Genomic DNA, 54149 nt, shown 5'->3' on the forward strand with positions numbered 1-54149 from the left:
GAAGCGGTTGGAGTTGTAGATCGAGCCCGGCTTCATCGCCTCGGGCGCCACCTCGCCGGGCATCACGAGTTCGTCGCCGGTCGACAGCAGCGCGACCCTCGGCCGCTTCGCCACCTGCAGGCGGTCCAGCCCCACGCTCGCGGCCAGGCCCAGGCCCGCGGGCGTGAGCCGTTCGCCGCGGGACAGCACCACGTCGCCGGCCGCGACGTCTTCGCCGGCGCGGCGGATCCACTGGCCCGCTGCGGGTGCGATCTCGATGCGCACGCTGCCCAGGCCGCCTTCTTCCGGCAGCGCGGCAGTGTCTTCCTGCATCACCACCGCGTCCGCGCCCTCGGGAATCTGCGCGCCCGTGAAGATGCGTGCGGCCGTGCCCGCGGCCAGCGGTGTGCCCACGATGCCGGCCGGGATTCGCTGCGCCACCCGCAGCACCGCGCCGACCGTGGCGCAATCGGCGCTGCGCACCGCATAGCCGTCCATCGAGCTGTTGTCGCGCGGCGGCACGGTGAGCGCCGACACCACGTCCTGCGCCAGCACGCGGCCATCGGCCTCGAAGGTCGACACGCTCTCGGTGCCGACACGCGGCGCGGCGGCCGCCAGCAGCCGCGCGAGCGCCTCGTCGAGCGGCATCAAGGGCGGACGGTTGGAAGTGCTAGCCATGGTGCTCCACCTTGTAGTCGAAACGGTCGGCATGCCGCAGCAGCCAGTCGCCGATGCCATCGACGTCGTCGAGGTCAAAGATCGGCAGCTCGGTCGGCCGCGGCAGCCCCGCGGGATTGTCGGTCGCGACACCGACGATGAAGGGATCCTCGATGTAGCGCGCCGGCCGCGCCGCCTCGCCTGCCGCGGGCGCGCGCCAGATCTCGATCTTGCGCAGGTCGCTGTGCTTGAAGCCTTCGACCAGCACCCAGTCGACGCCGGCATCGAGTTCGGCGATGAGATCGTGCACGCCGAGCTGGGTCGGCCGCTCGAACTCGCGGATCAGCGCCAGACGCTTGTCGGACGCCACGACCACCTCGAAGGCGCCGGCCTCGCGATGCCGGAAGGTGTCCTTGCCAGGATGGTCGATGTCGAACTTGTGGTGCGCATGCTTGACCACCGAAACCCGCTGGCCGTGCAGCTTGAGCACCGGGATCAATTGCTCGACCAGCGTGGTCTTGCCCGCGCCCGAATAGCCGGCGAAGCCGATGACTTTCATGCGCCCGCCGAGTCAGTCGCAGTTCTGCGCAATGTAGGCCTTCACCGCCTCGGCATCGGCCGGCAGCTTGACGACGCGCTTCGGCAGCGCCTCGATGCCTTCGAAGCGCGCGGGCCGGTCGGGCTCATGGCCCAGCGCCTCGACGATGGTCTCGGCGAACTTGATCGGCAGCGCGGTCTCCAGCACGATCATCGGCACGCCCGGCACGAGATGCTCGCGCGCGGCCTTCAGGCCGTCGGCGGTGTGGGTGTCGATCAGCGTGGCGAATCGCTTGTCCGTGTCCCGGATGGTCGCCAGCCGGTCGGCGTGGGTGCTGCGACTGCTGACGAAGCCGAAGCGGGTCGCGGCTCCGGCGAAGACCGGGTCGGCGCTGAGGTCGAAGCGCCCGGCGCTACCCAGCTCGCCCGCGAACAGCGCGCGCGTCCTGGCAGCGTCGCGGCCCACCAGGTCGAACACGAAGCGCTCGAAATTGCTGGCCTTCGAAATGTCCATCGAGGGGCTCGAGGTCTCGTGCGTGTCGGCGGCCGAGCGCACGCGGTAGACGCCGGTGCGGAAGAACTCGTCGAGCACGTCGTTCTCGTTGGTCGCCACCACCAGCGTGCGGATCGGCAGGCCCATCATGCGCGCCACGTGGCCGGCGCAGACGTTGCCGAAGTTGCCCGAGGGGACGGTGAAGCTGACCTGCTTGTCGTTGTCGCTGGTCGCCTGGAAGTAGCCGGCGAAGTAGTAGACCACCTGCGCCAGCAGGCGCGCCCAGTTGATCGAGTTGACCGTGCCGATCTTGTACTTGCGCTTGAAGGCCAGATCGTTCGACACCGCCTTGACGATGTCCTGGCAGTCGTCGAACACGCCGCTGATCGCGATGTTGTGGATGTTCGCATCCTGCAGGCTGAACATCTGGGCCTGCTGGAACGGGCTCATGCGGCCGTCGGGCGAGGTCATGAAGACCCGCACGCCCTTTTTGCCGCGCATCGCGTATTCGGCTGCGCTGCCGGTGTCGCCGCTGGTGGCGCCGAGGATGTTGAGCTGCTCGCCGCGGCGACCCAGTTCGTACTCGAACAGGTTGCCCAGCAATTGCATCGCCATGTCCTTGAAGGCCAGCGTGGGGCCGTTCGACAGGGCTTCGAGGTAGACGCCGTCCTCGAGCTCGCGCAGCGGGACGATCTCGTCGCTGCCGAACACCTCGGCGGTGTACGTGCGGGCGCAGATTCCCTTCAGGTCGAACGACGGAATGTCGTCGATGTAGAGCGACAGGATCTCGAACGCCAGCTCCGCATAGGGCAACCCGCGCCACTTCGCGAGCGTGGCCGCATCGACCTTCGGATACTGCTCGGGCAGGTACAGCCCGCCGTCGGGCGCCAGGCCTTCCAGCAGGATGTCGCAGAAGCGGCGGCGGTCCGGGTGGCCGCGCGTGGACAGGTAGCGCATCAGGACAACTCTTCCTTGCGGATGCGCACGATCGGCGCGAGCACGGTCGGCAGCGCCTGCAGTTCCTCCAGCGCATCGTCGAGCGTGCCTTCGCGCGTGTCGTGCGTGAGGATGATGAGGTCGGTCTGGGTCGAGCCCTCGCCGCCCACTTCGTCGGCCTCGCGCTGCAGCACCGCGTCGATGCTGATGCCGGCGCTGGCCAGCAAGCCGGTCACCTTGGCCAGCACGCCGGCCTCGTCGGCCACGCGCAGGCGCAGGTAGTAGCTGGTGACGACCTCGGCCATCGGCAGGATCTTCAGGTCGCTCATCGCGTCCGGATGGAAGGCCAGGTGCGGCACGCGATGTGCCGCATCGGCCGTGTGCAGGCGCGCGATGTCGACCAGGTCGGCGATCACGGCGCTCGCGGTCGGCTCGCTGCCGGCGCCCTTGCCGTAGTAGAGCGTGGTGCCGACGGCGTCGCCGTTGACCACCACCGCGTTCATCGCACCCTCGACGTTGGCGAGCAGGCGCTTGGACGGCACCAGCGCCGGGTGCACGCGCAGCTCGATGCCCTGCGCCTTGCGCTTGGTGATGCCGAGCAGCTTGATGCGGTAGCCCAGCTGCTCGGCGTACTTGATGTCCTGCGCCGCGAGCTTGGTGATGCCCTCGACGTGGGCGCGGTCGAACTGGACCGGGATGCCGAAGGCGATCGCGCTCATGAGCGTGACCTTGTGCGCGGCGTCGACGCCCTCGATGTCGAAGGTGGGATCGGCTTCGGCGTAGCCCAGGCGCTGCGCCTCCTTCAGCACGGTGTCGAAGTCCAGCCCCTTGTCGCGCATCTCCGAGAGGATGAAATTGGTGGTGCCGTTGATGATGCCGGCGATCCACTGGATCGAGTTGGCCGTGAGGCCTTCGCGCAGCGCCTTGATGATCGGGATGCCGCCGGCCACCGCGGCCTCGAAGGCCACCATCACGCCCTTGGCATGCGCGGCCGCGAAGATCTCGGTGCCGTGCACCGCGAGCAGCGCCTTGTTGGCCGTGACCACGTGCTTGCCGGCCGCGATCGCTTCCAGCACCAGCGCGCGGGCGACACCGTAGCCGCCGATCAGCTCGATCACGATGTCGATCTCGGGGTTGGCGATCACGGCGCGCGCGTCGCCGACCACCTGCACGCCCTCGCCGACCACCGAGCGGGCACGCTCGATGTCGAGGTCGGCGACCATGGTGATCTCGATGCCGCGGCCCGCACGGCGCTTGATCTCTTCCTGATTGCGCTGGAGCACCTGGAAGGTGCCGCTACCGACCGTGCCGATGCCGAGCAGGCCAACTTGGATGGGTTTCATTCGATTCGTCTCTGGAGCAGTGGGGCTCAGGCGCCCCGGTTTCGATAGCGTTCGAGGAAGCCGGCGATGCGGCCGACCGCCTCGCGCAGGTCCTCTTCGTGCGGCAGGAACACGATGCGGAAGTGGTCGGGCGTGGCCCAGTTGAAGCCGGTACCCTGCACCAGCATCACCTTGGTTTCCTTCAGCAGTTCGAGGAAGAACTGCCGGTCGTCCTCGATCGGATAGATCTTCGGGTCGAGCTTCGGGAACATGTAGAGCGCCGCGCTGGGCTTGACGCAGCTCACGCCCGGAATCGCGGTGATCAGCTCGTAGGCGAGGTCGCGCTGCCGGCGCAGGCGTCCGCCCGGATGGACCAGGTCGTTGATGCTCTGATAGCCGCCCAACGCCGTCTGGATCGCCCACTGGCCCGGCACGTTGGCGCACAGCCGCATGTTCGAGAGCATGTTGAGGCCCTCGATGTAGTCGCGCGCCATCTTCTTGTCGCCCGACACCACCAGCCAGCCGGAGCGGTAGCCGCAGGAGCGGTAGCTCTTGGAGAGCGAGTTGAAGGTCAGCGTCAGCACGTCCTTCGACAGGCTGGCGATCGCCGTGTGCTTCACGTCGTCGTACAGCACCTTGTCGTAGACCTCGTCGGCGAAGATCACCAGGCCGTGCTCCCGCGCGATCGCGACGATGCCCTTGAGCAAATCGTCCGAGTACAGCGCGCCGGTGGGGTTGTTCGGGTTGATCACCACGATGCCCTTGGTGCGCGGCGTGATCTTGGCGCGGATGTCGTCCAGGCTCGGCATCCAGCCGTTGCCCTCGTCGCACAGGTAGTGCACCGGCCGGCCGCCCGAAAGGCTCGCCACCGCGGTCCACAGCGGGTAGTCGGGCATCGGCACCAGCAATTCGTCGCCGTCGTTGAGCAGCGCGTTGGTGGCCATCGCGATCAGCTCGCTGGCGCCGTTGCCGAGATAGATGTCGTCGAGCGTGACGCCCGCGATGCCCTGCTTCTGGGTCTCGTGCATCACCGCCTTGCGCGCCGCGAAGATGCCCTTGCTGTCCGAGTAGCCGGCCGAGGCCGGCAGGTTGCGGATCATGTCCTGCTGGACCTCCTCCGGCGCATCGAAGCCGAACACCGCCAGATTGCCGATGTTGAGCTTGATGATCTTCTGGCCCTCTTCCTCCATCTGCTTCGCGGCGTCCATGATCGGGCCGCGGATGTCGTAGAGCACATTGGCCAGCTTGGCCGATTTCTTGAGCGGTTTCAAAGTCCCTCCAAGGGGGTCTGCGCAGGGGAAAACCTATAATTTGACCACAGATCACACCCCTCCCCGATGAAGCTACAGCCCGACAAATCCGACGTCCAGACCCTCACTGCGCACGGCCCGGGCTGGGTCGCCATCAACAATGAACGGGTCGAATCGAGCGTGGTGGTCGGCTCCCGCGGCGAGCGCTTCGAGTGGGATGCCGGCGAATTCGGCCAACTCGGCGCGGAGCACTTCGCGCAACTGGCTGCGCTCGGCGCCGAATTGATCATTTTCGGCAGCGGCAAGCGCATCCGATTCCCGCAACCCGCCTGGCTCCAGCCGCTGATGGCACGGCGCATCGGCGTCGAGACCATGGACACGCCGGCGGCCTGCCGCACCTACAACATTCTCGCCAGCGAAGGCCGTCATGTGGTCGCCGCGCTCCTGATCGAGAAGCCCCCAGGGCAATAGGAGGCATTTCGGGGTAAAATTGCGGGTTGCGAACCGGCGGCTCGCCCTCCTCAGTTAGCAACGACCAATCCTCCATGGTCTCGACGGGTTTCGACCGCGTCGGGCATGGAATCAAACGGAGAAAACAAGTTTCATGGCGATCGTTGTCAACAAACCCATCCCCGAATTCGACGCCAATGCGACAGGCGGCCTGAAGGTCTCGAACACCTCGCACCTCGGCCACGTGCTGGTCATGTATTTCTACCCCAAAGACAATACCCCTGGCTGCACCACCGAAGCCATGCAGTTCCGCGACCGCTACAAGGACTTCGAAAAGGCCGGCGCCACCGTGTTCGGCGTATCGCGCGACAACATGAAGTCGCACGACGAATTCAAAGCCAAGCTCGAACTCCCCTTCGAGCTGATCGCTGACACCGAAGAAAAGATGTGCCACATGTTCGGTGTGGTCAAGAACAAGATCATGTACGGCAAGAAGGTCAAGGGCATCGAGCGCAGCACCTTCCTGATCGGCGCCGACGGCGTGCTGAAGGCCGAATGGCGGGGCCTGAAGGTCCCGGGCCACGTCGACGACGTCCTGAAGGCGGTCAAGGCGCTCAAGAAAGCTGCCTGAAGCCTGATTTCGTGTGGTTTTGCGCTCTCGCGTTGGCGAAGCGCAACGATCACAGGTTGCGACACGTGCGATGTGCATAATGGCTTCATGCCGTTGAGCTCCACGACCGCATCCACCGAACAAAGCCGCCCTGGTCTTCAGGCGGCTTTTTCGCTTTCTGGCACCCTTCCTTTTGCGAGCGACACCCCCCATGCCTCTGCCTCCCGCCCCCACGAAACGCGCCGCTCTGCTGTCGCCGGACGCGCACGACGCGCCCGCCCGTTCCTCGCAGGGACGCAACGGTCGCCGCTCGGCCGACCGCAGGACTGAACAAGGCGGCTCGAACGGGCCCCAGCCGCTCGAGTTGTTCGATCGCCACGTTGCGGAGGCCGGCGGCCCTGTCGAGCCGCCGCCGCTGCCGGTGCCTCCCAAGGCCAAGGCGCCGGCCCGACCGGCACAGGAGCCGGCGGTGCAGGTCGAGACGCGCGCCAGGGTCGTCCCCGCGCCAGCCCCAGCCCCCGTCCCTGCGCCGCAGGCACCCGCGCGTGCCAAGCGCAGCAAATCCAACGGCCCGGCCAAGCTCTTCGTGCTCGACACCAACGTGCTGCTGCACGATCCGATGTGCCTGTTCCGCTTCGAGGAGCACGACATCTTCCTGCCGATGATCGTGCTGGAAGAGCTCGACGGCCACAAGAAGGGCACCACCGAAGTCGCGCGCAACGGGCGCCAGACCAGCCGCACGCTCGACGCGCTGGCCGGCGCGCAGGGGGCCGACATCGGCAAGGGACTGAAGCTCGACACCACCGGCCACCGCGAGGCCGGCGGCAAGCTGTTCTTCCAGACCGCCCCGCTCGACTACACGCTGCCGACCAGCCTGCCGCAGGGCAAGGCCGACAACCAGATCCTCGGCGTGGTGCAGGCACTGCGCGATCTCTATGCCCGGGAGGCGCCCGGCCGTCCGAAGCAGGAGGTGGTGTTGGTGTCGAAGGACATCAACATGCGCGTCAAGGCGCGCGCACTGGGGCTGGCCGCCGACGACTACCAGAACGACAAGACGCTGGAGGACGGTGACCTGCTCTACGCCGGCTCGCTCGCGCTGCCGGCCGATTTCTGGACCCGCCAGAGCAAGACGATCGAGAGCTGGCAAAGCGGCAGCAGCACCTTCTACCGGATCAGCGGCCCGATCGTGCCCAACCTCTACATCAACCAGTTCGTCTACTTCGAGGCGCCCGGCGAGCCCAGCATGTATGCGCGCGTGACCGAGATCCGCGACAAGACCGCGGTGCTCAAGACGCTGAAGGACTACGGCTCGGCCAAGAACGCCGTCTGGGGCGTGAACACGCGCAACCGCGAGCAGAACTTCGCGATGAACCTGCTGATGGACCCGGACGTCGACTTCGTCACGCTGACCGGCACCGCCGGCACCGGCAAGACGCTGATGGCGCTGGCCTCGGGCCTGACGCAGGTGCTCGACGACCGTCGTTACACCGAGATCATCATGACCCGCGCGACCGTCAGCGTGGGCGAGGACATCGGCTTCCTGCCCGGCACCGAGGAAGAGAAGATGGGCCCGTGGATGGGGGCACTCGACGACAACCTCGAGTTCCTGGCCAAGGGCGACGGCGGCGGCGCCGGCGAATGGGGCCGCGCGGCCACCAACGAGCTGATTCGCAGCCGCATCAAGATCAAGAGCATGAACTTCATGCGCGGGCGCACCTTCCTGAACAAGTACGTCATCATCGACGAGGCGCAGAACCTGACGCCCAAGCAAATGAAGACACTGGTGACGCGCGCGGGCCCGGGCACCAAGATCATCTGCATGGGCAACCTGGCGCAGATCGACACGCCCTACCTCACGGAGGGTTCTTCGGGCCTCACCTTCGCGGTCGACAAGTTCAAGGGCTGGCCGCACAGCGGCCACATCACCCTGGCTCGGGGGGAACGCTCGAGGTTGGCCGACTTCGCCAGCGAGGTTCTTTAGCTCGCCCCCAGGTTGCCCCGCACTTCGTGTCGGGGCGCCCACCCCCTATCGGGGGCAACACCAGCGGCCCGGCAAAGCCGGTTCCGCGGTGTTCACGAATGGGCCTGCGCTGCGCGCGGGCCCTTTTTTATGGTCTGCTGAAGGCTCCTGACAACACGTTGTCAGGAGGCTCCGCGCAGCATGGAGGCTTCAATCACTGACACAGGAGAGCACCATGACTGCCACCACCATCAACTGGTTCGAGATCCCCGTCGCCAACCTGGACCGGGCGCAGGCCTTCTACGAGAAGGTGCTCGGCCGCGCACTGAAGCGCGAAGACATGGGCGGCGAGCCGATGGCGATCTTTCCCTACGAGCAGCCTGCCACCGGCGGTTGTCTGGTGGCCGGCAGCCCGCGTGCCGCCGCGGCGGGCAGTGGCGTGCGCATCTATCTCGACTGCATGCCGAGCATCGACGCGGCACTGTCTCGCGTTGCCGCGGCAGGCGGACAGATCGTGACACCGAAGACCGCGCTGCCGGCGGACATGGGTTCTTTCGCCGTTCTGCGCGACACCGAAGGCAACGAAGTCGGACTGCACGCCCTCGCCTGAACCATGAACACGCCGACGCACAGGAACTGGATCGCCGTCGCGAGCGCGGAGCATGCGCGCCGCGGTCGCGACAACGCCACGGGCGGCTTCATGCAGGTCGGACACGGCAAGCTGGCCCCCCTCCAACGCATCAAGGCCGGCGACCGCGTGGCCTACTACGCCCCGACCACCGAACTCGGCGTGGCCGATAGGCTGCAGAGCTTCGTTTCGATCGGCGTCGTGCACGGCGATGCCCCCTACGAGGCCGACATGGGCAACGGCTTCGTGCCGTGGCGGCGAGACGTGCATTACGCCGCCGCGAGCGAAGCGCCCATCCTGCCGCTGATCGAACAGTTCGATTTCGTCGAAGACCCGAAACGCTGGGGCGGCAAGTTCCGCTTCGGCATGTTCGATGTCAACGATCACGATTTCCGCCTGATCGCGGCGGCCATGAAAGCCGATCGCGAAGGCCTCGACCTCTGAAAGCCATGATGGAGAAAACCATGCAACCCCAACTTCAGCACCTCGATCCCTTCAACGTCGCCGGATTGACCGCACGCACCACGAACCGCGACGAGAGCGACCCCGAGGCCGCGCGCATCGGCACGCTATGGGACCGTTTCTTCGGCGAGCGCGTCTACGAGACGACCCCTCACCGCATCGACGACATGCGGCTCTACGGCGTCTACTCGGCCTACGAGACCGACGCGCACGGCGCCTTCGACATCACGACCGGCGTCGCGGTGGCCGATGGCCCCGCGACGGTGCGGATCGAAGGCGGCGACTACCTGGTCTTCACCGGGCAAGGTGAAATGCCGCAGATGGTGCTCGCGGTCTGGCAGGCGATCTGGCACTATTTCGATGCGCACCCGGAGATCCGGCGCCGCTACCAGAGCGACTTCGAGGCCTACAGCGGGCCCGACCAGGTCGCCATCCACATCGGAGTCCTGACGGACTGACATGAGCAGCACCATCGGCAGCAGACGCAGCAGGAAGAGCTGGCGGGAGAAGCTCGCGGGCTATCCGCGCCTGCCCGAGGTGAAGCCCATTCCGCCCAGCATGCTGCGTCGCCACGGGCCGGGAACGATCGTGACACCCTCGCCCCGGGAGGTCGAAGACGCCATGAAGCGCGTGCCCGAGGGCCGACTCGTGACGGTCTTCGGCATCGGTGAACAGCTCGCACGCGAACACGGCGCCACCATCGGTTGCACCGTGACCACGGCGATCTTCGCCAGCATGGCGGCGCAGGCGGCGGCGGAAGACCGGCAGGCGGGCCGCGGCGACATCACACCCTACTGGCGCACGCTGAAGGTCAACGGCGAACTGAACCTCAAGTACCCCGGGGGCCTCGATGAACTCATGCGCCGGCTCGAATCCGAAGGCCACACCGTGGTCCAGCGAGGCGCGCGCTTTTTCGTCCTCGACTTCGAGACCAAACTTCTGGGAAGCTGAAGCCGATCCATGCGCCGTGCCGACCGCCTGTTCCAGATCGTCCAGCTCATTCGCGGGCGGCGGCTCACCACGGCCGCCTTTCTCGCGCGCCGTCTCGAGGTCTCCGAGCGAACGGTGTACCGCGACGTCGCAGATCTGCAGCGCCAGGGCGTGCCGCTCGAGGGCGAAGCCGGCGTCGGCTACCGCCTGGGCGCGGGCTTCGACCTGCCGCCGCTGATGTTCACGCAGGACGAGGCGGCGGCACTGGTGGCATCCGCGCGCCTGGCGCAAAGCTGGGTCGACGCCGCGATGGCGCGCGACATCGAATCCGCGCTCGGCAAGATCCTGTCGGTGCTGCCGCCGGCGGCGCGGGTATCGGCCGAAAGCCTGGCGCTCTACGCCCCGGCCTACGTGCTCGACCCCGGCACGCGGTCGCGGCTGCAGACGCTGCGCGAGGCCGTGCAGTCGCGCCACAAGCTGCGCATGGACTACCGCGACGTCGCGGGCGCCCCCAGCCAGCGCACGGTGCGCCCCCTGGGCTGCTTCTACTGGGGCAAGGTCTGGACCTTCTCGGCCTGGTGCGAACTGCGCAACGACTTCCGGGGCTTTCGGCTCGACCGCATCGACGCCATCGAAGTACTGCCGGAACGCTTCAGGGACGAGTCCGGCAAGACCCTGGCCGACATGCTGCGCCAGCTGAACGCCAATGCCGGCTCCGCCGGAACGGGCTAGAAGTCGTTGCCGCCGGCGAGGTTCTCGAACTTGGTCAAGGGCTTCAGGAAGGCCAGCTTGACGGTGCCCGTCGGGCCGTTGCGGTGCTTGCTGATGATCACCTCGGCGACGCCGGGTTCCTTGCTGTTCTTGTCGTAGTAGTCGTCGCGATAGATGAACATGATGATGTCGGCATCCTGCTCGATCGCGCCGGACTCGCGCAGGTCGCTCATCATCGGGCGCTTGTCGGTCCGGCTCTCGACGCCGCGGCTCAACTGCGACAGCGCGATCACCGGGCACTTGAGCTCCTTGGCCAGCATCTTCAGGCCGCGCGAGATTTCGCCCACCGCGGTGGCGCGGTTCTCGTCGTTCATGCTGCTCGACACGCTCATGAGTTGCAGGTAGTCGACCACGATCAGGCCGAGCTTGCCGTACTGGCGTGCCAGCCGTCTCGCATTGGCGCGCAGTTCGCTGGTGGTGAGGCCGGGCGTCTCGTCGATGTGCAGCGAGACGTTGCGCAGCTTCTCGATGGCTTCGGTCAGGCGCGGCCATTCCTCGTCGGTCAGCTTGCCGGTGCGCAGGTGGCCCTGGTCGATGCGGCCGATCGAGCCGACGATACGCACCGCCAACTGCGAAGCCCCCATTTCCATCGAGAACACCGCCACCGGCAGGCCCTCGTTGAGCGCCACGTGCTCGGCGATGTTGATCGCCAGCGAGGTCTTCCCCATCGAGGGGCGCGCGGCCAGCACGATCATGTCGCCCGGCTGCAGGCCGGAGGTCATCTTGTCGAACTCGTAGAAACCGGTGCGCACGCCCGTGATGTCGTTCGGGTTCTCGGCCATCTCGGTCACGCGGTCGAGCAGTTCGACCACCAGGGAATCCATGCCCTGGAAGCCCTGCTTCATGCGCGTGCCTTCCTCGCCGATGTTGAAGATCTTCTGCTCGGCCTCGTCGAGGATCTTGTCGACCGCCTTGCCCTGCGTGTTGAAGGCGTTGGTCGCGATCTCGTCGCTGGCGCTCACCAGCTTGCGCAGGATCGAACGCTCGCGCACGATTTCCGCATAGCGCCGGATGTTGCTCGCGCTCGGCACGTACTGGGCGAGCGAATTCAGGTAGCCGAGCCCGCCGATCTCGTCGGCCTTGCCGAGGTTCTGCAGCTGCTCATAGACCGTGATCACGTCGGCCGGCTTGCTGGCATTGATCAGCGTACCGATGGCCGCGTAGATCAGCTTGTGTTCGTGGCGGTAGAAATCGCCGTCGACCACCACGTCGCCCATGCGGTCCCAGGCGCCGTTGTCGAGCAACAGGCCACCCAGGACGCTCGATTCGGCCTCGATCGAATGGGGTGGGATGCGCAATTGCGCGATCTGGCGGTCAGCCGACGGGTCGTTGTCGGCGTAGGAAAAAACTGCGGACATGAAGTTCCTTGCAACCGTGCATGCTAAGCCGCGGCGAGCGCGGCGTCACGTGGACAAGGCTGTGAATAAGCGGTGATCTTCCGGTGCAGCGTCTGGGACAACCCGTTTGACCGGAAAAAGAAAAGCCGCCCGAAGGCGGCTCTTTCACGCGCGTGAAGCGCGTCGGGCGATCAGGCGGTTTCGCCGTAGACCGCGACGGTGATCTCGACCACCACGTCGGTGTGCAGCGCAACGCTGACGGTGCTGTCGCCAGCGACCTTGATCGGGCCGTTGGGCATGCGCACCTGCGACTTCGCAACCTTGTAGCCCTGCTTGTTGAGCTCTTCGGCGATGTCGCTGTTGGTCACCGAGCCGAACAGGCGGCCGTCGACGCCGGCCTTCTGGGTCAGCTTGACGGTGGTGCCGGCGAGCTTTTCGCCCTGGGCTTGCGATTCGGCCAGCTTGGCGGCCGCAGCCTTTTCGAGTTCGACGCGCTTGGCTTCGAATTCGGCCTTGTTGGCTTCGGTGGCGCGGCGGGCGCGGCCCGACGGGATCAGGAAGTTGCGGGCGTAACCGTCCTTGACCTTGACGATTTCGCCGAGCACGCCGAGATTGACGACCTTGTCCAGAAGAATGACTTGCATGGTATCTGGCTCCTTAGACGCGGTGTTGGTCGCTGTACGGGACCATCGCGAGGAAGCGGGCACGCTTGATCGCGGTGTTGAGCTGGCGCTGGTAGATCGCGCGCGTGCCGGTCAGGCGCGCGGGGATGATCTTGCCGTTTTCGCTGATGAAGTCGCGCAGGGTGTCGATGTCCTTGTAGTCGATCTCTTCGACGCCGGCGACGGTGAAGCGGCAGAAGCGCTTGCGCTTGAACAGCAGCGACTGGGTGTTGCGCTTCGGACGCTTGTCCTTGTTGAATTTCTTGAACGTGGCCATTTTGGACCTCTAGAAAATTAGTTGAATTCTTGAATGTGAAGCACGGGATGCTTGGCCGTACCCGGTGTCGCGAGGAAGCCCTGGAATCGCCAGAGACTGCCCAGCTCCTGCCTTGCGAGCCGCTCGGCCACTGCGCCGAACGCAACGGCCTTGATGGCCGCCTTGACCTGTCGGGGCTGGGCCGCTTCGGTCACTGTCGACTCGTGTTCGAGTCGCAGGTCGATGGCGGGCAATCCGGCAGGCGTGTAACGCAAAGCTCCGAGTTCGGCGACGCAGGCAGTCAGCAGCAGCTGATTGACCGCGGCAGCGCTCACATCATCCGTTGTTGTTGGCGGCGTATTCGGCCTGCTGGGCCTTGCGGGCCTCTTCGCGCTCGACCGTCTTCATCATCGACGAAGGACCGGTGTCGGCCTTCTTCTTGACCACGGTCAGGTGGCGCAGAACGGCGTCGTTGAACTTGAACGCGTGCTCGAGCTCGGCCATGACGGTCTGCTCGGCTTCGATGTTCACGCACAGGTAGTGCGCCTTGTTGAGCTTGTTGATCTGGTAGGCCAGCTGGCGGCGGCCCCAGTCTTCCACGCGGTGGACCTTGCCGCCGCCGGCCGTGATCAGGCCCTTGTAGCGTTCCAGCATGGCCGGAACTTGCTCGCTCTGATCCGGATGGATCAGCAAAATGATTTCATAGTGACGCATTGGCACTCCTTGTGGATTTTTCCTGCGATTTTCTCGAGGAAAGGGGTTGAGCCACCCGCGGCGTCAGACGTGGTGTGGCAAGGCAAAGCCGTAAATTATAGCACTCGGCCCGGCGCCGGACTGCCCTCAAGGTGGCCTGAGGCCCTTCGAGGGGTTGCGGGGGCTCAGTTCCCGCGCAGCGCCCGTTCGAGCGCAGAGGCCTTCTCGGGCCCCACCGCGGCCTGGATCTTGGGAAACAGCTCCAGCAGTTGCTCGCAGGTCGAGCTGCCTTCGACCGACAGGTTGAGCCTGAAGCCGCGCAAGCCCAGACTGCCGGTCAACAGGGTGGCGATCGGATAGGCGTCCTTGTAGCGCTGCTGGTCCGAGCGCGCGGCCTCCGGTGCACTCGCTGCGAGCGCGGACGCGGCCGCCACGGGAATCGCCGCGGGGACGGGACCGTCAACGACCGCAGCCGCGCTCTCCCCGACCCGGGCCAGCAGTCCCTGCCCGACCATCTGATCGATCTCCTCGCGGCTCACGCCCATTCCGGACTCGAGCACCTCGGCGACGCTTCGCCTGCCATCGAAAAGAATGAACGCCGTGCGCTGGCGCGGCGTCAGCGCAATGGACCGGTCCTTGAGAACACGCTGCCCGGCTTCGGTCTTGACAAGAATCATGGGGTTGGTTCCTCGACGTCAAGGTCAGGGCGTATGGCAGGGCCGGCGAAGGGTCCTGGTGCGACTTCGGCACAACCGCGCCCCGGGATGCGGCGAGTTTGACACCAAAGAAGCAATTGGTTGCAAATACGTCAAGCTGACATGAGGATTACACGAAGACCGTGACCAAAGTCGTTGCGCGGCGGTGACACCCCTGCCACCGCCGCCCCTCGCAGCCGCTCAGCGCTTGGCGAGCTGCTTCCAGGTTTCGATCACGCTGTCGGGGTTGAGCGAGATCGACTCGATCCCCTGCTCGGCCAGCCAGAGCGCGAAATCCGGATGGTCGCTGGGGCCCTGGCCGCAGATCCCGACGTACTTGCCCTGGTCCTTGCAGGCCTTGATGACCTTCGCCAGCAGCGCCTTGACGGCCGGGTCGCGCTCGTCGAAGTCGGCGGCCAGCAGTTCCAGCCCGGAGTCGCGGTCCAGGCCCAGCGTGAGCTGGGTCAGGTCGTTCGAGCCGATCGAGAAACCGTCGAAGAATTTCAGGAACTCCTCCGGCAGGATCGCGTTGCTCGGAACCTCGCACATCATGATCAGCTTGAGTTCGTTCTCGCCGCGCTTCAGGCCGTGCTCGCCCAGCAGCGTGGTCACGCGCTCGGCCTGGCCCAGGGTGCGCACGAAGGGCACCATGATCTGCACGTTGGTCAGGCCCATCTCGTTGCGCACGCGCTTGAGCGCCTCGCACTCCATCGCGAAGGCCTCGCCGAACTCGCCGCTGAGGTAGCGCGCCGCGCCGCGGAAGCCCAGCATCGGGTTCTCTTCCTCGGGCTCGTAGCGGCTGCCGCCGATTAGCTTGCGGTATTCGTTGGACTTGAAGTCCGAGAGGCGCACGATCACCGGCTTGGGCCAGAAGGCGGCGCCGATGGTGGCGATGCCCTCGGCCACCTTGTCGACGTAGAAGGCTCGCGGCGAGGCATGGCCGCGCGCCACGGATTCCACCGCCTTCTTGAGGTCGGCGTCGACATTGGGATAGTCGAGGATCGCCTTCGGATGGACGCCGATGTTGTTGTTGATGATGAATTCGAGCCGCGCCAGGCCGACGCCGTGGTTCGGCAGCTGGGCGAAGTCGAAGGCGAGCTGCGGATTGCCCACGTTCATCATGATCTTGAGGTCGATCGGGGGCATCTCGCCGCGCTGGACCTCGGTCACTTCGGTTTCGAGCAGGCCGTCGTAGATGAAACCGGTGTCGCCCTCGGCGCAGCTGACCGTGACCAGCGTGCCTTCCTTGAGCAGGTCGGTGGCATCGCCGCAGCCGACCACCGCCGGGATGCCGAGTTCGCGCGCAATGATCGCCGCGTGGCAGGTGCGTCCGCCCCGGTTGGTGACGATCGCGGCGGCGCGCTTCATCACCGGCTCCCAGTTCGGGTCGGTCATGTCGGTCACGAGCACGTCGCCCGCCTGGACCTTGTCCATCTCGCTGATGTTGTGGACCAGCCGCACCGGCCCGGTGCCGATCTTCTGGCCGATCGCGCGGCCCTCGGCCAGGATGGCGCCGCGGCCCAGCAGCTTGTAGCGCTGTTCCGCCTTGCCCTGCTGCTGGCTCTTCACGGTCTCGGGCCGCGCCTGCAGGATGTAGAGCTGGCCGTCGGTGCCGTCCTTGCCCCATTCGATGTCCATCGGACGGCCGTAGTGCTCCTCGATGACCAGCGCGTATTTCGCCAGTTGCTCGACGTCGGCGTCGCTCAGCGAATAGCGGTTGCGCTGCTCGGTCGGCACGTCGGTGGTCTTGACCAGCTTGCCGCTGGCCGCCTTCTCGGCGGCGGTCGCGAATTCCATCTGGATCAGCTTGGAGCCCAGGTTGCGGCGGATCACCGCGCGCTTGCCGGCGCGCAGCGTCGGCTTGTGGACATAGAACTCGTCGGGGTTCACGGCACCCTGCACCACGGTTTCGCCCAGGCCGTAGCTCGAGGTGATGAAGACCACGTCCTCGAAGCCCGATTCGGTATCGATCGTGAACATCACGCCGGCCGCGCCGAGGTCGCTGCGCACCATGCGCTGCACGCCGGCGGACAGCGCCACCACGTCATGGGCGAAGCCCTTGTGCACCCGGTAGCTGATCGCGCGGTCGTTGTAGAGCGAGGCGAAGACTTCCTTCATCTTGTGCAGCACGTCCTCGATGCCGACCACGTTGAGGAAGGTCTCCTGCTGGCCTGCGAAGGAGGCGTCGGGCAGGTCTTCCGCGGTGGCGGACGAACGCACCGCGAAGCTGGCCTGGGGATTGCCGGCCGACAGCGTCGCGAAAGCCTCGGCGATCGCCTTCTGCAGGTCGGCCGGGAAGGGCTGGGCCTCGACCATCGCGCGGATCTCGCCGCCGACCGTGGCCAGCGCGCGGACGTCATCGGTGTCGAGCTTCGCGAGCTTGGCGCTGATCTTGTCGGCCAGGCCGTCGTGCGCCAGGAACTGGCGGAATGCATGGGCCGTGGTGGCGAAGCCGGTCGGGACGCGGACGCCCTGGGGCAGCTGGGAAATCATCTCGCCGAGACTGGCGTTCTTGCCGCCGACCGACTCGACGTCGGTCATTCTCAGGTTTTCGAACGGTACGACCAGGGCGGTCGCTTCGAACAGTGCAGACATGGGAAAGCTCCAGAAGTTGAAACTGATGCTGCATGCAGGCGCCGCGACGCGATCGTTCTTCTTGCTCTGGGCATCGGCGGGGGGTGCATGCTGGAATTCGAAGGGGAAGGCTGTGGGGGAAAGCGCCCGGCATTCCCGATAATGGGGCGAATTGTAGGCGCGGCCGAGTCGGGCGTGCCGCAGGACAAGGTCGCCCAAATATGCAAACGCGCACTGTTTTCTTCGTTTCCGACGGCACCGGCATCACCGCCGAGACTTTCGGCAATGCCGTTCTGGCCCAGTTCGAGATGAAGCCCCGCCATGTGCGGCTGCCCTTCACCGACACCGCCGACAAGGCGCACCAGGCGGTGCGGAAGATCAACCACACGGCCGAAATCGAGGGTGTGCGGCCGATCGTGTTCACGACGCTGGCAAACATGGAAGTGCTCGAAGTGATCGAAACCGGTTGCAAGGGCATGCTGCTCGACATGTTCGGCACTTTCGTGCGGCCGCTCGAGATCGAGTTCGCGATGAAATCGAACCATCGCATCGGCCGCTTCAGCGACGTCAGCAAGAGCAAGGAGTACGACGCCCGCATCCAGGCCATCGATTTCAGCCTGGCGCACGACGACGGCCAGAGCCACCGCGATCTCGAGGGCGCGGACGTGATCCTGGTCGGCGTCAGCCGCAGCGGCAAGACGCCGACCTCGCTGTATCTCGCCATGCAGCACGGCCTGAAGGCCGCCAACTACCCGCTGATCCCCGAGGATTTCGACCGCCGCCAGTTGCCCCCGGCCCTGATGCCGCATCGCAAGAAGATCTTCGGTCTCACGATCCAGCCCGAGCGCCTGAGCGAGATCCGCAACGAGCGCCGGCCGAATTCGCGCTATGCCAGCCTCGAAAACTGCCGCCACGAGGTCAGCGAGGCCGAGGCGATGATGCGGCGGGCCGGCATTCGCTGGCTGTCGACCACCACCAAGTCGATCGAGGAGATCGCGACCACGATCCTGCAGGAGCTGCGCCCTGAACGCCTGACGTACTGAGCTCGCCCCCAGGTTGCCCGGCACTTCGTGTCCGGGCGCCCACCCCCTACCGGGGGCGCAGTCAGCGGCCCGGCAAAGCCGGTTCCGCGACTGCTCACCAACGGGCGCGCTCCGCGCAGCCGCGAAGATGATCGCAGCGGGCGCCGGATTCCGCGGCCTGCGCAGCCAGGCCCCTTCGTGGAACACCGCGGAACTGGCTTTGCCAGGCCGCTGGTGTTGCCCCCGGTAGGGGGTGGGCGGCTACACGAAGTGAGCCAACCTGGGGGCGAGCCACACTCACCCGAAAAGGTACTGGACCGTGCCGTCGGCAGCGTTGATCGGCTGGCAGCGCATCGCCCAGACGCGCTCAATCAGCGCCGGCTGCAGCACCTCCGCCGCCGGCCCCTGGTGGACGCCGGCGCCGCCGACCAGCACCACCACGTCATCGGCATAACGGCGCGCCAGGTTGAGGTCGTGCAGGACGGCGACGATGCCCACGCCCTGCCCCGCCCAGTCGCGCAGCAGCCGCATCGCGGCGTGCTGGTGCGCCAGGTCGAGCGCGGCGGTGGGCTCGTCCAGCAGCAGCCAGCGGGCGCTGCCGTCGGGCCGGGGATCCCAGAGCTGTGCCAGTGCACGCGCCATCTGCACGCGCGCCTTCTCGCCGCCCGACAGGGTGTTGAGCACGCGCTGCGCGAGCGCCGACACATCGGTCAGCGCCATCGCGCTTTCGATGATGGCGTCTTCGTCCCGGCTCGGCGTGCCGCGGTGGGGGAAACGGCCCAGGGCGACGATTTCCTGGGCAGTGAAGTCGAAGGCCACCGCACTCTCCTGGGGCATCAGTGCCCGACGCAGGGCCAGTGCCGCGGTCTTGTGCTCGGCCGGCGACAGGCGGTCGAGCAGCACGCGGCCGCGGTCCGGCCGGCGCTGGCCGCCCAGCACCGACAGCAAGGTGGACTTGCCCGCGCCGTTGGGGCCCAGGATGGCCGTCACCCGGCCCGGGTGCAGCGTGATGTTCGCGCCGGACAGCAGGGTCTTGCCGCCGATGCGCACCTCGACGTCGATGCAGCCGAGCGTCATATGCGCCCCCGGAAATGCCGCAGCATGAGCAGGAACATCGGCACCCCGATGAAGGCGGTCAGCACACCCAGCGGAAGCTCGGTCGGCGCCATCGCCGTGCGCGCCACCGTGTCGGCGGCCAGCACCAGCACCGCGCCCAGCAGCGCCGACCCCGGCAGCACCACGCGATGGTCGGGCCCCGCCACCAGCCGCACCCAATGCGGCGCGATCAGGCCGACGAAGCCGATGATGCCGGTGGTCGCGGTGACCGCGCCCACCGCGAACGCGGTCACCAGGATCGCCCGCCGCTTGACGCGCTCGACGTCCACGCCCAGCAGCGTCGCCTGCGCCTCGCCCAGCGCGATCGCGTTCAGCGGCGCGGCCAGCGTCAATCCGATGCACAGCGCCACGAACACGATCGCGCCCACCAGCAGCACCGCGCTCCAGCGCGCGCCGCCCAGGCTGCCCAGCAGCCAGAACTGCAGGCTGCGCAATTGCTCGTCCGAGGCCATCACGCTCAGGAAGCCGAGGCCGGCCCCCGCCAGCGCGTTGATCGCGATGCCCGCGAGCAACATCAGCGCCATGCGCGTGCTGCCCTCGCTGCGCGACAGGCCGTAGATCAGCAGCGTCACGGCAAAGCCGCCGCCGAAGGCCATGCTGACCAGCGTCCAGCTGCCCAGGGTGCGTGGCAGCACCGGCATCAGCCAGGTGCCGAGCACGATCGTCACGCCGGCCGCCAGCGCGGCGCCGCTGCTGATGCCGATCAGGCCCGGATCGGCGAGCGGATTGCGGAACAGCCCCTGCATCAGGGTGCCCGCCATACCGAGCCCCGCACCGGCGGCGACGCCGAGGATCAGGCGCGGCAGCCGGATGTTGACGAACACCAGGTACTCGGGCGACGCATCGGCGCCGCCCTGCCAGATCGAAGCGAACACGCCCAGCAACTGCGAGGCGCTGATCGCGTAGGCGCCCGAACCGGCGCCGACGGCGAAGCTCAGCAGCAACAGCACGAGGCCACCCGCCAGGGTGGCGCGCATCGTCAGCCGCCCGCTCATGCCGCGCGAAAGCTCTTGTGCAGTTCGCTGACGGCAAGAGGCAGGCGCGGACCGAACCCCAGCAGCAGCAAGGCGTCCTGGGTCACCAGCGCCCGCTTCCGGAAGGCCGGTGTCAATGCCAGTTCCGGGCGCTGCCAGAACTTCTCCGCACCGCCGTGCGCCTCGATGCTCTGCGTAGTGGTCAGGATCACATCCGGGGCGGCGCTGGCCATGGCCTCGGCGGTCATCGGCCGGTAGCCCTGAAAGCCCGAGAGGCAGTTGACGCCGCCGGCGAAGCCGATCATCGCGTGCGCCGCGGTCTTCTCGCCCGACACCTGCGGGCTCGCGCTGTGGGACAGCACGAACAGCACGCGCGGCTTGCGCGTGCCGGCGCTGTCCGTCGCCAAGCGCTTCTGCACCTCGGACCATTCGACCTCGAGCCGCGTCATCAGTTCGCGCGCCTGCGCCTCGCGCGCCGCCGCGCGGCCCACGGCGGCCACCTTGCGCTGCACCTCGCCCCAGCTGTGGTCGGCTTCGACCAGCTCCAGCCTGACGCCGGCCGCACGCAGCTGGTCGAGCACGACCGGCGGCCCCGACTCGGTGGTGGCGATCACCGCATCGGGCTTGAGCGACAGCAGCCCTTCGGCGGAGAGCTGGCGCATGTAGCCGACCTTCGGCGTCCGGCGGGCGGCCTCCGGGTAAAGGCTCGTGGTGTCGGTCCCGACCAGCTGCGACTCGGCGCCCAGCGCGAACACCACCTCGGTGATGGCGCCGCTGACGGTCACCAGGCGCGGTGCGCCCGGACCCTGCGCAGCGACGGGCCAGGCGCATGCGGCCAGCGCGGAAGCGCCGAGAAGGCGCAGCGTGTCGCGCCGATCTCGCGTCGCCCTCGTCATGCGCCCACCTCGGCGCTCGGCAGTTTTCGCACCAACTCACGCCAGTCGTCGCGTTCCGGCACGCCGGGCTTGCGCGCACCGAAGAACATCGCCATCAGGCCGCCCTCGCGGTCGAAGGCCTCGACCGAAGTCACAACGCCGTCGCTGGTCGGCTTCTCGACGATCCAGACGCTCTCGACCAGGTCTTCGCGCAGGTGCAGGTTGAAGCCCGGGTCCAGCACGTTGAGCCACTGCATGCCGCGCATCTCCATCGGCTCGACCCGCACCACCGGCCCGGTGTGGATCTGGATGCAGCCCGGGCTGCCCACGAACACCATGATGGGCGTGCCCGCGAAGGAAGCCTCGTGCAGCAGCTCGCGCACCGCCAGCCGGGCGGCCCGCTTCGCGAATGTGCCCTCGGTCAGGCGGAAGCTCTGCTGTCGCTCGACTTCGAACTTGTTGAGCAGGCCGAAGAACTGGTGCGTGTCGGTCATGCGCCCCCACGCCTCGGCGAGGCCGGCGCCGTCGATCTCGCGGTCGGGCCGCGGCGGCGCCTTGGGCTGCACGGGCCCGAACTCGACGATCTGCGCGGCATCCGCATGGGCCTGGGCGACCGACTGGAAGGCATCGCGATCGGTCGCATCGCGGACAAAGATCTTGTGCACGGCCAGGCCGCTGGCATCGAAGAACTGCAGGCTCAGCGACGGCGGCTGGCCCGCATTCGCGGCCGCCTCGCTGACGAAGAAGCCCGCATGCCAGTGGCTGAAAAAGAGCCGCAGGTCGATCTCCTCGCCGAGCGCGAGACCCATCTGGGCGCCGCCGGACAGGTTCCGGTAGATGCCCGTCTTCTCGTGCACCGTCGAGGCATTGCGCGTCAGCGCCAGCACCGGACCGCACAGTTCGAGCGCTTGCAACAACGCGAGCCACGGCCCGCGCAGCGGCGCTGCGCGCAGCGCCCGATCGTGCGCGCCCGCATGGGCGGCAATGGCCTCGCCCTCGCTGATGCCGAGCGCTTCGGCGGCATCCTTGTGGCGCTTGCCTTCGGCGCGCAGGGCGGCGAATCGTTCGCGAATGAGTTCATGGGTCATCATGAGGTCCTGCTGAGGTGAGGTGAATCAGAAATCGGCCACGAGCGACACATTGAAGTGACGGCCGGGCTGCGTGTAGGCATCGACGATGGGAGAGTTCGAAGCGAGTCCGCGGACATCGCTCCACATCCAGTACTTCTTGTCGGTCAGATTGACCAGCGCGACGTTCAGGCGCAGGTCGCGACGGATGCGCCATTGCGCGTTCAGGTCGAGCGTGGTCGCCGAAGGCGTGAGGAACTGGACGCCGGTGGTGACTTCGGCCGGATCGACATCGCTGCGCTTCTTGGCCGCGTGGTGAACCGCGTCGAGGCGCACGCTCCAGGTCGGCGCCTGGTACTTGAGGGCGACCATGAACTTCTCCGGGTCGATCGAGTTGAGCGGCACGTGGGCGGTGCGGTCCTCGCCGTTCGTGCGGCCGTACGCGAAGGGCAGCGAGAAGCCCGTGCCCTGCGTGGTCCAGTCGAGCTCGCCCTTGAACTCGAAGCCGTCGATGCGCGCGCGGCCGATGTTGACCGACTGGAAGGTCGCGGGATGGGTGCGCGACCCGAACACGCCGCCGATCAGGCGATCGTTCTCGATCATGTCCTTGTACGTGCCGGTGAAGACCGCAGCCTCGAAATTCAGGATGCCGGCGCGCCCGCGCGTGCCGATCTCGAAGTTCTGGCTGGTCTCCGGCTTCAGGCCGGGGTTGGGAATCGTCCGGTAGCCCGAGATCACGTTCTCGAAGAAGTTGTTGACCTGGAACGCGTTGGGCGCCTTGAAGCCGGAGGCGTAGTTGCCGTAGAGGGTCCATTGCGGCGTCGCCCGGAACAGCACGCCCAGCTTGGGCGAGACCGCCGAGTCGGACAGCGACACCGCGCGGGCGCTGAAGCCGGTCTGATCCGCATCGAGGTCGAAGCGGTCGAAGCGCACCCCGGGCGTGATGCTCCACTGGTCGTGGATGAACTCATCCTGCACATAGAAGGCCGCGGTCTTCTCGGTCGTGTCTGGAAAGCGCTTGAGCGGATAGACCTCGCCGACCGGCGGCACCAGCCCGGTCTGCAGGTTCTCGACCTGCGTGTTCGTGTAGTCGATGCCGTAGGTGATGCGCTGCGACCAGTCCCCGGGCATGCGCAGGGTCTTGTCGGCCTGCAAGCCGGCCTGCCAGGTGTTCTCGCCATAGGTCACGTCGCGCATCCGGTCGGCGGCGGTGTAGCGGTTCTCCCAGGCGAGCTCCTGCGAATTCGCCTTCTGGTAGCTCAGGTAGCCCAGCAGGTTGTCGGCCAGCACCGAGTCGACCCGCAGCCGCCCGTCCCAGGTCAGGCGGTCGCGCTGCAGCTGGGTCAGCGCGCCCAGGCCGATCACCGAGGTCGAGACGGACGGCGGCTTGGAGAGGCCCGACAGCAGATCGTAGCCGCTCGATCTGTCCACGTGCTCGAAGGTCAGGTTGTGGGTCAGGCTGGCGTTCGGCGTGACGATCACCTTGGCCATCAGCGACTTGCTGTTGGTGCGCTCCGGATTGGGCGCGGTGCGGTCCGAATTGCGGGCGTCGTTGGTGCCCATGTTCTCGAGTTCGTGCGTACGGCTGCCGTTGGCCGAGATCAGCCAGCTCACCGTGTCGCTGGCCTTGCCCGCGAGCGTGACGCCTCCTTGCCAGCCGTTGTCGTCGCCGCTGTAGCCGACGTTCGCACTGCCGCCGAAGGTCTTGCCGTCGGCCAGGAAGGTCTCGGGCTGCCGCGTGATGAAATTGACCAGGCCGGCCAGCCCGTCGGAGCCGTAGAGCGCGGAGGCCGGCCCCTTGATGATCTCGATCCGCTCGATCAGGCCGAGGTCGAAATAGTCGCGGCCGAAGGCGTTGGCGCTGAACACGTAGCTGCGCGGCATGCGGATGCCGTCGGTCATCAGCAGCACGCGATTGCCGTCCAGCCCCCGGATATTGAAGCCGGCGTTGCCGTCGCGGCCGGTGTTCCCGGCCGCCAGGCCGAAGCGTACGGGCGCGCGCCGGACCGAGACGTTGGGAATGTCGCGCACCGCGTCGCGGATGTCGTGGATCTGCTCGAACTCGATCTGCTGGCGGTCGATCACCTCGATGGTGGCCGGGACGTCTTCCTTGTTCTGCTCGGAGCGCGAGCCGCTCACCACGATCTCGCCGAGGGCCGCGATTCGGGCGGGGCCGGCCTCCTGGGCCGCGGCGAAGGTACTGAAGCCGCAGGCGATCAGCCAGGGAAGTGATTGAAGTCGATGCGCGAAAGCGAGTGAGCGTGCCACTTGAAGGTCCAGAAAACAGTTGACGAGCTGCTCGCTGGACGGCGCGCAAGGGCTGCGCGCGATGGCCTGGCTGGCGGGGGAATCAGGCGGTGGCCCGACTCACAATCATATGCGAATGATTCTTATTACTAACAATTACCCCAAGCCGATTGAGGGATGGGAAACGGAGCAGAAGACGCCACGACCCGTCCGAGACGGATCGCGGCGCTTTCATTTCGTCAGGCGGCGACCGCCTCTTCCGCCGGCGCCGAGCTGCGGATCAGGTGATCGAAGGCGCTCAGCGCCGCCTTCGCGCCGTCGCCGGCCGCGATGATGATCTGCTTGAACGGCACCGTGGTCGCATCGCCGGCCGCGAACACGCCTGGCACGGAGGTCTGGCCCTTGGCGTCGACCACGATCTCGCCGTGCTTCGAGAGCTCGACCGTGCCCTTGAGCCAGTCGGTGTTGGGCACCAGGCCGATCTGGATGAACACGCCCTCGAGCGGCACCGTATGGCTCTCGCCGCTCGCGCGGTCCTTGTAGACCAGGCCGTTGACCTTCTGGCCGTCGCCCGTGATCTCGGTGGTCTGCGCGTTGGTGATGACCTTGACGTTGGCGAGGCTGTGCAGCTTGCGCTGCAGCACCGCATCGGCGCGCAGCTGCGTGTCGTACTCGATCAGGGTCACGTGGCCGACGATCCCGGCCAGGTCGATCGCCGCCTCGACGCCCGAGTTGCCGCCGCCGATCACCGCCACGCGCTTGCCCTTGAACAGCGGGCCGTCGCAGTGCGGGCAGTAGGCCACGCCCTTGTTCTTGTACTCGTGCTCGCCCGGCACGTTGATGTTGCGCCAGCGCGCGCCGGTCGAGATCACGACCGAGCGGCTCTTGAGCGAGGCCCCGCTCTCGAGCTGGATCTCGATGAAGTCCTTGCCCGGAGCGCTCGGCACGAGCGCCGCGGCACGCTGCAGGTTCATGATGTCGACGTCGTAGTCGCGCACATGCTCCTCGAGCGCGAGCGCGAACTTGGGCCCTTCGGTTTCCCGGATCGAGATGAAGTTCTCGATGCCCATGGTGTCCAGCACCTGGCCGCCGAAGCGCTCCGAAGCCACGCCCGTGCGGATGCCCTTGCGCGCCGCGTAGACGGCGGCGGCCGCGCCGGCCGGGCCGCCGCCGACGATCAGCATGTCGAACGGTTCCTTGCCGGCGATCTTCTTCGCTTCGCGCTCGACGCCGCTGGTGTCGATCTTGGCGAGGATCTCCTCGAGGCTCATGCGGCCCTGGCCGAACTCGGTGCCGTTGAGGAACACGGTCGGCACCGCCATGATCTGGCGTTCCTTGACCTCGTCCTGGAACAGCGAGCCGTCGATCATCGTGGTCTTGATGCGCGGGTTCTGGATCGCCATCAGGTTCAGCGCCTGGACCACATCGGGGCAGTTGTGGCAGGTCAGCGAGATGTAGATCTCGAACTCGAAATCGCCGTCGAGCGCGCGGATCTGCTGCAGCACCGCGTCGTCGACCTTGGGCGGGTAGCCGCCGACCTGCAGCAGCGCCAGCACCAGCGAGGTGAATTCGTGGCCCATCGGCAGGCCCGCGAAGCGCGGGCCGTGGTTTTCGCCCGGCCGGTTGATCGAGAACGAGGGCTTGCGATGGTTGTCGCCGCGGCTCTCGGTGATTTTCACCAGCGACGACGACTCGGCCACGTCCTTCAGCAGCGATTGCAACTCGCCCGACGCATTGCTGTCATCGAGCGAAGCGACGATCTCGACCGGCTGCGTGATGCGGTCGAGGTAGCTCTTGAGTTGCGATTTGGTGCCGGCGTCGAGCATGGTGAACTCTCTCCTTGAAATACGATGGAAACAAAAAAGCCCGGGAGCGAACGCGCCCGGGCCGTGGCGCGAACGAGGCGGCTTAGATCTTGCCGACCAGGTCCAGCGACGGGGCGATGGTCTTGGCACCCTCGTTCCACTTGGCAGGGCAGACTTCACCCGGGTGGGCGGCGGTGTACTGGGCCGCCTTGAGCTTGCGCAGGGTTTCCTTCACGTCGCGGGCGATCTCGTTGGAATGCACTTCCATGGTCTTGATGATGCCCTTGGGATTGATGATGAAGGTGCCGCGCAGGGCCAAGCCTTCTTCTTCGATGTGCACGTCGAAAGCATGGGTCATCTGGTGCGTCGGGTCGCCCACCAGCGGGAACTTGGCCTTGCCCACGGCGGGCGAGGTTTCGTGCCACACCTTGTGCGAGAAGTGCGTGTCGGTGGTAACGATGTAGACCTCGGCACCGGCTTTCTGGAACTCGGCATAGTTGTCCGCAGCATCTTCCACCTCGGTCGGGCAGTTGAAGGTGAAAGCCGCCGGCATGAAGATCACGACCGACCACTTGCCCTTCAGGCTTTCGTTGGTCACGGGCACGAACTTGCCGTTGTGGAAGGCTTCGGCCTTGAACGGTTGGACTTCGGTATTGATCAGGGACATGTGGTTTCCTTGTTGGCTGATGAAATGTGCGAGTGATTAGTATAACTACCAATCTCTGATTTTTAATAGCCATGAGCTATTAAATGCATTGCCCACCCCTATGAATGAGAACGCCTATCACCCTCACCCGCATGCAGAACGCCTGCGCATGGGTTTACTTGCGCCGCCGACCGGCAGGCTCTCACAATCGACCTTTTAAGAACAAGGAAAAAACCATGAAGGGCGACCCACAAGTCATCGACCATCTGCAGGCGCAACTCAAGAACGAGCTGACCGCGATCAACCAGTACTTCCTGCACTACCGGATGCTCAAGCACTGGGGGCTGGACAAGCTGGCCAAGAAGGAATACGAGGAGTCGATCGGCGAGATGAAACATGCCGACAGGCTCATGGACCGGATCTTCATGCTCGACGGCCTGCCGAACCTGCAGGACCTGGCCAAGCTCCAGGTCGGCGAGGACGTGCCCGAGATCCTCGAATGCGACCTCAAGTCCGAGACCGGCGCGCAAGCCACGATCAAGGCCGGCATCGCGCACTGCGAAAGCGTGCGCGACTATGTCTCGCGCGACCTGCTGCAGGAGATCCTGGACGACACCGAAGAGCACATCGACTTCCTCGAGACCCAGATCGACCTGGTCGGCAAGGTCGGCCTGCAGAACTACCTGCAGTCGCAGATGGGCGAGAGCGAATAGACCGGCGCGACACCATGCAAGCGGGGCAATGCCCCGCTTTTTTTTGCCTTTACGAAACTTCATTGCTATCGAATCAGGAGCAATGAATGACCGCGTGGCACGGGATTGAGCTACATCATCAAACGGGACTCGACACAGGCCAGCCCTCTGCAAATAGCATTCATTCTCATTTGTAGAGCTAGAATCGCCGGCTCCGATGACCGCTGCCACCACCGACAACCGCCGCCGCGCCTATTGGCTCAAGACCTTGCACGAGTGGCACTGGGTCAGCTCGGCGCTGTGCCTGATCGGTCTGCTGCTGTTCGGCATCACGGGCTTCACGCTCAACCACGCGGCCAGCATCGAGGCCAGGCCGAAGATCACCAGCCGGACCGGCACCATCGACGATGACTTGCGCACGGCACTGCTGAAGCAACTGCCCGCGGCCAGGGCACAGAAGGGCAAGGCCGAACTGCCCGCGGAACTGCAGGGCTGGATCAGGAAGCAGTGGTCGGTCGACACTGCCGGGCGCGACGCCGAGTGGTCGGACGACGAGATCTACCTCTCGCTGCCCCGCCCCGGCGGCGATGCCTGGCTGCGGCTGAGCCTGGCCGATGGCGAGGCCGAATACGAGCGCACCGATCGCGGCTGGCTGTCCTACCTCAATGACCTGCACAAGGGCCGCAACAGCGGTGTCGCCTGGAGCTGGTTCATCGACATCTTCGCGGCCGCCACGCTGGTGTTCTCGATCACCGGTCTTTTCATTCTCAAGATGCATGCGGGCAACCGGCCCTTCACATGGCCGATGGTCGGCATGGGCCTGGTCATTCCGGTGCTGCTCGCGCTGCTGTTCATCCACTGATCCAGGAAAGAGGTCTTCGTGCAAGTTCGCTATTCCCTCGCGCTCGCCGCCTTGTTCGGCGCGCCGGCCTTCGCCGCGGGGCTCACCGTCAACATCGAGGTGCCGCGCCTCAACGTGGCCGAATACCACCGCCCCTATGTGGCGGCCTGGATCGAACGCCCCGACCAATCGGTCGCGAGCACGCTGGCGGTCTGGTACGACGTCAAGAACAAGGGCAACGCGGAAGGCGAAGGCACCAAGTGGCTGAAGGACATCCGGCAGTGGTGGCGGCGCACCGGGCGCGAACTGCAGATGCCGGTCGACGGCGTGAGCAGCGCGACGCGGCCCGCGGGCAAGCACCAGATCAACCTGTCCGAAGGCTCGGTGGCCTTGCCCAAGCTGGCACCGGGCGCCTACAAGCTGTATGTCGAGGCGGCGCGCGAGGTCGGCGGCCGCGAGATTGTGAGCATCCCCTTCCAGTGGCCGCCGGCGAAGGCCGAGCAGTCGCAGGTCGCGGGCACCAGCGAACTCGGCGAAGTCCTGCTCGAACTCAAGCCCTGACTCCTTCTTCGCCTCCAACCTTCCGGGAATCCATCATGAAGCTCTCATTGCGCACCCTCGCCCTCGGCATCGCTCTCTGCGCCGGCACCATGGCCGTCCAGGCCCACAACGCCTGGATCATGCCGTCGACCACCGTGCTGTCCAAGGCCGACTGGATCACGGTCGATGCCGCGGTCTCGAACGACCTCTTTTTCTTCAATCACAACCCGCTGAACCTCGACAGCCTGGCCGTCACCGCGCCCGACGGCAGCGCGGTCAAGCCGGAGAACATGTTCAAGGGCAAGCTGCGCAGCGTGTTCGACCTGAACCTCACGCAGCCGGGCACCTACCGCATCGCACTGATCAACGACGGCGTCTTCGCACGCTGGAAGGACAAGGCCACCGGCCAACCCAAGCGCGCCCGCGGCACACCCGAAAACATCGCGAGCCAGATCCCGGCCGACGCACTGGAGGTCGAGGTCACGCAATCGGCCGGCCGCAACGAGACCTTCGCCACCGTCGGCAAGCCCAGCGCCCTGCGCCCGACCGGCAAGGGTCTCGAACTGGTCACGGCCAACCCGACCGACCTCGTCAAGGGCGAGAAGACCAGCTTCACGCTTCAGCTCGACGGCCAGCCTGCCAAGGATCTCGAGGTCACCGTGACGCTGGGCAACACCCGCTACCGCGACAAGCTCGACGAGCTCAAGCTCAAGACCGATGCCAAAGGCCAGTTCAGCGTGACCTGGCCGGCAGCCGGCATGTACTGGCTCGACGCCAGCACGACCGACAAGAAGACCTCGGTGCCGCAAGCCAAGGAACGGCGCCTGAGCTACGCCGCGACCCTGGAAGTGATGCCCTGAGTTCCACGTCGAACGATCCGGCAGCCGGGCGCCCTTCCTTCGCGACCTGGCGCGCAGGCGGCTACGCCAACGTGCCCCGGCCGCGCCGCGCCGATCCGGCCAGCCTGCAGACGCTGGCGGGCCGCACCATGGGCACCACCTGGACGCTGCGCCTCGACAACCCGCGCATGATCGCGCTGGATGCCGTGCGCGCCTGCGCGCAGGACGCGCTCGATCGCGTGGTCGCCCAGATGAGCACCTGGGAGCCCGATTCGGACATCAGCCGCTTCAACCGGTCCGGCGCCGGCAGCCGGCACGTGCTCGAACCCGAATTCGCCGAGGTGCTGGCCTGTGCCCTGCGGTGGGCGGCGGCCAGCGACGGGGCCATCGACCCGAGCATCGGCCCTCTGGTCGCGCTCTGGGGCTTCGGCGCGCAGGCCGACGCATCGGTCGCAGGGCCGCCCTCCCCGGCCGAACTCTCGCGGGTGCGTGAACGCGTCGGCTGGCAGCGCGTGGCGCTCGACCCCGCCACGCGCTCCATCGTGCAACCGGGTGGCGCCGCGCTGGACCTGTCGGGCGTCGCCAAGGGCTTCGCGGTCGACCGGGTCGCCGCTGCGCTGCGAGCGCTCGGACTGTGCGACTTTCTGATCGAGGTCGGCGGCGAATTGCGCGCGGCCGGGCGTCGCCCCGACGGCGATCCCTGGCAGGTGCTGGTGGAAGCGCTGCCCGGAACGACCCATCGGGTGGCGCTCGACGGCCTGTCCATCGCGACCTCGGGCGACCGCTGGCATGCGCGTGAGCATCAGGGCCGGCGCTGGTCGCATACCCTCGATCCGCGCACTGGCGAGCCGGTCGGCCACGCGCTCGCCTCGGTGACGGTGCTGCACCCGGAGTGCATGCAGGCCGACGCACTCGCCACCGTGCTGACCGTGCTGGGGCCGGAGGACGGCCTGGCCTTCGCCCGACGGCACGGGCTCGCCGCGCTCTTCGTCCGCCGCGACGGCGAAGGGCATTGCACCTTCATCAGCGACCGCTGGCCGACCCCAGCCCTCGCCGCATGACCGAGCCCGCCCTGCGAGCGCTGGCCGCGTGCCTCACCGTGCTGGCCTACATCGCGCTGTGCGCGGCCATCTATTGGCGGCAGCGCCGGCAGCGCGAAGCCATGGCACGCCGGGCCGCGGCACTGGCCGGGAACGAGCCCGGAGCCGCCACCCTCGTGCTGTTCGCGAGCCAGACCGGCCAGGCCGAGGCCCTCGCATGGCAGACCGGCCGCTGGCTGCACGACGCCGGAACACCGGCCCGCGTGATGTCGCTCAACGACGCCGACGCAGAGCTCTTGCGAAGCACGCCAAGGGCGTTGTTCATCGCCAGCACCTATGGCGAAGGCGACGCACCCGACGGCGCCAGCCTGTTCGCCGAACGCGTGATGGGCTCGGCGGCCGAGCTCTCCTCGCTGCGCTATGCGGTGCTGGCGCTGGGCGACCGCCAGTACGCCAACTTCTGCCGCTTCGGCCGCCTGCTCGACGAATGGCTCCATGCCGCGGGCGCGAAGCGCAGCTTCGAGCGCCTCGAGGTCGACAACGCCGAACCTGCCACCCTGGCCGCCTGGCAGGCGCAGTGCGGCGGCAAGCCGGGTGCCGGGCCGCAAGAGGCGCCCGAATCCACCTCCGTGCCTTGGCGCCTCGCCACCCGCACCTTGCTGAACGAAGGCAGCGCGGGTGCGCCGGTCTATCGCCTGGCATTCACGCCGGTAGCCGAACCAGCGCCCGACTGGGCGTCCGGCGACATCGCGCAACTCGTCCTCGCCAGCGATCCCGGGCGGCCGCGCGACTATTCGATCGCCTCCATCCCCAGCGACGGCGACCTGCAGTTGCTGGTGCGCCAGGAGCAGCATCCGGACGGCACGCTCGGCGCGGCCTCGGGCCTGCTGACGTCGACCCTGCCCCTGGGCGACACGGTCCAGTTGCGGCTGCGCCCGCACAGCAATTTCCGGCTCGGCGACAACGCCGGGCGCCCGCTGCTGCTGATCGGCAACGGTACCGGGCTGGCGGGACTGCGCGGCCATCTGCGCTCCCGCGCGGCCCTGGGCCGGCACGACAACTGGCTGGTCTTCGGCGAGCGCCAGGCGCGGCACGACTTCCTCTGCCGCGACGAAATCGAGGCCTGGCAGCGCGCAGGCGTGCTGCAGCGGCTCGACATGGTGTTCTCGCGCGATCAGGCCGAACGGCTCTACGTCCAGCACCGGCTGCTCCAGCTGCACGCGGAAGTCAGCGCCTGGATCGCCCGCGGCGCGGCAATCTATGTCTGCGGCAGCCTGCAAGGCATGGCGAGCGGCGTCGATGCCGCACTGCGGCAGATCGCCGGACCCGCCGCCATCGGCGAACTGCTGGCTGCCGGGCGCTACCGCCGCGACGTCTACTAGGCGATTCGATCGCGTTGAAGGTTGCGCTCAAGCAACGAAATATCTCAACCGGTCGCCGAAACACCGCTCAAATGTGAACCGCACGTTAACAAACGTATTGAGATTCATTATCATTCGCTGACTTCGCACCCTCCGCGAATCAGCTCACCCAGCCAATCCTCCCCTCGTTTCGCCGAGGCCGCGCAGGACCCGCCAGTCGAGCTCTCAGTTTTGCTTTCACCTGGGAACCCTTCATGGCCTACATCAAGAGCCGCAAGCACGCCGTCGCGCGCGCGCTGCCCCCCTTCGGCAGTGCCGCCGCCGCCACCCTTCTAGCGTTGACGCTGCCTGCTGGCGCGCAGACCTCCACGAACACCCTCAAGGAAGTCCGCGTCGAAGACAGCGCCGCGACCGACTTCAAGGTCGACAACTCGGCCAACCCGAAGTTCACTGCGCCGCTGATCGACATCCCGCAGGTGATCCAGGTGATCCCGGAAACGCTGATGCGCGAGCAAGGCGCCACCACGCTGACCGAAGCACTGCGCAACACGCCCGGTGCCGGCGCCTTCTTCCTCGGCGAGAACGGCAACACCACGACCGGCGACTCGATCTTCATGCGCGGCTTCGATGCCTCGGGCAGCATCTTCGTGGACGGCATCCGGGACCTGGGTTCGTTCTCGCGCGACGTCTTCAACATCGAGCAGGTCGAAGTGGTCAAGGGCCCGTCGGGCACCGACGTCGGCCGCAGTTCGCCGACCGGCTACATCAACCTGATCACCAAGAAGCCCAAGCTGGAAGACAGCTTCTCGGGCTCGCTCGGCTTCGGCACCGCGAGCTACAAGCGCGGCACCATCGACTGGAACAAGGTGGTGAGCGGCGCCGACGGCTCGGGCACGGCCTTCCGCCTGAATGCCGTGGCCGAAGACTCCGGCGTGGACGGCCGCGACTTCATCAACAACAAGCGCTCGGCCATCGCGCCCTCGCTGGCCTTCGGCCTCAACACGCCGACCCGCGTCTTCCTCGACTACCTGTACGTCAAGCAGAACAACATCCCCGACGGCGGCGTCCCGACCATCGGCCTGCCGGGCTACACCACGCCCGACGCGCTGCTGATCAATTCGCCGATCCTGCGCCGCACCTTCCTGAACTACGCCTCGAAGGTCGATCCGAGCAACTTCTACGGCACCAGCTCCGACTTCAACGATGTCACGGCCAACATGTTCACGGCCCGCGTCGAGCACGACATCACGCCCGACATGACGGTGCGCAACATCACACGCTGGGGCCAGACCAAGCAGGACTACATGCTGACGTCGTTCATGCTCGGCGGCCTGACGGCCAGCCGCGTCGGCAACACCAACACCTACCGGGGCACGGTGCCTCCCTTGACCTCGGGCTTCATCGACACGGTGGTCCCGAGCAACCCGGCGACCTGGACGGTGACGCGCAATCTGCCGACCAACAAGGACGTCGAAAACACCATCTTCGTCAACCAGACCAGCCTGTCGTCGAAGTTCAAGACCGGCAGCTTCAGCCATACCGCGAACTTCGGCCTGGAATTGATGCGCGAAGAGCAGGAGAACAGCAACTTCTTCGGACCAGGCTTCGCGTCGGTCAACACGACCTTCGCGCCGGCGGGCTCGTGGCCGGTCGCCAACCTGTACAACCCGAACCCCTACGTGAGCGGCTACAACCGGATCGCGAACGGCACCGGCAACTTCGGCAAGACCGACACCGTCAGCCTGTACGCCTTCGACACGATGAAGATCAACGAGCAATGGCAGCTGACCGGCGGCCTGCGCTACGACCACTACAGCACCGACTACTCGGCCACCGCCATGGGCAACGGTCCGACCTTCCCGATCACGCCGACCAACCTGTCGACCTCGGGCGACCTCTGGACCGGCAAGATCGGCGTGGTCTACAAGCCGGTCGAGAACGCCAGCTTCTTTGCGGCCTACGGCAACTCGGCGCAGCCCCCGGGCGGCGCCAACTTCTCTCTGGCCGCCTCGGGCACCGGCAACAGCGCCTCGCGCGTCGACTTCGCGCCGCAGAAGGCCGACACCTACGAGATCGGCACCAAGTGGGACGTGCTGAACAAGCGCCTCTCGCTGACTGCGGCGCTCTATCGCACCGAGGTTCGCAACGAGATCGTGCAGGATCCGACCAACACGGCCGTCTACACGCAGGACGGCAAGAAGCGGGTGCAGGGCATCGAGCTCGGCGTGGCTGGTGCGATCACCGATCAGTGGGGCATCAGCGCCGGCTTCACGACGATGGACACCAAGGTCAACGGCTCCACCAACGCGGCGGACCGGATCGACGTGATCCCGTACACGCCCAAAGAGGCCTTCACCGCCTGGACCAGCTACCAGTTCCCGTTCGGGCTCACCATCGGCGGCGGCGCGCGCTACAACGGCAAGCTCACGCGCGGCTTCGACGGCGCGATCGGCACACCGGCCTACACGGATGCCTACTGGGTGTTCGATGCCATGGCCTCCTACCGCATCAACAAGAACGTCGAACTCCAGCTGAACCTGTACAACCTGTTCGACAAGGAATACGTCGCAGCGATCAACAAGAGCGGCTACCGCTACGTGCCGGGCACCCCGCGCTCGGCCCGCCTCACGGCCAACTTCGCGTTCTGACGCGGATCAATGCTGTCGCATCCTCCCGGTGCGACACTCGAGCCCCGGCCCCGCGCCGGGGCTTTTTCTTTGAGGAAACCGAAAGATGATGCTGCATGTGCCCGACGTTCTGAACGCAGAGCAGGTGCGCGAGATTCGTGCAAGCCTGGACGCCACCGACTGGGTCGACGGCCGCGAGACGGTCGGCGACCAGGGCGCCCTGGTCAAGCGCAACCGGCAGTTGCCGGAGCAATCCCCGGTCGGCCGCGAACTGGGAAAGACGATCCTGGGCGTGCTGGCCCGGAATTCCCTTTTCTTTTCGGCCGCCCTGCCGCTGCGCTTCGTGCCGCCGCTGTTCAATCTGTACGAAGGGGGCGAGCACTACGGCCTGCATGTCGACGGCTCGGTGCGCTCGGTGCCGGGCACCGGGGAGCAACTGCGCACCGACCTGTCCTGCACCCTGTTCCTGTGCGATCCGGAGGACTACGAGGGCGGCGAGCTCGAGGTGGTCGACACCTATGGGACGCACGAAGTCAAGCTGCCCGCCGGCGACCTCATCCTCTATCCCTCCAGCAGCCTGCACCGCGTCCATCCGGTGACCCGGGGCACCCGCGTCTGCTCATTCTTCTGGCTGCAGAGCATGGTGCGCGACGACCGCCAAAGGGCCATGCTGTTCGAGCTGGACCAGGTGATCCAGAAGCTGCGCGGCCGGCTCGGGGAGTGCGAGGAATCGATCGCGCTCACCGGGCAGTATCACAACCTGCTGCGCATGTGGTCCGAAGTCTAGGCACTCGGGCGGACGGGCCGACCCTGCTGCCGCGATAGTTATTGCAAATGCGAAGAATTCGTATTTATAATCGAGCCTTCTTCAAACAGCCAGCTACAAGCCGCCTTCACCGCCATGATCGTCTGCGTCTGCCGCCGAGTTTCCGACCGTGAAATCGCGCGCCACGCGCGCGCCGGAATGACCTTCGACGAAGTGCAGTTCGAGCTCGGCGTGGCCACCCAGTGCGGCCAGTGCGAAGGTTGCGCGCGCGACGTGGTCGCGCAATGCAGTGCCTCGCACCCGGTCGCCGCGCTTCACCGCGAAACAGGCGCCCAGGCGATCCAGCTTGCCAATTCCATCAAGGAAAGCAACGCATGGAACTCTTCGCGGCACTCGGCGGCAGCCTGATCCTGGTCGCCAGTTCGGTCTGGTGGATTCTTCGCAAGTAAGTCGTTAGCGTAGTGGTTTTGCTGCGCCGGGGCACCTTTGCGGCGCCCGCATCCGAATGATTGATCGTGTCTGACCGTTTTTCCCCGCCCCCCTCGGCCCTAGGCCTGTCGCGCAACGCCATCATCGCCGGCAGCGTGGTGCTGTTCCACGTCGCGGCGCTCTGGGCCCTGCAAAGCGGCTTGCTGCGCCGCGCCGCCGAGGTGGTGATTCCGGTCGAGATCCTGAGCGAGTTCATCGAGCCGCCGAAGCCCAAGGAACTCCCCCCGCCGCCTCCGCCGCCGCCCGAACCCAAGCGCCAGGTGACCAAGACGCCACCGCCGCCCCGGCCCCAGGCGATCCGCGAGCCGAAGCCGACGCCGGCGCCCAATGCGCCCACGGGCAGCGTCGAGCCCCCGCCGCCGCCGGCGCCGATCGCGGCCCCCGCCCCGCCGGAGCCTCCCGCGCCGCCGGCCGCGCCACCCGCCCCGCCCTCGGTGCAGTTGCCGTCCAGCAACGCGGACTACCTGCAGAACCCGAAGCCGGTCTTTCCGGCCATGAGCAAGCGGCTCGGCGAGCAGGGAAGATCGATCTTCAGCGTCCTGATCGGCGTCGACGGGCTTCCGAAGCGCGCCACCCTGGTCAGCTCCAGTGGATATGAACGGCTCGACGAGGCAGCGCGCACCGCCGTGATGAGCTGGCGCTACGTGCCGGGCAAGCGAAATGGGGTCGTTGAACAAATGGAGTTCAACGTGCCGATCAACTGGGTTCTCAAATAATTTTCTGGAGTAGTTTCGTATGGATTCCCACTTTGGCCTGATGAACGTCTGGCAGCAAGGCGACTTCGTCACCAAGGCTGTCGCGCTGTTGTTGATCGGCATGTCGCTCGCGTCCTGGATCGTGATCCTGATCAAGGCGATCGACGTCATCCGGTACAAGCGCCTCGCGAAGCACTCGCAGGACTTCTGGCACAGCGAGGACTTCGCCACCGCCCTCGCCAAGCTCGGCAAGGACGACGGCAACCCGTTCCGGGCGCTCGCGCTGGAAGGCCGCGAAGCCGCCGCCCACCATCGCAACACCAAAGCCCACCTGCATGACGCACTGGACGTCAGCGACTGGATCACCCGGGCCCTGCGCAACGGCATCGACGAATTCACCGCGCGCCTGCAGACCGGCCTGGCGATCCTCGCGTCGGTGGGGTCCACAGCCCCCTTCATCGGCCTGTTCGGCACCGTCTGGGGCATCTATCACGCGCTCATGAGCATCGGCTCCGCCGGACAGGCGACCATCGACAAGGTGGCCGGCCCGATCGGCGAAGCGCTCATCATGACGGCGCTGGGCCTGGCGGTTGCCATTCCCGCGGTGCTTGGCTACAACGCCCTGGTGCGCGGCAACAAGTTCGTGCTGACCAAGCTCAACAGCTTCGCGCACGACCTGCACGCCTACTTCGTGACCGGCGCCCGCGTCCAGAGCGGCGGCGGCGAAGCCACGGTCGTTCCGCTCAAGAAGGTCTGAGCACCATGGCCTTCGGAACACAGGACGAACCCGACGAGGTCATGAACGAGATCAACATGACGCCGCTGGTCGACGTCATGCTGGTCCTGCTGATCATCTTCATCATCACGGTGCCCGTCATGAAGCACGCGGTGAACATAGATCTGCCCCGCGCCAGCAGCGAGCCCGAGCAGCCCAAGCCGCAGAACATCCTGTTCACGGTCGCCGCCGACGGCAGCTACTACTGGAACGAGCAGAAGATCGACGACACCGACCTGGTCGGCCGCCTGGCCGCCGAGGCGGCCAAGGACCCGCAGCCCGAGTTGCACATCCGCGGCGACAAGGCGGTGCGCTACGAGCGTGTCGCGCAGGCGATGTCGGCGGCACGGGAGGCCGGGGTGCGCAAGATCGGTTTCATCACCGAGCCCGAGCCGAAGTAGACGCCCCACGCAAGTCAAAAAAATAGATCGCGGCGATTGACTTTTAATTGAGAATGGTTATCATTAACCAATCGCTTCGACACAGGAGTCTCCGAATGACCGCAACGCCCAACGCCTTCGCCGTGCTGAACCATCCATCGCTGGACCACGCAGGCGGAGGTCGCGCTGCCACCGAAGCCGCCCGCCCCGCTCCGCTACTGGAAAGCGCGGAACTCCTCAAGGGCGGCAAGGCCGTCGGCATCCTGCACAACGGCTCGCTCTATCGTCTGCAAGCCACCAAACTCGGCAAGCTGATCCTGACCAAGTAGGACCCAGCCCGCCCCTCGCGCAAGTTTCATCGTGGGGCGACTCGAGGAGATTCATCTCCGAAGGGTCGTTTTTTGCTAGCCAACGGTCCGCCGACTAGCCAAGCTTTTTTTCACGCTGACCAACGAACAAACGCCGTCCCAGGGACGGCGTTTTGCTTTGTTGCAACTGCGGTTCAGAGGCCCAGCGCGGCGATGCCGGCCTTGGCGACCTGGGCATCTTCGTTCGACTTGACACCGCTGACGCCCACTGCGCCGATCACCTGGCCGTCCTTCACGATCGGCACGCCGCCTTCGAGCAGGCCTTCGATGGCCGGAGCCGTCAGGAACGAGGTCCTGCCGCCGTTGATCATGTCCTCGAAGGTCTTGCTTTCACGCCGCCCCATCGCGGCCGTGTGGGCCTTGGCGGGCGCGATATGAGCCGACAGGGCCGCCGCGCCGTCGAGACGCTGCAGCCACAACAGGTTGCCGCCGTCGTCGGCGATCGCGATGGTCACGGCCCAGTTGTTCTTGAGCGCCTCGGCTTCGGCGGCGGCGGCGATGGCCTTGAGGTCGGCGAGTTCGAGAAAGGACTTGGTCTTCATGGTCTTCCAGCAAAGTTGAGCAACCCTGAAGCATAGCGTTCAGGATGGCGGGCAGCCGACCTCGCAGCGGGAATGCGCTGCAGGAATGCGTTCGGTGACGAGGGTTTTCTGCGGGCCCGGCCTTGCGGCCCCCTAGAATGCGCCCAACTGCAGCGTTGCAGCCAACCCAGGAGCTCAGCAATGAACGACCGCGTCAACACCCTCGACACCTCCGTCGGCTACGGCCAGACGCTGCCGCAGGCAGAACGCCAGCGCGTCCTGCGCAACACTTATTGGCTGCTGGCCCTGAGCCTGCTGCCCACCGTCCTGGGTGCCTGGCTGGGCGTCTCCACCGGCATCACCCGCTCGCTGACCGGCGGCCTGGGACTGATCGTCTTCTTGGGCGGCGCCTTCGGCTTCATGTTCGCGATCGAGAAGACCAAGAACTCTGCCGCCGGCGTGCCGGTTCTGCTGGGCTTCACGTTCTTCATGGGTCTGATGCTGTCGCGCCTGATCGCGATGGTGCTGGGTTTCAAGAACGGCTCCGAGCTGATCATGACGGCCTTCGGCGGCACCGCCGGCGTGTTCTTCGTGATGGCCTCGCTCGCGACCGTGATCAAGCGCGACCTGTCGGGCATGGGCAAGTGGCTCTTCGTCGGCGCCATGGTGCTGATGTTCGGCGCCATCATCAACATCTTCGTCGGCTCGAGCGCCGGCATGATGGCGATCTCGGTCGCCGCCATCGGGATCTTCTCCGCCTTCATGCTGTACGACCTGAAGCAGATCATGGACGGCGGCGAGACCAACTACATCAGTGCCACGCTGGCGCTGTACCTCGACCTCTTCAATGTCTTCCAGAGCCTGCTCGCGCTGCTCGGCATCTTCGGTGGGGAACGGGACTGAGCGAGCGCTTCGGCGCTGCATCGAAAAGGGCCCCGAGGGGCCCTTTTCTCATGCGCGCTCGAAGACCGCGATGGACTCGACGTGCGCCGTGTGCGGGAACATGTTCACCACGCCGGCGTGGGTGCACCGGTAGCCCGCCTGGTGAACCAGCAGGCCGGCGTCGCGCGCCAGCGTCGAGGGGTTGCAGCTCACGTAGACGATGCGCTGGGGCGGCACCCAGCCGCCGTCGTGCAGCTCGACCTGCTGGTGCAAGTCGGCCAGCGCCTTGGCAAGCGCAAAAGCACCTTCGCGCGGCGGGTCGACCAGCCACTTGTCGGCGGCGCCGTCGGCCACCAGCATCGCGGGCGTCATCTCGAACAGGTTGCGGGCAACGAAGGTGGTGGGCACCAGCTCGCCGCGCCCCGGCACGGCGGGGCGGTTTCGCTCGAAGTTGGCGGTGGCGCGCGCCACCAGCGTGTCGCTGCCCTCGATGCCCAGCACCTCGCGCGCCCGGCTCGCAAGCGGCAGCGTGAAGTTGCCGAGGCCGCAGAACCAGTCGATCACTCGCTCGTGCGGCCGGACGTCGAGCAGGCGCATCGCACGGCCGACCAGCACGCGATTGATGTGCGGATTGACCTGCGTGAAATCGGTCGGCTTGAACGGCATCGTGACGCCGAACTCGGGCAGCGCGTAGGCCAGCGCCGGGCCGCCCTCCTCGAGCAGCTTGACCGTCTCGGGGCCCTTGGACTGCAGCCACCACTGCACGCCTTCGTTGCGTGCCGCAAAGGCCTTCAGGCGCGCCACGTCGGCCTCGGACAGCGGCTCCAGGTGCCGCAGCACCAGGGCGATCACGCCGAGTCCGGTGCCGCCGGGCGAATCGCCGCAGGCCAGTTCGATCTGCGGGCAGGTCTCGCGCGCCTCCATCGAGCCGATCAGCTCGCGCAGCGGCATCAGCATGGCGCTGACCTGCTCCGGCAGCACGGGGCAGACCTTCATGTCGGCGAGGTAGCGGCTCTTGCGTTCGTGGAAGCCGATCAGCACCGTGCCCTTCTTGACCACGTGGCGCACCGACAGGCGCGCCCGGTAGCGGTAATGCCAGGCTGGCCCCTCGAGCGGCCGCAGCACGTTCTCGGGCCGCACCTTGCCGAGATGCCAGAGGTTGTCCTCGAGCGATCGCTGCTTCACCGCGACCTGCGCCGCCGCATCGAGGTGCTGCATCTTGCAGCCGCCGCAGGCGCCCGCATGCAGGCCGAAATGCGGACAGCCCGGGCGCACGCGCTGGGACGATTCGCGGTTGATCGCGGTCACCGTGCCCTGCTCCCAGTTGTTCTTCTTGCGGTGCACGTTGAAGCGCACCTCCTCGAAGGGCAAGGCGCCTTCGATGAACACCACCATCCCGTCGGCCTTGTGCGCCACGCCCTGGGCATCGAGATCGAGCGACTCGACCTGCAGCCATTCATCGCGCGCGGGGGGCGCTTCCTTCTTTTCTATCGATTCCGTCATCCCCGGATTGTCTCAGGGCCGAGGGCGGCGAGCGCCGGCCGCTACAGGAACGCGTCGCGCTGCACGCCCGCACGCGCCAGCTGCCGGCGCATCTTGGCCAGCGCCTCGTTCTGGATCTGCCTCACGCGCTCCCGCGTCAGGCCCAGGCGCACGCTCAGCACTTCGAGCGTCTCGGGATCGCGGTCGTGCAGGCCGAAGCGGCCTTCGAGGACCTCGCGCTCGCGTTCGCTCAGCACCAGGATCCACCGGTCGAGGAGCCTCTCGACCTCGTGCGTCTGCGTGACCCCGGTGGGATCGCCGCCCTCATCGTCCGATGCCACGGTATCGGCCAGCGTGAAACTGTCGTCGCCGCGCTCGCCGCCGGCATCGAGGGAACGCGGCGCCTCGGCGAGCGCCAGCAGATCGGCGACTTCCTGGACCTCGCGGCCCAGCAGCGCCGCCACGTCCTCGACCCGCACGCCGTCGGGCCGGCGGGCCAGGAAATCGGCATCGCCCTCGAGCGTGCGGCGGGCCCGCATCACCTGATGCAGCTCGCGCACCACGTGCACCGGCAGACGGATGGCGCGGGCCTGCATCATCGCCGCCCGCTCGATCGCCTGCCGGATCCACCAGGTCGCGTAGGTGGAAAAGCGAAAGCCCCGCTCGGGTTCGAACTTGTTGATCGCGTGCATCAGGCCGAGATTGCCTTCCTCGATCAGATCGGCCATCGGCACGCCGCGCCCCAGGTAGCCCTTGGCGATGTTGACCACCAGGCGCAGGTTGTGCTCGATCATCGACTGCCGCGCCGCGAAGTCGCCGCTGCGCGCGGCGCAGGCGGTGCGGTACTCCTCGTCGGGCGTGAACAGCTGGGTACGCCGGATCTCGCGCAGGTAGATCGTCAGCGAGTCGCCGCCGCCCAGTTCGGCCGGCAGCGCCTCGCCCGCCCTGTCGTCCAGGCCCTGCTCGGCGAAGCGATCCTCGGGCTGGATGCCGCCGCCGTTGCCCGCCACTCGCCGCACGTCCGCGGTGCGATGAGGGCGAGAGGCGGCCATGGCGCTAGCGCGTCGGCAGGTAGCGGGCCGGATCGACCGGCTTGCCCTGGCGGCGGATTTCGAAATGAAGCTTGACGCGATCCGCATCGCTGTTGCCCATCTCGGCAATCTTCTGGCCCTTCTGCACCGACTGGTCCTCCTTCACGAGCAGCGTGCGGTTGTGCGCATAGGCCGTGAGGTAGGTGTTGTTGTGCTTCAGGATGATGAGGTTGCCATAGCCACGCAGGCCCGCGCCAGCGTAGACCACGCGCCCGTCCGCGGCGGCGAGCACCGAATCGCCGGCCTTGCCGCCGATGTCCAGGCCCTTGTTCTTGGATTCGTCGAAGCCCGCGATCAAGGAGCCCTGCGCCGGCCAGATCCAGCCCACGTCCTCGTCGCCCGAGGCGGCTGCCGGCGGGGTCGGCGAGGCGGTGACGGGCGCTGCGGGTTTGGCCGCTGCGCCTGCTGCTGCAGCTGCGGTGGCTGCCGCGGCTGCGCTGGCTGCGGTCGCCGGCGCGACGATCGGCTGTGCCCCGGGCCGCGCGGCATCGGTGGCGGGCGGCGCCGCCACAGCGGTCGCACCGGTCGGAGGGATCACCCGCAGCACCTGGCCGACTTCGATCAGGTCGGGATTGTCGAGGTTGTTCCAGCGGGCGATGTTCTGCCAGGTCTGACCGGTCTCGATGCCGATGCGGCGGATGGTGTCGCCCGGCCGCACGGCGTAGTAGCCGGGCTTGCCATAGTTCTCGATGCCGGGCAGCGGCTTGCCCGACGCATCGGTGGTGATCGCAGGCCCGCCGGGAACGCCGGACCCGTTCGTCGCGCCTGGCGCTTGCGTCATGGTGCCGCGGTCTTCGACCGGCACCGGACCGCGTGGTGAGGCACACCCCGCAATCACGAGCGCACCCACCAGCGTGACGCCGGAGAGCCAGCTCCGATTGCCAATACCCTGCATTGTTCTTTCCTTCAAGCAATTCCCGATTTTAGGGGGACAAAGTGAACCGCCTCAAGAATGCGGCGCTCGAGACCGCGAGCAGTTTTGTCGATCACGACCAGCGCCTGGCCTCCGGTCGCGGACTGGGTCGGCGCGACGATCCGGCCACCGACGGCCAGCTGTGCGGTCCACGCTTCGGGCACCGCCTCGCCGCCCGCCGCAGCGATGATGCCCGCATACGGCGCGCCCTTCGAATAGCCCACCATGCCGTCACCCAGTATCAGATGGACGGTCGCCAGCCGGAACGAGCGCAGGTTCACCCTCGCCCGCTCGTGCAGCCCGCGGAGCCGTTCGATGCTGTAGACCTCGGCCGCGACATGGCTCAGCACGGCCGCCTGGTAGCCGCAGCCGGTGCCGATCTCGAGCACGCGGCCCAGGCGTTCGCCGGGCTTGTTGGCCAGGGCCGGCGCGCCGAGCAGCAGTTCGATCATGCGGGCCACCACGTTGGGCTTCGAGATGGTCTGGCCCAGCCCGATCGGCAGGCTGGTGTCTTCGTAGGCCTGGTTGACCAGCGCACTGTCGACGAACAGATGGCGTTCGACCGTGCCCATGGCACGCAGAACGCGGGCGTCGGCGATGCCCTGGGCGGCGAGTCGCTGGACCATGCGCGCGCGCACGGCGTCCGAGGCCATCGAGGGCGTCGCCGGAACGATCGGTTTGAGCGGCACGGCGGGCATGCGCCCGCGGGTCGCTGCGGAGGCCGTGGGCGTCAGGCGTACGGGGAACCCCGGCCGTTGGCTCGCCAACTCAGCCCCCCGCCGCGCTGCGCGCGACACGCGCCATGGTGCCGCTCCAGTGCGCGAGGTTCGCATGATCGGTGAGATCGACCTGCAGCGGCGTCAATGCCACGTGGCCCGCGGCGGTGGCATGGAAATCGGTTCCTTCGCCACTGTCCTTGGCCCCGCCGGCGCCGGCGATCCAGTACATGGTCTCGCCCCGCGGGCTGTCCTGCGTGATCACCTTTTCGGCCGCATGGCGGCGTCCCAATCGGCAGACCTGGACCGGCTTCAGTTCGTCGAAGGGCCGGTTCGGCACATTGACGTTGAGCAGGAAGGCATTGCCGCCGAGCATCCGCTCGCGCTCGATCTGCTCGACCAGGCGCCGGGCCACGCGCGCCGCGGCATCGACATGCGCCCAGCCCTTCTCGATCTGCGAGAAGGCGATGGCGGGGATGCCGAACAGATAGGCCTCCATGGCGGCGCCGACGGTGCCGGAATAGATGGTGTCGTCGCCCATGTTGGCGCCGTTGTTGATGCCGGACACCACCAGGTCGGGCCGGTAGTCGAGCAATCCCTTGAGGGCGATGTGCACGCAGTCGGCGGGCGTGCCCGTGACATAGCGGAAGCCGTTGTGCGCCTTGTGCACGTAGAGCGGCGCGGCCAGCGTGAGCGCGTTCGACTTGGCGCTGTTGTTGTGCTCGGGTGCGACCACCTCGACCTCGGCGACGTCCTTCAGCGCGTCGTGCAAGGCGACGAGGCCGGGTGCCTGGAAGCCGTCGTCGTTCGAAATAAGTATCTTCATGGCGTCAGTCAGTGGCGGCGATTGTAGGCGGCGGGTGCGTCACGACAGGGACATGCACCGCCTGCGCCGCCCGCCTATCATGACCCGGATTTTCCATTGACCCCAGACTCATTCACAGGAGACACGAGCATGCACGCATGGCTCTGCGAAAACCCCGTCGGCGTCGAGGCGCTGACCTGGAAGGAACTGCCGACGCCCACACCGGGTCCGGGACAGGTGCTGATCGAAATCAAGGCCGCGAGCCTGAATTTCCCGGACCTGCTGATCGTGCAGAACAAATACCAGATCAAGCCCCCGCTGCCCTTCGTTCCCGGCTCCGAATATGCGGGCGTGATCGCCGCGGTCGGCGAAGGCGTGACGACCCTGAAGATCGGCCAGAACGTCGCGTGCCTGTCCGGCACCGGCGGCTTCGGCACCCACACGCTGGCGCCGGCGGCACTGTGCATGCCATTGCCCGACGGCTTCGGCCACGTCGATGCCGCGGCCTTCATCATGATCTACGCGACCTCCTGGCACGCCTTGATGGACCGCGCGCAATTGAAAGCCGGCGAGACGGTGCTGGTGCTCGGCGCAGCCGGCGGCGTCGGCACCGCCGCCATCCAGATTGCCAAAGCCGCCGGGGCCAGGGTCATTGCAGCCGCATCGACCGACGAGAAATGCGCGCTTTGCAAGTCCATTGGCGCCGACGCGACGATCAACTACACGACGCATGCATTGCCCAATGGCTTTCGCGATGCAATCAAGGCCGCGACCGACGGCAAAGGCCCGGATGTCATTTACGACCCGGTGGGTGGCGAATTCGCCGAGCCTGCATTCCGCTCGATCGCCTGGCGCGGCCGCTATCTGGTGGTCGGTTTCGCCGCCGGCCCGATCCCCTCGCTGCCATTGAATTTGATGCTGCTCAAGGGCGCATCGCTGGTCGGCGTGTTCTGGGGCGATTTCGCGCGGCGCGAACCCAAGGCCAATGCCCAGATGATGGCCGAATTGGCGAAGTGGTACAGCCAGGGAAAGATCAAGCCGGTGATCGACCAGACCATGCCGATGTCGGAACTCCGTGCTGCCTATGCGCACATGGGCTCGCGTGGCGTCAAAGGCAAGCTGGTCCTGGTGAATTGAGCTCGCCCCCAGGTCGGGCTCACTTCGTGTAGCCCTCCCACCCCCTACCGGGGGCAACACCGGCGGACCGGCAGAGCCGGATCCGCGGTGTTTCACCAACTGGCCTGGCTTCGCCGGCCGCTGAGCGCAAAAAAAGCCCGCAGAAGCGGGCTTTTTTTGGCGGCGGACCGGCGAGGGTTACTTGATCTCGAAGTCCGACAGGGATTTGCCGGCGTTGAGCGCCTCGGTGATCCAGCGCGGCTTGCGGCCGCGGCCGCCGGACCAGGTCTCGCCGGTCGGGCTGCGGTATTTGGCAGCACTCTTGGGAGCGGCCACGCCGGCACTGCGCTTGCCGGCGCGCACGCCGAGCTTGAGGTCGCTGGCGGTCAGGCCGTATTCAGCGATCTTCTTGCGCAACTCCTCGATGACGCCAGCCCGCTCCTGATTTCTCAGATCCTCGGCTTGCTTGCGCAATTGCGCGATCTGCTCGTCGTGCTTCTTGATCTGGGAATTGATGTCTGCAAGGGTTGAGGCCATCTGTGCTTATCCTCTAATTGGAAAGCCAAAATTCTAATTCAGATTCCAATTGCCGCAAGCAGACCAACACGAAATCACGGGGTACTTGACCGCACCTTTACATCCAAAGGCCTGAAGCTGCACCCGGGACAGACCCGATCCCGCAAACGGTGCCCGCTTCGGCGCCGCAAAGCAAAACAGGCACCGAAGTGCCTGTTTTGCTGACGAATGTCCTTGGGGTGGCTGATGGGACTCGAACCCACGACGACCAGAATCACAATCTGGGACTCTACCAGCTGAGCTACAGCCACCGTAGAGCCATCAATTGTAGCGTGAAAAAACTAGCGTCCGGCCATCGAAGTGGAATCTGCGGGCTTCGGCACCAGAATTTCTGCCTTGAAGCGGTTCTTCAGGAGGTTGTAGTAGGCGGCCGTCTCGGCCGCACCCACGGCCTGCGCGAACTGTTCGTTCTCCTGCTTGGCCATTTCGGGCGCCGGTGGCGTACGCGGCACGCCCTTGATCACGCGCACCACCGCATAGCCTTGGGCTCCGAGGTCGGCGCCGACGAGTGCCGGCAGCTTGCTGGTGTCGGCACGCAGCGCGACCTCGATCACCGGGGCCGGCTGCGATTGCGTCTCGAGCCGCGACACCGTGATCGGCGCGCCGAAGCTGGCACCCGCCGGATCGGTCTTCCAGGCCGCGAGCTTGGCTTCGCCCTCGGCACGCGCCAGCGCCGCCGCGCGCTCGGCGATCAGCAGCGTACGGACCTTGTCCTTGACTTCTTCGAAGGGCAGTGCCCGCGCCGGCGAGTACTGGACCACGCGGCCCGAGGCCAGCTGGTTGGAGCCGATCTCGATCGCCTCGGTGTTGTGCTTGCGCTCGAGCGTATCGGGAGCAAACAGCGCATTGAGGAAATTGCGGCTGGCCAGCACGCCGGTCGCGCCCTGCGCCGGCGTGCGCCCGACGTTGGAAGCGGTCTGGATCGTGAGCTTGAGTTTTTCGGCTGCCGGCTTGAGGCTGTCGGGCTGCTGGTAGACGATGTCGGTGAAGGCCTCGGCGGCCTTGGCGAATTCCTGCGTCGCCTGCTGGCTGCGCACCTCGTTCTCGATCGTGGCGCGCAGCTTGTCGAACGGCGGCACGACGGCGGGCTTGATGTCGACGAGCTGAATGATGTGATAGCCGAACTCGGTCTCCACCAGGGCGCTGATCTCGCCCTTCTTGAGCGCAAACATCGCGTCCTCGAAAGGCTTGACCATCGCGCCGCGGGTCACGAAGTCGAGATCGCCGCCCTTCTCGGCCGAGCCGGGGTCCTGCGAGTTCTTGCGCGCCACGTCGGCGAAGGTATCGGGCGCCTTGCGGATGCCGGCGAGCAACTGCTCGGCCTTCGCGCGCGCCTGCTCGCGTTCGGCGGCCGGGGCACCCGCCGGCGCTGCGATCAGGATGTGGCTGGCGCGCCGTTCTTCCTTGCTTCCGAAACGGGCTGCGTTCTGGTCGTAGTAGCTGCGCAGGTCGGCCTCGCTGACCGCAATGCCCTTCTTCGCGGCATCGAGATCGAGCAACAGGTACTCGACGCTCGCCTGCTCTGGCACCTGGAACAGCGCCATGTGGTCCTTGTAGTAAGCCTGCAGGTCGGCGTCGCTGACGTTGACCTTGGCGGCGAAGTCGGCGGGCTTGAAGAGCGCGACCTGGATCTCGCGCCGGTCATAGAAGGCGTTGAGCGTCGCCGCAGCCTGTGCCGCCGTGGCGAAGGCGGTGCCGGACACGCCCAGCGAGACTTGCTGCGTCGCAAGATCGGCACGCACCGAGGCTTCGTACTGCTCGGGCGTGCGGCCCGTCGCGCGCATGAAGGTCTCGCGGTCGAACTTGCCGTCGGCGGTGCGGAACGTGGCCAGGCCCGGGTCGGCCGCGAACAGCCGCGCCAGCCGCTCCTCGGAGACGGACATGTTCGACTTCGTTGCCGCCGCGGCGAGCACGCGCTCGCGCACCATGCGCTCCAGCGTGGCATAGCGCGCGGCGTCCGAGTCGAGCAGCGCCGGTTCGATGTTGGGCGCCTGCTGCCGGATCCGGTCGACTTCGTTGCGGTGCTGGGCATCCCACTCGGGCCGCGTGATGTCGACGCCCGCGACGTGCGCGACCTTCTCGCCCTGGGCGCCCCCCTGATAGCGATCGACGCCGAACAGCACGAACGAGGGAATGATCAGCAAGAACAAGAACACCATGATGATCTTGTTGTACTTGCGGAAGGAATCAAACATGCTTGAGCACTCTCTAGGACGGATGGCGAAACAGCAAGAAAAAAAGGCGAACCGTCAGTTCGCCTTCTTTGCATCGGGTGGTGGGTGCTGAGGGGCTCGAACCCCCGACCTACGCCTTGTAAGGGCGCCGCTCTACCAACTGAGCTAAGCACCCCACCTTAAACGATGTCTCAGTTCAGCGCGTCTTTGAGCGCCTTGCCGGGACGGAACTTGGGGATCTTGGCGGCCTTGATTTTAATCGCGTCGCCGGTGCGCGGATTCCGGCCGGTCCGGGCGGCGCGCTTGCCGACCGCAAAAGTGCCGAAACCGACGAGCGACACGGAACCGCCCTTCTTGAGCGTGGTACGAATGGCGCCGATGGTGGATTCGAGTGCCCGCGTGGCAGCGGCTTTGGAAATATCGGCGTTCTTTGCGATGTGCTCAATCAGTTCGGTTTTGTTCACAAGGGCCCCTTGTAGAAAAATTGTTGATCAGGGTCATCAGAGGCTGCGCCAGCCCGCTGGCTTCGCCGCGGGGTGTGGTACAGAAAAATGGATGGCAGTTCTGATGCGCCGGCAGCGCACTGCCGACAGGGATTACAACCACTGGTCTACGGGGTGTCAATACGACGCTGCCCCGTGAAACACAGCGAGGAGCGCGATTTTAGTGGCGTTTTGGCGAACTGCTTTTCAAAGCGCCTGCGCAATGGCCTTGCCCAGATCCGAAGTGCCAGCCGTTCCGCCGATGTCCGGGGTGCGAGGCGCGCCGCTGCCGGGTGCCAGCACCTTCTCGATCGTGGCCAGGATGGCGTCGTGCGCCGCCTTGTGGCCGAGGAACTCCAGCATCATCGCGCCGCACCAGATCTGCCCGATCGGGTTGGCGATGCCCCGGCCCGCGATGTCCGGCGCCGAGCCGTGCACCGGCTCGAACAGCGATGGCGTGGTGCGCTCGGGGTTCAGATTGGCGCTCGGCGCGATGCCGATGGTGCCGGTGCAGGCCGGGCCCAGATCGGACAGGATGTCGCCGAACAGGTTGCTCGCCACCACCACGTCGAAGAAGTCGGGCCGCTGCACGAAGTGGGCCGTCAGGATGTCGATATGGAATTTGTCGAGGGTCACGCCCGGATAGCTCTTCGCCATCGCCGCGACCCGTTCGTCCCAGTAGGGCATGGTGATCGAGATGCCGTTCGACTTGGTCGCGCTCGTGAGATGCTTCTTCGGCCGCGACTGGGCCAGCTCGAAGGCGAACTTGAGCACCCGGTCGACGCCGACGCGCGACATCACGGTCTCCTGGATCACGATCTCGCGCGCCGTGCCTTCGTACATGCGCCCGCCGATGCTCGAGTACTCGCCTTCGGTGTTCTCGCGCACGATGTACATGTCGATCTCGCCCGGTTCGCGCGGCGTGCCGTCGCGCCGCACCACCGGCGCCACGATGCCGGGCATCAGGCGAGCCGGCCGCAGATTGATGTACTGGTCGAACTCGCGCCGGAACAGCAGCAGCGATCCCCACAGCGACACGTGGTCGGCGATCTTCTCGGGCCAGCCCACTGCGCCGAAGTAGATCGCGTCATGGCCGCCGATCTGCTCCTTCCAGTTGTCGGGCAGCATCTTGCCGTGCTTCTCGAAGTACTCCCAGCTCGAGAAATCGAAGTGATCGAACTTCAGGTCGATGCCGAACTTGCGGCTCGCGGCATCCAGCACGCGCAGGCCCTCGGGCATGGTTTCCTTGCCGATGCCGTCGCCGGCGATGACTGCGATGCGTTGGGCGCTCATGTCTCAATCCTTGGAGTTGGCGTTGAAGAAAGAAAGCGCCTCGGCCAGCAACTCGGCGGGCGCCTCCTCGGGAATGTAGTGGCCGCACGGCAGCGCGCCGCCCGTCATCCGGTCGGCGCGCTCGCGCCATAGCGAGAGCACGTCGAACGAGCGCCCGACCGCGCCATGCGCGCCCCACAGCACGCGCAGCGGCTGCGCCAGCCTGCGGCCGGCGGCGATGTCGGCGCGGTCGTGGTCGAGGTCGATCGCGGCCGAGGCGCGGTAGTCCTCGCAAATGGCTTGCGCCGAACCGGGGATCGCGGCGCAGCGCTCGTACTCGGCCAGCGCCTCGGGGGCGAAAGGCGCCAGGCCCGCGTGGCGGCCGCCCATGACGCTGCGGATGTAGCGCACGGGATCGCTGTCGATCAGCGCTTCGGGCAGCGGCGGCGGCTGAATCAGGAAGAACCAGTGCCAGTAGGCCCGCGCAAAGGCTTCGGAGGTGTGCTCGTACATCGCGAGCGTGGGCGCGATGTCGAGCAGCATCAACCGCTCGACCGCCTCCGGGTGATCGGCTGCGAGCCGATGGGCGACCCGCGCGCCACGGTCGTGCGCCAGCACGCCGAAGCGCGTGAAGCCGTGCAGTTGCATCGCATGGAGCGCATCGAGCGCCATCTCGCGCTTGCTGTAGGTCCGGTGGTGCTCGTCGGCCGGCGGCCGGCCCGAATCGCCGTAGCCTCGCAGGTCGAGCAGGACGACCGTGAATTGTTCGGCCAGCCGAGGCGCCACACGGTGCCAGTTCGCATGGGTCTGCGGATGGCCGTGCAGCAGCAGCAGGGGCGCCCCGCTGCCGCCGATGCGGCCGTGCAGGCGCACGCCGTCGCGCGACAGGTCGAAGGGGGAGAAGGCATCGAACATGCGAGCGATTGTGCGTTGCGCGGCATGCAGCAGCAAGCAACAATCGGCCAATTGATAATTTCCAGAATGGCAGGAATGGAACGCAGTGACCTGGAGCTCGTGCTGGCGATCCGCAGCCGCGGCAGCCTGGCCGGCGCCGCGCAGGCGCTGGACGTGGTGCCCTCGGTCGTGACCAAGCGGCTCGGCACGCTGGAGGCGCGACTGGGCCAGCGGCTGTTCGAGCGCACCACGCGCCGGCTCAGCGTCACCGCGGAAGGCGAGGCCGTGTGCCAGCACGCCAAGGGCCTGCTCGAAGGCTTCGCCGCCCTCGAGAGCGAGCTCGGCGAGCGGCAGCGCGAACTGGCGGGCACGGTGCGGCTGGTCGGCACCTTCGGCTTCGGCCGGCTCTGGCTCGGCCCGGCGCTGGCGCACTTCAACCAACAGCACCCCGGGCTGGAGATCCAGCTGACGCTGGCCGAAAATCTGCCGGACCTGGGTGCCGAGGGCTATGACGGCGCGGTCTGGCTGTGGGCCCCGCAGCACCGCCGCGCCGGCGACTGGGTCACGCGGCGCATCGCCCGAAACCAGCGCGTACTGGCGGCGAGCGCGGACTACCTCGCGCGCCGCGGCACACCGGCGGATGTCGCCGCGCTGGCACTGCACGACTGCCTGGTGGCGCGCGAGAACAGCGACGGCAACGAGCGCGAGTTCGCGCTCTGGACGCTGCGTCACGCCAGAGACGGCGCCACGGCACGGGTGCGGGTGCGCGGCCCGCTCGCAAGCAACTCGGGCGAGATGGTGCGCGACTGGTGCCTGGCCGGTCGCGGCATCATGCTGCGCAGCCTCTGGGACATCGCACCGCAGCTCGCCACGGGCGAACTGGTGCGCGTGCTGCCGCAGTTCGCGATGCCGGATGCGGACATCCAGTGGGTCGCACCCTGGCGTCCGAAGACACCGCGCCGCGTCCGGCTCCTGATCGACTTCCTGGTCGAGCGCTTCAGGGGCGAACCCTGGAAAGAGGCTAGCTCCTGACGACCAGGCTGACGCCGACCGCGGTGATCGCGATGCCCGCCAGCGTCAAGGCCGTGATCGGCTCCGAGAACAGCAGCCAGGCCATCACGGCGGTGCACGGAGGCACCAGGTACAGAAGGCTGGTGACCGCGGTGGCAGTGCCGCGCTGGATCAGCAGGTAGAGCAGCGAGCTGCCGCCCAGCGACAGGGCCAGGACCGACCAGGCCATCGCGCCTCCGGAGGCCAGGTTCCATTGGATCGGGTCGGCCTCCAGCGCGGCCAGGGGCAAGGTTGCGAGCAGGGCGGCGCCGAGCTGGATCGCGCTCGCGCTGCGGACATCGCAGGGCGCGAGAAAGCGCTTCTGGTACAGGGTGCCGGCGGTGATCGAGAACAGCGCCGTGAGCGCCAGCGCCATGGTCAGCGCATTGACCTCTCCGCCCTGCCCCAGCTTGCGCGAGACCACCATCACCAACCCGGCGAAACCGAGGAAGAGGCCGGCCCACTGCGAGCGCGAGACGGCGCCCCCGCGCATCGACAGCCAGATCGCCGTGAGCACGGGCTGGATGCTGACCAGCAGCGCGGCCAGCCCCGAACCCATGCCGGCACGCACGGCCGCCCACACGCCACCGAGATAGCCGGCCTGCATCAGCACGCCGGTCACGGCCAGGTGCGCCCACTGTGCGCGATCGCGCGGCCAGGCGACACGCGCCCACCGGACCCAGACCAGGAAGCAGACCATCGAGAGCGCAAATCGCACCGCGAGGAATTTGAGCGGCGGGGCGTAGGGCATGCCGTAGCGCGCCACGATGAAGCCGGTGCTCCAGATGAGCACGAAGACCGCCGGCATCGCCCGAAGCCAGCCCGCCGACCGGGCCGCGCCGGTCATTTGGCGCGGGCCCGGATCTCGGGAATCGCCTTTTGCAGGTAATAGACCATCGACCAGACCGTGAGCACGGCCGAGAGCCAGATCAGCCACTGGCCCCAGGTGCCGGTGTCGATCGCGCCGAACAGGAGGCCATCGAAGAGCAGGAACGGGATCGCCACCATCTGCACCACGGTCTTGACCTTGCCGACCATGTGGACCGCGACGCTCTTGCTGGCACCGATCTGCGCCATCCATTCGCGCAGCGCGGAGATCGCGATCTCGCGGCCGATGATGATCAGCGCCACGAAGACGTCGGCGCGGTTCAGGTGGACCAGCACGAGCAGCGAGGCGCAGACCAGGAACTTGTCGGCCACCGGGTCGAGGAAGGCGCCGAAGGCCGAGGTCTGCTTCAGGCGGCGCGCCAGGAAGCCGTCGAGCCAGTCGGTCGCCGCGAAGACGATGAACATCACCGTGGCGATCAGATTGCGCATCGGTTCGGCCAACGGCAGGTAGAACACGCCCACGATCAACGGGATCGCGACGATGCGCGTCCAGGTCATGATCGTTGGCAGGGTCCAGAACATGGCGGCGATTGTGTCATGGCACGACGACGCTGCCGGGAAGCAGCGTCTAGTGCAGCGCCCGATAGATTTCTTCGGCCAGGTCGAAGGCGATGCCATCGACCGACGCGATGTCCTCCACGCTCGCCGCCGCCACGCCGCGAATGCCGCCGAAGCGCTGCAGCAGGCGTGCGCGCCGCTTGGGGCCGATGCCCGGGATGTCCTCGAGCTGGCTGCCGCCGACCCGCACCTTGGCCCGCTTGGCGCGCATGCCGGTGATCGCGAATCGGTGGGCCTCGTCGCGAATCTGCGCCACCAGCATCAGGGCCGCCGAGTCGCGGCCGAGGTAGACCTTCTCGCGGCCGTCGGCGAACACCAGCTCCTCGAGGCCGACCTTGCGGCCCTCGCCCTTCTCGACCCCG

The 54149-nt window shown here is 66.8% G+C and carries 58 protein-coding genes and 2 tRNA genes (2 of these 60 cut by a window edge); 25 read left to right on the plus strand and 35 right to left on the minus strand.

The window, feature by feature from the left end; all coding sequences use genetic code 11:
* The 5 genes in view from AB4Z46_RS05080 to AB4Z46_RS05100 are tightly spaced (at most 26 nt apart) and all read right to left on the minus strand, a layout consistent with a single transcriptional unit that may run on beyond the window.
* Positions 1-657, minus strand: the 5' portion of a protein-coding gene (locus tag AB4Z46_RS05080) for a molybdopterin molybdotransferase MoeA (protein WP_442282388.1). 591 nt of this gene lie to the left of the window's left edge; only the first 657 of its 1248 coding nucleotides appear in the window; it begins with the start codon at positions 655-657; the stop codon falls past the left edge of the window.
* A complete protein-coding gene (mobB, locus tag AB4Z46_RS05085) occupies positions 650-1195 on the minus strand; it encodes a molybdopterin-guanine dinucleotide biosynthesis protein B (RefSeq protein ID WP_442282389.1) in 546 nt (181 codons plus the stop codon). Before mobB ends, AB4Z46_RS05080 begins: the two co-directional genes overlap by 8 nt.
* A 12-nt stretch (positions 1196-1207) precedes the next feature.
* The gene (gene thrC / locus AB4Z46_RS05090) at positions 1208-2623 is read right to left on the minus strand and encodes a threonine synthase (RefSeq protein ID WP_442282390.1); all 1416 of its coding nucleotides are present in this window, start codon (positions 2621-2623) and stop codon (positions 1208-1210) included.
* The gene (locus tag AB4Z46_RS05095) at positions 2623-3945 is read right to left on the minus strand and encodes a homoserine dehydrogenase (RefSeq protein WP_442282391.1); all 1323 of its coding nucleotides are present in this window, start codon (positions 3943-3945) and stop codon (positions 2623-2625) included. The genes thrC and AB4Z46_RS05095 overlap by 1 nt, the downstream gene beginning before the upstream one ends.
* A gap of 26 nt (positions 3946-3971) precedes the next feature.
* Positions 3972-5195, minus strand: a complete 1224-nt coding sequence (locus AB4Z46_RS05100) for a pyridoxal phosphate-dependent aminotransferase (RefSeq protein ID WP_442282392.1) — start codon at positions 5193-5195, stop codon at positions 3972-3974.
* A 66-nt stretch (positions 5196-5261) separates the two neighbouring features.
* On the opposite strand from AB4Z46_RS05100, the gene AB4Z46_RS05105 reads away from it, so the two are divergent.
* From AB4Z46_RS05105 to AB4Z46_RS05140, 8 genes are all read left to right on the plus strand, one after another.
* On the plus strand, positions 5262-5645 hold the full coding sequence (locus tag AB4Z46_RS05105) for an Mth938-like domain-containing protein (RefSeq protein WP_442282393.1): 384 nt from the start codon (positions 5262-5264) through the stop codon (positions 5643-5645).
* 133 nt (positions 5646-5778) lie between these two features.
* Positions 5779-6255 (plus strand): peroxiredoxin, encoded by a 477-nt coding sequence (locus AB4Z46_RS05110; RefSeq protein ID WP_021006537.1) that lies wholly within the window; start codon positions 5779-5781, stop codon positions 6253-6255.
* Positions 6256-6445: 190 nt separating this feature from the next.
* Positions 6446-8215 (plus strand): PhoH family protein, encoded by a 1770-nt coding sequence (locus tag AB4Z46_RS05115; RefSeq protein WP_442282394.1) that lies wholly within the window; start codon positions 6446-6448, stop codon positions 8213-8215.
* A 214-nt stretch (positions 8216-8429) separates the two neighbouring features.
* On the plus strand, positions 8430-8804 hold the full coding sequence (locus AB4Z46_RS05120) for a VOC family protein (RefSeq protein WP_442282395.1): 375 nt from the start codon (positions 8430-8432) through the stop codon (positions 8802-8804).
* A 3-nt stretch (positions 8805-8807) separates the two neighbouring features.
* The gene (locus AB4Z46_RS05125; RefSeq protein ID WP_442282396.1) at positions 8808-9266 is read left to right on the plus strand and encodes an EVE domain-containing protein; all 459 of its coding nucleotides are present in this window, start codon (positions 8808-8810) and stop codon (positions 9264-9266) included.
* A 20-nt stretch (positions 9267-9286) separates the two neighbouring features.
* Entirely contained in the window at positions 9287-9742 is a 456-nt protein-coding gene (locus tag AB4Z46_RS05130; protein ID WP_442282397.1) for a GyrI-like domain-containing protein, read from the plus strand.
* A gap of 1 nt (position 9743) precedes the next feature.
* Complete coding sequence (locus AB4Z46_RS05135) at positions 9744-10235, plus strand: 6-O-methylguanine DNA methyltransferase (RefSeq protein WP_442282398.1); 492 nt, start codon at positions 9744-9746, stop codon at positions 10233-10235.
* 9 nt (positions 10236-10244) lie between these two features.
* On the plus strand, positions 10245-10946 hold the full coding sequence (locus AB4Z46_RS05140) for a helix-turn-helix transcriptional regulator (protein WP_442282399.1): 702 nt from the start codon (positions 10245-10247) through the stop codon (positions 10944-10946).
* On the opposite strand, the gene dnaB is transcribed toward AB4Z46_RS05140, so the two are convergent.
* From dnaB to ppsA, 7 genes are all read right to left on the minus strand, one after another.
* Positions 10943-12343 carry a replicative DNA helicase gene (dnaB, locus tag AB4Z46_RS05145; protein ID WP_442282400.1) on the minus strand — a complete coding sequence of 467 codons (1401 nt, stop codon included), beginning with the start codon at positions 12341-12343 and terminating at the stop codon, positions 10943-10945. The genes AB4Z46_RS05140 and dnaB overlap by 4 nt on opposite strands.
* A 170-nt stretch (positions 12344-12513) precedes the next feature.
* Positions 12514-12966 carry a 50S ribosomal protein L9 gene (rplI, locus tag AB4Z46_RS05150; protein WP_442282401.1) on the minus strand — a complete coding sequence of 151 codons (453 nt, stop codon included), beginning with the start codon at positions 12964-12966 and terminating at the stop codon, positions 12514-12516.
* Between the two features lie 13 nt (positions 12967-12979).
* Positions 12980-13261, minus strand: coding sequence for a 30S ribosomal protein S18 (gene rpsR / locus AB4Z46_RS05155; RefSeq protein WP_007830781.1), 282 nt, complete (start codon positions 13259-13261; stop codon positions 12980-12982).
* Positions 13262-13278: 17 nt separating this feature from the next.
* Entirely contained in the window at positions 13279-13575 is a 297-nt protein-coding gene (gene priB, locus AB4Z46_RS05160; RefSeq protein WP_442282402.1) for a primosomal replication protein N, read from the minus strand.
* A gap of 1 nt (position 13576) precedes the next feature.
* Complete coding sequence (rpsF, locus tag AB4Z46_RS05165; RefSeq protein WP_286367284.1) at positions 13577-13954, minus strand: 30S ribosomal protein S6; 378 nt, start codon at positions 13952-13954, stop codon at positions 13577-13579.
* 164 nt (positions 13955-14118) lie between these two features.
* Positions 14119-14610: a hypothetical protein gene (locus tag AB4Z46_RS05170; RefSeq protein ID WP_442282403.1), complete on the minus strand. Its 492-nt coding sequence runs from the start codon at positions 14608-14610 to the stop codon at positions 14119-14121.
* 219 nt (positions 14611-14829) lie between these two features.
* Positions 14830-17223 (minus strand): phosphoenolpyruvate synthase, encoded by a 2394-nt coding sequence (gene ppsA / locus AB4Z46_RS05175; protein ID WP_442282404.1) that lies wholly within the window; start codon positions 17221-17223, stop codon positions 14830-14832.
* 200 nt (positions 17224-17423) lie between these two features.
* On the opposite strand from ppsA, the gene ppsR reads away from it, so the two are divergent.
* Positions 17424-18245, plus strand: a complete 822-nt coding sequence (gene ppsR / locus AB4Z46_RS05180) for a posphoenolpyruvate synthetase regulatory kinase/phosphorylase PpsR (protein WP_442282405.1) — start codon at positions 17424-17426, stop codon at positions 18243-18245.
* A gap of 276 nt (positions 18246-18521) precedes the next feature.
* On the opposite strand, the gene AB4Z46_RS05185 is transcribed toward ppsR, so the two are convergent.
* The 7 genes from AB4Z46_RS05185 to ahpC form a co-directional block, all read right to left on the minus strand.
* Positions 18522-19301 carry a heme ABC transporter ATP-binding protein gene (locus AB4Z46_RS05185; RefSeq protein WP_442282406.1) on the minus strand — a complete coding sequence of 260 codons (780 nt, stop codon included), beginning with the start codon at positions 19299-19301 and terminating at the stop codon, positions 18522-18524.
* The gene (locus AB4Z46_RS05190; RefSeq protein WP_442282407.1) at positions 19298-20335 is read right to left on the minus strand and encodes a FecCD family ABC transporter permease; all 1038 of its coding nucleotides are present in this window, start codon (positions 20333-20335) and stop codon (positions 19298-19300) included. Before AB4Z46_RS05190 ends, AB4Z46_RS05185 begins: the two co-directional genes overlap by 4 nt.
* Positions 20332-21210 carry a heme/hemin ABC transporter substrate-binding protein gene (locus tag AB4Z46_RS05195; protein WP_442282408.1) on the minus strand — a complete coding sequence of 293 codons (879 nt, stop codon included), beginning with the start codon at positions 21208-21210 and terminating at the stop codon, positions 20332-20334. The genes AB4Z46_RS05190 and AB4Z46_RS05195 overlap by 4 nt, the downstream gene beginning before the upstream one ends.
* The gene (locus AB4Z46_RS05200) at positions 21207-22277 is read right to left on the minus strand and encodes a hemin-degrading factor (protein WP_442282409.1); all 1071 of its coding nucleotides are present in this window, start codon (positions 22275-22277) and stop codon (positions 21207-21209) included. Before AB4Z46_RS05200 ends, AB4Z46_RS05195 begins: the two co-directional genes overlap by 4 nt.
* A 27-nt stretch (positions 22278-22304) precedes the next feature.
* A complete protein-coding gene (locus AB4Z46_RS05205) occupies positions 22305-24524 on the minus strand; it encodes a TonB-dependent hemoglobin/transferrin/lactoferrin family receptor (protein ID WP_442282410.1) in 2220 nt (739 codons plus the stop codon).
* Between the two features lie 218 nt (positions 24525-24742).
* Positions 24743-26329, minus strand: coding sequence for an alkyl hydroperoxide reductase subunit F (gene ahpF, locus AB4Z46_RS05210; protein ID WP_442282411.1), 1587 nt, complete (start codon positions 26327-26329; stop codon positions 24743-24745).
* Between the two features lie 82 nt (positions 26330-26411).
* Positions 26412-26975: an alkyl hydroperoxide reductase subunit C gene (ahpC, locus tag AB4Z46_RS05215; RefSeq protein ID WP_442282412.1), complete on the minus strand. Its 564-nt coding sequence runs from the start codon at positions 26973-26975 to the stop codon at positions 26412-26414.
* 215 nt (positions 26976-27190) lie between these two features.
* Between ahpC and bfr the strand changes: the two genes are divergently transcribed.
* The 13 genes from bfr to hemP all read left to right on the plus strand — a co-directional run bounded on the left by bfr (position 27191) and on the right by hemP (position 38328).
* Positions 27191-27667, plus strand: a complete 477-nt coding sequence (gene bfr, locus AB4Z46_RS05220; protein ID WP_442282413.1) for a bacterioferritin — start codon at positions 27191-27193, stop codon at positions 27665-27667.
* 196 nt (positions 27668-27863) lie between these two features.
* Complete coding sequence (locus tag AB4Z46_RS05225; RefSeq protein WP_442282414.1) at positions 27864-28508, plus strand: PepSY-associated TM helix domain-containing protein; 645 nt, start codon at positions 27864-27866, stop codon at positions 28506-28508.
* An 18-nt stretch (positions 28509-28526) separates the two neighbouring features.
* Complete coding sequence (locus AB4Z46_RS05230; protein ID WP_442282415.1) at positions 28527-29048, plus strand: DUF2271 domain-containing protein; 522 nt, start codon at positions 28527-28529, stop codon at positions 29046-29048.
* Positions 29049-29083: 35 nt separating this feature from the next.
* Entirely contained in the window at positions 29084-29887 is an 804-nt protein-coding gene (locus tag AB4Z46_RS05235) for a DUF4198 domain-containing protein (protein ID WP_442282416.1), read from the plus strand.
* 71 nt (positions 29888-29958) lie between these two features.
* Complete coding sequence (locus AB4Z46_RS05240) at positions 29959-30927, plus strand: FAD:protein FMN transferase (RefSeq protein WP_442282417.1); 969 nt, start codon at positions 29959-29961, stop codon at positions 30925-30927.
* Positions 30924-32288, plus strand: a complete 1365-nt coding sequence (locus tag AB4Z46_RS05245) for a sulfite reductase subunit alpha (RefSeq protein ID WP_442282418.1) — start codon at positions 30924-30926, stop codon at positions 32286-32288. Before AB4Z46_RS05240 ends, AB4Z46_RS05245 begins: the two co-directional genes overlap by 4 nt.
* Before the next feature lie 233 nt (positions 32289-32521).
* A complete protein-coding gene (locus AB4Z46_RS05250) occupies positions 32522-34915 on the plus strand; it encodes a catecholate siderophore receptor Fiu (RefSeq protein ID WP_442282419.1) in 2394 nt (797 codons plus the stop codon).
* A gap of 85 nt (positions 34916-35000) precedes the next feature.
* A complete protein-coding gene (locus AB4Z46_RS05255) occupies positions 35001-35681 on the plus strand; it encodes a Fe2+-dependent dioxygenase (RefSeq protein WP_442282420.1) in 681 nt (226 codons plus the stop codon).
* 114 nt (positions 35682-35795) lie between these two features.
* The gene (locus tag AB4Z46_RS05260) at positions 35796-36068 is read left to right on the plus strand and encodes a (2Fe-2S)-binding protein (RefSeq protein ID WP_442282421.1); all 273 of its coding nucleotides are present in this window, start codon (positions 35796-35798) and stop codon (positions 36066-36068) included.
* A gap of 104 nt (positions 36069-36172) precedes the next feature.
* Positions 36173-36865: an energy transducer TonB gene (locus AB4Z46_RS05265; protein ID WP_442282540.1), complete on the plus strand. Its 693-nt coding sequence runs from the start codon at positions 36173-36175 to the stop codon at positions 36863-36865.
* Positions 36866-36884: 19 nt separating this feature from the next.
* Positions 36885-37601, plus strand: coding sequence for a MotA/TolQ/ExbB proton channel family protein (locus AB4Z46_RS05270; protein WP_442282422.1), 717 nt, complete (start codon positions 36885-36887; stop codon positions 37599-37601).
* Positions 37602-37606: 5 nt separating this feature from the next.
* Complete coding sequence (locus AB4Z46_RS05275) at positions 37607-38020, plus strand: ExbD/TolR family protein (RefSeq protein ID WP_442282423.1); 414 nt, start codon at positions 37607-37609, stop codon at positions 38018-38020.
* A gap of 95 nt (positions 38021-38115) precedes the next feature.
* Positions 38116-38328: a hemin uptake protein HemP gene (hemP, locus tag AB4Z46_RS05280; RefSeq protein ID WP_442282424.1), complete on the plus strand. Its 213-nt coding sequence runs from the start codon at positions 38116-38118 to the stop codon at positions 38326-38328.
* A gap of 173 nt (positions 38329-38501) precedes the next feature.
* On the opposite strand, the gene AB4Z46_RS05285 is transcribed toward hemP, so the two are convergent.
* On the minus strand, positions 38502-38909 hold the full coding sequence (locus tag AB4Z46_RS05285) for a GlcG/HbpS family heme-binding protein (protein WP_442282425.1): 408 nt from the start codon (positions 38907-38909) through the stop codon (positions 38502-38504).
* Positions 38910-39089: 180 nt separating this feature from the next.
* Between AB4Z46_RS05285 and AB4Z46_RS05290 the strand changes: the two genes are divergently transcribed.
* On the plus strand, positions 39090-39791 hold the full coding sequence (locus AB4Z46_RS05290) for a Bax inhibitor-1/YccA family protein (RefSeq protein ID WP_442282426.1): 702 nt from the start codon (positions 39090-39092) through the stop codon (positions 39789-39791).
* Positions 39792-39839: 48 nt separating this feature from the next.
* On the opposite strand, the gene rlmD is transcribed toward AB4Z46_RS05290, so the two are convergent.
* From rlmD to surE, 5 genes are read right to left on the minus strand one after another with little or no spacing between them, the layout of a single operon-like run.
* A complete protein-coding gene (rlmD, locus tag AB4Z46_RS05295; RefSeq protein ID WP_442282427.1) occupies positions 39840-41273 on the minus strand; it encodes a 23S rRNA (uracil(1939)-C(5))-methyltransferase RlmD in 1434 nt (477 codons plus the stop codon).
* A gap of 41 nt (positions 41274-41314) precedes the next feature.
* Positions 41315-42304 (minus strand): sigma-70 family RNA polymerase sigma factor, encoded by a 990-nt coding sequence (locus tag AB4Z46_RS05300; RefSeq protein WP_442282428.1) that lies wholly within the window; start codon positions 42302-42304, stop codon positions 41315-41317.
* 4 nt (positions 42305-42308) lie between these two features.
* Positions 42309-43238 carry a peptidoglycan DD-metalloendopeptidase family protein gene (locus AB4Z46_RS05305; RefSeq protein ID WP_442282429.1) on the minus strand — a complete coding sequence of 310 codons (930 nt, stop codon included), beginning with the start codon at positions 43236-43238 and terminating at the stop codon, positions 42309-42311.
* Positions 43239-43249: 11 nt separating this feature from the next.
* Positions 43250-44023 (minus strand): protein-L-isoaspartate(D-aspartate) O-methyltransferase, encoded by a 774-nt coding sequence (locus tag AB4Z46_RS05310; protein WP_442282541.1) that lies wholly within the window; start codon positions 44021-44023, stop codon positions 43250-43252.
* A 1-nt stretch (position 44024) separates the two neighbouring features.
* A complete protein-coding gene (gene surE, locus AB4Z46_RS05315) occupies positions 44025-44798 on the minus strand; it encodes a 5'/3'-nucleotidase SurE (RefSeq protein ID WP_442282430.1) in 774 nt (257 codons plus the stop codon).
* A gap of 129 nt (positions 44799-44927) precedes the next feature.
* Between surE and AB4Z46_RS05320 the strand changes: the two genes are divergently transcribed.
* On the plus strand, positions 44928-45914 hold the full coding sequence (locus AB4Z46_RS05320; RefSeq protein WP_442282431.1) for an NADPH:quinone oxidoreductase family protein: 987 nt from the start codon (positions 44928-44930) through the stop codon (positions 45912-45914).
* A 177-nt stretch (positions 45915-46091) separates the two neighbouring features.
* Here the strand turns inward: AB4Z46_RS05320 and AB4Z46_RS05325 are convergent, their stop codons facing one another.
* The 7 genes from AB4Z46_RS05325 to AB4Z46_RS05355 form a co-directional block, all read right to left on the minus strand.
* The gene (locus tag AB4Z46_RS05325) at positions 46092-46430 is read right to left on the minus strand and encodes an H-NS histone family protein (RefSeq protein WP_442282432.1); all 339 of its coding nucleotides are present in this window, start codon (positions 46428-46430) and stop codon (positions 46092-46094) included.
* Between the two features lie 214 nt (positions 46431-46644).
* Positions 46645-46720 (minus strand) — tRNA-His (locus AB4Z46_RS05330).
* A 30-nt stretch (positions 46721-46750) separates the two neighbouring features.
* A complete protein-coding gene (locus tag AB4Z46_RS05335; RefSeq protein WP_442282433.1) occupies positions 46751-48664 on the minus strand; it encodes a SurA N-terminal domain-containing protein in 1914 nt (637 codons plus the stop codon).
* A gap of 78 nt (positions 48665-48742) precedes the next feature.
* A tRNA-Val gene (locus AB4Z46_RS05340) sits at positions 48743-48818 on the minus strand.
* Between the two features lie 16 nt (positions 48819-48834).
* Positions 48835-49107: an HU family DNA-binding protein gene (locus AB4Z46_RS05345; RefSeq protein ID WP_007830705.1), complete on the minus strand. Its 273-nt coding sequence runs from the start codon at positions 49105-49107 to the stop codon at positions 48835-48837.
* 225 nt (positions 49108-49332) lie between these two features.
* Entirely contained in the window at positions 49333-50418 is a 1086-nt protein-coding gene (locus AB4Z46_RS05350; protein ID WP_442282434.1) for a tartrate dehydrogenase, read from the minus strand.
* A 3-nt stretch (positions 50419-50421) separates the two neighbouring features.
* Complete coding sequence (locus AB4Z46_RS05355; RefSeq protein ID WP_442282435.1) at positions 50422-51312, minus strand: alpha/beta fold hydrolase; 891 nt, start codon at positions 51310-51312, stop codon at positions 50422-50424.
* A gap of 75 nt (positions 51313-51387) precedes the next feature.
* Here AB4Z46_RS05355 and AB4Z46_RS05360 point away from each other — a divergent pair, with 75 nt between their 5' ends.
* Positions 51388-52323 (plus strand): LysR family transcriptional regulator, encoded by a 936-nt coding sequence (locus AB4Z46_RS05360; protein ID WP_442282436.1) that lies wholly within the window; start codon positions 51388-51390, stop codon positions 52321-52323.
* Here the strand turns inward: AB4Z46_RS05360 and AB4Z46_RS05365 are convergent.
* The 3 genes in view from AB4Z46_RS05365 to uvrC are tightly spaced (at most 46 nt apart) and all read right to left on the minus strand, a layout consistent with a single transcriptional unit that may run on beyond the window.
* Positions 52313-53188 carry a DMT family transporter gene (locus AB4Z46_RS05365; protein WP_442282437.1) on the minus strand — a complete coding sequence of 292 codons (876 nt, stop codon included), beginning with the start codon at positions 53186-53188 and terminating at the stop codon, positions 52313-52315. The two genes, AB4Z46_RS05360 and AB4Z46_RS05365, sit on opposite strands and share 11 nt — an antisense overlap.
* A complete protein-coding gene (pgsA, locus tag AB4Z46_RS05370) occupies positions 53185-53751 on the minus strand; it encodes a CDP-diacylglycerol--glycerol-3-phosphate 3-phosphatidyltransferase (protein WP_442282438.1) in 567 nt (188 codons plus the stop codon). The genes AB4Z46_RS05365 and pgsA overlap by 4 nt, the downstream gene beginning before the upstream one ends.
* Before the next feature lie 46 nt (positions 53752-53797).
* Positions 53798-54149, minus strand: the final stretch of a protein-coding gene (gene uvrC, locus AB4Z46_RS05375; protein ID WP_442282439.1) for an excinuclease ABC subunit UvrC. Its footprint extends 1613 nt past the window's final position; only the last 352 of its 1965 coding nucleotides appear in the window; its start codon lies beyond the right edge, outside the window — the gene reads right to left on this strand; the stop codon is at positions 53798-53800.

This window comes from Variovorax sp. M-6, from assembly GCF_052114385.1.
Classification (GTDB): Bacteria; Pseudomonadota; Gammaproteobacteria; order Burkholderiales; family Burkholderiaceae_C; genus Variovorax.

What these genes read in the sequence shown, in the direction of transcription:
- mobB (WP_442282389.1), bottom strand. Translation starts at nt 1,195, where the DNA reads ATGAAAGTCATCGGCTTCGCCGGCTATTCGGGCGCGGGCAAGACCACG.
- thrC (WP_442282390.1), bottom strand. Translation starts at nt 2,623, where the DNA reads ATGCGCTACCTGTCCACGCGCGGCCACCCGGACCGCCGCCGCTTCTGC.
- AB4Z46_RS05095 (WP_442282391.1), bottom strand. Translation starts at nt 3,945, where the DNA reads ATGAAACCCATCCAAGTTGGCCTGCTCGGCATCGGCACGGTCGGTAGC.
- AB4Z46_RS05105 (WP_442282393.1), top strand. Translation starts at nt 5,262, where the DNA reads ATGAAGCTACAGCCCGACAAATCCGACGTCCAGACCCTCACTGCGCAC.
- AB4Z46_RS05110 (WP_021006537.1), top strand. Translation starts at nt 5,779, where the DNA reads ATGGCGATCGTTGTCAACAAACCCATCCCCGAATTCGACGCCAATGCG.
- AB4Z46_RS05115 (WP_442282394.1), top strand. Translation starts at nt 6,446, where the DNA reads ATGCCTCTGCCTCCCGCCCCCACGAAACGCGCCGCTCTGCTGTCGCCG.
- AB4Z46_RS05120 (WP_442282395.1), top strand. Translation starts at nt 8,430, where the DNA reads ATGACTGCCACCACCATCAACTGGTTCGAGATCCCCGTCGCCAACCTG.
- AB4Z46_RS05125 (WP_442282396.1), top strand. Translation starts at nt 8,808, where the DNA reads ATGAACACGCCGACGCACAGGAACTGGATCGCCGTCGCGAGCGCGGAG.
- AB4Z46_RS05130 (WP_442282397.1), top strand. Translation starts at nt 9,287, where the DNA reads ATGCAACCCCAACTTCAGCACCTCGATCCCTTCAACGTCGCCGGATTG.
- AB4Z46_RS05135 (WP_442282398.1), top strand. Translation starts at nt 9,744, where the DNA reads ATGAGCAGCACCATCGGCAGCAGACGCAGCAGGAAGAGCTGGCGGGAG.
- AB4Z46_RS05140 (WP_442282399.1), top strand. Translation starts at nt 10,245, where the DNA reads ATGCGCCGTGCCGACCGCCTGTTCCAGATCGTCCAGCTCATTCGCGGG.
- dnaB (WP_442282400.1), bottom strand. Translation starts at nt 12,343, where the DNA reads ATGTCCGCAGTTTTTTCCTACGCCGACAACGACCCGTCGGCTGACCGC.
- rplI (WP_442282401.1), bottom strand. Translation starts at nt 12,966, where the DNA reads ATGCAAGTCATTCTTCTGGACAAGGTCGTCAATCTCGGCGTGCTCGGC.
- rpsR (WP_007830781.1), bottom strand. Translation starts at nt 13,261, where the DNA reads ATGGCCACGTTCAAGAAATTCAACAAGGACAAGCGTCCGAAGCGCAAC.
- rpsF (WP_286367284.1), bottom strand. Translation starts at nt 13,954, where the DNA reads ATGCGTCACTATGAAATCATTTTGCTGATCCATCCGGATCAGAGCGAG.
- AB4Z46_RS05170 (WP_442282403.1), bottom strand. Translation starts at nt 14,610, where the DNA reads ATGATTCTTGTCAAGACCGAAGCCGGGCAGCGTGTTCTCAAGGACCGG.
- ppsA (WP_442282404.1), bottom strand. Translation starts at nt 17,223, where the DNA reads ATGTCTGCACTGTTCGAAGCGACCGCCCTGGTCGTACCGTTCGAAAAC.
- ppsR (WP_442282405.1), top strand. Translation starts at nt 17,424, where the DNA reads ATGCAAACGCGCACTGTTTTCTTCGTTTCCGACGGCACCGGCATCACC.
- AB4Z46_RS05185 (WP_442282406.1), bottom strand. Translation starts at nt 19,301, where the DNA reads ATGACGCTCGGCTGCATCGACGTCGAGGTGCGCATCGGCGGCAAGACC.
- AB4Z46_RS05190 (WP_442282407.1), bottom strand. Translation starts at nt 20,335, where the DNA reads ATGAGCGGGCGGCTGACGATGCGCGCCACCCTGGCGGGTGGCCTCGTG.
- AB4Z46_RS05195 (WP_442282408.1), bottom strand. Translation starts at nt 21,210, where the DNA reads ATGACGAGGGCGACGCGAGATCGGCGCGACACGCTGCGCCTTCTCGGC.
- AB4Z46_RS05200 (WP_442282409.1), bottom strand. Translation starts at nt 22,277, where the DNA reads ATGACCCATGAACTCATTCGCGAACGATTCGCCGCCCTGCGCGCCGAA.
- ahpF (WP_442282411.1), bottom strand. Translation starts at nt 26,329, where the DNA reads ATGCTCGACGCCGGCACCAAATCGCAACTCAAGAGCTACCTCGACCGC.
- ahpC (WP_442282412.1), bottom strand. Translation starts at nt 26,975, where the DNA reads ATGTCCCTGATCAATACCGAAGTCCAACCGTTCAAGGCCGAAGCCTTC.
- bfr (WP_442282413.1), top strand. Translation starts at nt 27,191, where the DNA reads ATGAAGGGCGACCCACAAGTCATCGACCATCTGCAGGCGCAACTCAAG.
- AB4Z46_RS05225 (WP_442282414.1), top strand. Translation starts at nt 27,864, where the DNA reads ATGACCGCTGCCACCACCGACAACCGCCGCCGCGCCTATTGGCTCAAG.
- AB4Z46_RS05235 (WP_442282416.1), top strand. Translation starts at nt 29,084, where the DNA reads ATGAAGCTCTCATTGCGCACCCTCGCCCTCGGCATCGCTCTCTGCGCC.
- AB4Z46_RS05245 (WP_442282418.1), top strand. Translation starts at nt 30,924, where the DNA reads ATGACCGAGCCCGCCCTGCGAGCGCTGGCCGCGTGCCTCACCGTGCTG.
- AB4Z46_RS05250 (WP_442282419.1), top strand. Translation starts at nt 32,522, where the DNA reads ATGGCCTACATCAAGAGCCGCAAGCACGCCGTCGCGCGCGCGCTGCCC.
- AB4Z46_RS05255 (WP_442282420.1), top strand. Translation starts at nt 35,001, where the DNA reads ATGATGCTGCATGTGCCCGACGTTCTGAACGCAGAGCAGGTGCGCGAG.
- AB4Z46_RS05260 (WP_442282421.1), top strand. Translation starts at nt 35,796, where the DNA reads ATGATCGTCTGCGTCTGCCGCCGAGTTTCCGACCGTGAAATCGCGCGC.
- AB4Z46_RS05270 (WP_442282422.1), top strand. Translation starts at nt 36,885, where the DNA reads ATGGATTCCCACTTTGGCCTGATGAACGTCTGGCAGCAAGGCGACTTC.
- AB4Z46_RS05275 (WP_442282423.1), top strand. Translation starts at nt 37,607, where the DNA reads ATGGCCTTCGGAACACAGGACGAACCCGACGAGGTCATGAACGAGATC.
- hemP (WP_442282424.1), top strand. Translation starts at nt 38,116, where the DNA reads ATGACCGCAACGCCCAACGCCTTCGCCGTGCTGAACCATCCATCGCTG.
- AB4Z46_RS05285 (WP_442282425.1), bottom strand. Translation starts at nt 38,909, where the DNA reads ATGAAGACCAAGTCCTTTCTCGAACTCGCCGACCTCAAGGCCATCGCC.
- AB4Z46_RS05290 (WP_442282426.1), top strand. Translation starts at nt 39,090, where the DNA reads ATGAACGACCGCGTCAACACCCTCGACACCTCCGTCGGCTACGGCCAG.
- rlmD (WP_442282427.1), bottom strand. Translation starts at nt 41,273, where the DNA reads ATGACGGAATCGATAGAAAAGAAGGAAGCGCCCCCCGCGCGCGATGAA.
- AB4Z46_RS05300 (WP_442282428.1), bottom strand. Translation starts at nt 42,304, where the DNA reads ATGGCCGCCTCTCGCCCTCATCGCACCGCGGACGTGCGGCGAGTGGCG.
- AB4Z46_RS05305 (WP_442282429.1), bottom strand. Translation starts at nt 43,238, where the DNA reads ATGCAGGGTATTGGCAATCGGAGCTGGCTCTCCGGCGTCACGCTGGTG.
- surE (WP_442282430.1), bottom strand. Translation starts at nt 44,798, where the DNA reads ATGAAGATACTTATTTCGAACGACGACGGCTTCCAGGCACCCGGCCTC.
- AB4Z46_RS05320 (WP_442282431.1), top strand. Translation starts at nt 44,928, where the DNA reads ATGCACGCATGGCTCTGCGAAAACCCCGTCGGCGTCGAGGCGCTGACC.
- AB4Z46_RS05325 (WP_442282432.1), bottom strand. Translation starts at nt 46,430, where the DNA reads ATGGCCTCAACCCTTGCAGACATCAATTCCCAGATCAAGAAGCACGAC.
- AB4Z46_RS05335 (WP_442282433.1), bottom strand. Translation starts at nt 48,664, where the DNA reads ATGTTTGATTCCTTCCGCAAGTACAACAAGATCATCATGGTGTTCTTG.
- AB4Z46_RS05350 (WP_442282434.1), bottom strand. Translation starts at nt 50,418, where the DNA reads ATGAGCGCCCAACGCATCGCAGTCATCGCCGGCGACGGCATCGGCAAG.
- AB4Z46_RS05355 (WP_442282435.1), bottom strand. Translation starts at nt 51,312, where the DNA reads ATGTTCGATGCCTTCTCCCCCTTCGACCTGTCGCGCGACGGCGTGCGC.
- AB4Z46_RS05360 (WP_442282436.1), top strand. Translation starts at nt 51,388, where the DNA reads ATGGAACGCAGTGACCTGGAGCTCGTGCTGGCGATCCGCAGCCGCGGC.
- AB4Z46_RS05365 (WP_442282437.1), bottom strand. Translation starts at nt 53,188, where the DNA reads ATGACCGGCGCGGCCCGGTCGGCGGGCTGGCTTCGGGCGATGCCGGCG.
- pgsA (WP_442282438.1), bottom strand. Translation starts at nt 53,751, where the DNA reads ATGTTCTGGACCCTGCCAACGATCATGACCTGGACGCGCATCGTCGCG.